This window comes from Vallitalea pronyensis (assembly GCF_018141445.1).
Lineage (GTDB): Bacteria > Bacillota > Clostridia > Lachnospirales > Vallitaleaceae > Vallitalea > Vallitalea pronyensis.
This window is the reverse complement of the sequence record NZ_CP058649.1, coordinates 1,992,817-2,050,487: the sequence shown is the minus strand read 5'-3', so window position 1 is coordinate 2,050,487 and position 57,671 is coordinate 1,992,817. Positions and strand designations below refer to the sequence as shown.

The following is a 57,671-nucleotide window of genomic DNA, read 5'->3' as shown; positions in this document are numbered from 1 at the left end:
TTAAAATTGATCATCCAGAGATTAAGCCTATTTGGGATGGTATTGATGAGTATCATGCACTACTTCATCAGACAGGTGACCATGTTATTGATGCCATTAAAAAAGCCAGTTACTCCGAAGCAGAAAACTATTTTGAACAGTGTGTAGGGTATGGCAAAAAAGTAATTGATACATTATTAGTAGTGGAAAAAAGTATCCTTGCTGCCAACGAAAAGAACATCCAAGTCTATTAATCACCTGTTACCATTGGTTGGCTGCATCATCTAATCATAAAGAAAAAAGCTGTCTCATCATGACATCAATCTGGAAGCAATTGCTCTTCCTTGATGCATGGTGAGACAGCTTTTTTATTTGATTTTATTATGTGTTAAATTCATGTCTCTTATCGATGCTGATCAATAAGAATGGGGTTACCATCGGGGTCATGTATGACAAAACTACCAGGACCTTCTGTTGATTCGTCTACTTCGTTCTCAATGGTGATGCCTTTTTGTCTATATTGTTTTTGAAGTTCTCTTACATCAGTAAAAGTATCACATGCTTTCGCATCATTATCCCATCCTGGATTAAAGGTCAGTATGTTCTTATCAAACATACCTTGGAAAAGACCAATGGTACAATCATCATTTTTCATAATTAGCCAATGTTGCTCCATATCACCATGAAACACTTGGAAACCTATTTTTTCATAAAATGCTTTTGATGCCGCAATATCTTTTACATTTAAACTTACTGAAAATGCACCGATGCCCATATCAAAATCCTCCTGTATTCATCTTATTTAAAAAACGCCTTGTCCTTATTATACAATTATTTTACGTTTTTTAACAGATTAATATAAAAGTCTTTCTCCAATATCCATTACTTATTATAACGTCAAGCTATCACATAAAATTAATGTAGCCAGATAGAATTTATTGTTGTTCCTTTTGCGCAATACCTGCTAAAAAATGGTCATAGACACTTTTTTCTTTTGAGCTCTCAATGAGAACGGCGTGGACACATTTTTCATAAAACTTTGCTGGACCAATGCCACCAATAATGGCATAAATATACCCTTCATCTTTCATGGCATTGAGGGCACGTAATAATAATGCCTTTCCAATGCCTTTACCTTGATAGGATTCTGACACTTTTGTGGGACCAAAAAAATCAGGAGCTGTAGCATCGTAACAAGCATACCCAACGATTTCGCTACCTTTAGCTGCCACAAAACACGATACAGGAGGATTGGAGAAACAGACATCACATTCACCTGCTGCGTTTATACTGGAATGCTTCTTTACCCATTCGGTGATACGATATTTATCCGGCGCTAGAGCTCTAAATACCTCAATACCTTCTTCCTTTAGTCCTTCTAATACATCATGGTAATCATCAATCTGCAATAAATTCACCAACATATCTGGCATGTTAATAACCCCTTTCACATTTTTTTGCATCGTCAAGAGCCATCAATGCTGCACCTGTTACACTATCCGATACAGCCTTCTGCAATTTTAGTTCAGGCATGCTATGTTTTATATTGGTTATGACCTGATGGCGAATGAGCTCATAATGTTGCAAGATACCACCCATTAAGACCAAATCACTTTGATCCATGTGAAGCTCTTTTACTACCCCAGCTACCAGGTCTGTCAAAGCATGTGCCGCTTTTTCACTTATTGCCATGGCTTGAGGGTCTTTCTTAGCCAAAGCCGGTAACAAAAGTGGTGCAAGTGCCGCAATATTTTTTTTGCTTTGTGCTGTTTTGTAAGTAAATTGTATGATATCTTGAATGGTTCTACCCTCAATGGCTTTCAGTACAGCATCATATAATGCCCTTCCTTCATGTCGTTTGTCATACCCTTTAACTGCTGCGGATAATATATCACGCCCAATTGCATAGCCACTGCCTTCATCATCGATGAGATGTCCCCATCCACCTGTTCGCCAAGTTTTACCTGTTGCATTCTTCCCGAAACAGATAGAACCTGTACCACTAATTAAGACAATACCTTCTTGCTTTCCTAAGGCACCATACAGTGCGGATTCGTGGTCACCAACAATGTTTATATGGCACTTCACACCGGTATCCATCAGCGCTTGCTTCAAAAACGCTACGGATTGCGCATTACAGATACCTGCAGTGGATATACATATGGCTTTATATGCTTCTAGTGAACCAGCCACCTGCTTCATCTTATGGAGCAGATACGTGATGGTATGGTGCATATCCTCTTCACGCTGACTATTATAGTTAAGTGGACCTGCTTCTTCCTGATGGATGATATTGCCAAGTAAATCTCTTATTTGAACAGCCGTTTTTGTGCCACCGCCATCCCATCCTGCAACATATTGTTTCATTTGTTTTTCACCTTATTCATTATTTTTAATTCGTATATATAATCATCCATTAATCATATAGATGATAGGTTTCTTTTCTTTGTTGGAATGCATGTAGTTCCTCTTCGTTACTTTCTAATAGTGCGTTGGCATTCCATGTTGGGTTTTCGAACATACTATTACCTGACAAAAGACTAATAAACGGTCGTTTACCTGCTTTTGGCGGTGACAGTATCTGAAAATCATTAGGATACATGTCTCTTATACTCTCCATAAGCACCAATCCTGTTTTATAACTATCAAAGCGTTCATAGTCCGTTATATGTAAGTGTACCCCGTTACAAAAAACACCTGTGTGCTTGGAACTTGTGGGTGTAAAGTATGCTGGTGTAAAGGCTACGCCTAAGAGCTCTTTTTCCCTTAGATACTGGACCAGTTTGTCCCCTTCAATGTACGGTGCACCTATTATTTCAAAAGGACAAGACGTGCCTCGTCCTTCCGATACATTGGTGCCTTCAAAAAGGCAAGTCCCTATATATAAAAGTGATGTTTCAAAGCGTGGTATACCAAGACTTGGCATGACCCATATTTGCTTGGTGTTATGAAACAGCATCTGTCTTTTCCAACCTTCACACGGAATAATCGTTAAGTCACAGGGTATACCCTGTTCGTCTTTTACCATGCATGCCAGCTCACCTATGGTCAGACCATATCTTGTGGCTAGTGGGTAAGCACCAACAAAACTTGTATAAGCAGGATCCAGAACATTCCCTTCTATCTTCATACCCCCTAAAGGGTTCGGTCTATCCAAAACGATTAGTTCTTTTCCATATGTCGCACAATCCTCAATGGCATAGATCAACGTAGAGATGAATGTATAGTACCTTGCACCAATATCTTGTATATCATACACAACCGCATCTATATCTGCAAGCATCTCCTTGGTCAATCGTTTTGAATCTTTTCGGTATAAACTGTAGACAGTCAGACCTGTACGCTCATCCATGTAGGTGTCCACAAGTTGTCCTGCATCCCTATCGCCCCTTACACCATGCTCAGGAGCAAAAAGTGCTTGTAATGTGTATGCTTCATGAAGAAGTTCAATGGTAGAACTCAGCCCATTGTTTACACCTGAAATAGAGGTGATGAGTCCCAACCGCTTATTTCTAAATGTATGGTCATATGCTTTTAATCGATCAATTCCCTTATGTACCATGTTTATTGACCTCCCCTCTTATTCAATATGCGCCGCTTTACTGGCTTCAATGACACGTGAAATATGGCCATCTGCCTCCATGAGGGCTTTTTCAGCATCATCAACAACCATGTGGCACATGATCATGACGATGGCTGTTTTAGCCGAATAACCGCACTTTTCTAAGGTATTTCTTGCAAGTGCATCCTCTACCCCTGTGACACTCCTTACAATGGAGACGGTACGTTCAACTAACTTTTCATTACTTGCTTTTACATCTACCATTAAGTTACCATATACTTTTCCCAATTTAATCATCACAGCTGTGCTTAGCATGTTTAATACCATTTTTTGCGCTGTACCACTTTTTAAACGTGTTGAACCTGTGATAACCTCTGCCCCTGGTAACGGCACGATGGCAACATCTGCAAGGGTATTGAGTTGTGTTCTCGGGGAACATGTCAAACTGATGGTCTTAGCACCAATGCTGTTTGCATAAGTCATAGCACCCAATACGTAGGGGGTTCTTCCACTTGCAGCAATACCTACTAATACATCGTTATGGCTTAATTGTATGGCACGTAAATCTTCGGCGCCTAGATCGAAATTATCTTCCGCACCTTCTACTGCTTTAATAATAGCATCTTTGCCACCGGCTATCAATCCTTGTATTAATTGGGGGTCTGTGCCAAAAGTAGGGGGGCATTCCACAGCATCTAATATGCCCAACCGCCCCGACGTACCACAGCCACAGTAGATTAATCGCCCTCCACTCACAATTTTCTCATGGATCATTTCCACCGCTTCAGCGATATGGGGTAACTCTTTTTCTACTGCACCGGCAACTTTCTTATCTTCATCGTTCATTAACTGCAAGACTTCTTTTGTTGTTAATAAATCAATGTTTTTTGTTCTTTCATTTTTTTGTTCTGTCTCTATATGACTTAGTTTTACCATTGTCTTTCACCTCATCTATCAGCCTTTTACTGAGCCTACTGTTAGACCCTTAACAAAATATTTCTGTAAAAATGGATATAAAATAATAATGGGTAGTGTGGATGTGATAATGACTGCTGACTTTATTGAAATGGCGATGGTTGCTTTATCAGCAGAGCCTGCCGCATCCCCAAGCATGGACGTCCCATTAACAATATTTCTTAAAAACAGCATCACAGGGAACTGGTCTGTATTTAAATAGATCAGCCCATTAAACCAATCATTCCAGAAAAATACGGCTGTATACAAACCAATGGTTGCCAAAGCTGCTTTTGAAAGAGGTACAATGATGCGCACTAGAATGCCAAAATAACCAAGGCCATCAATGAGGGCTGCTTCTTCAATCTCATTGGGTATAGACTTAAAAAAATTAATGAGTATGATGAGATTAAATTGATTAATAGCAAATGGCAGTAACATTGCAAATCGTGTGCCTGTAAGCCCTAGATTGGATATCAGCAAATAATTAGGAATTAAGCCACCTGAGAAAAACATGGAAAACACCACCATCTTCATGGCAAACTTCTGTCCTTTTAAAAACGTTTTAGATAATGGATAGGCAAATAATGCTGTCATCATCACAGAAATAGATGTTCCCCCAAGGGTATAAAAAATTGTATTGCCATAGGCTCTAAAAAAGTTAGGATAAGCAAAAATCTGCTTATAGGCCTCAACATTCACACCTATTGGTATAAAGGATACTTCATTGTTAATAATTGCTTTTGGATCCGACAGGGATACCGCAAGCATATATAGAAACGGTACTAGACATATGAGCAATACAAAAATCATTACAAAATAGATGATTGCATCGAATATGATGTTCCCTTTACTACGATACATTTTCATAATAACCTCCTAATAAATGCCATCTCCCGTAAATTTCTTGCTCACCTTATTGGATGATGAAACTAAAATCACCCCAATAATACCACTGAATAAACCAATGGCTGTTGCATAGGAATAGTTTTGATTCGCTAAACCCGTTCGGTAAACTAACGTATCGATAATATCACTCACCGCAGAATTAGTCGGTGTATACATCAACAATACCTTTTCAAATCCTAGATTCAACATCCGTCCAACATTTAAAATAAGTAAAACCATGATGGTCGGCATGATGGATGGAATGGTGACATGTATAATCTGCTGTAAGCGGTTAGCACCATCAATCTGTGCTGCTTCAAACATATCCGCATTAATACCCGTAATGGCTGCTAAATAGATAATAGCTGTCCAACCTGTAAACTGCCATGTATCCGTTAAGATATAAATCCATCTAAAATATTTGGGTTCGTTCATGAAGTAGATGGGTTCGATACCAAATACACTTTGCAGAAAATGATTAAAAAGTCCAGAACTTGGCGATAACATTTCACCTAAAATGGCAATAACAACCACCGTGGAGATAAACCTTGGCATATAAGATACGGTTTGAACCACTTTTTTAAAACGGACACGCCTTACTTCATTCAAAAGTATGGCAAAAATAATAGGTATTGGAAAATTAATGATTAGATTTCCAAAAGATATGGTTAATGTATTACGAAAAGCTCTCCAAAAGGCTGGGTCCTGCATAAATGTTTTAAAGTATTTTAAACCTACCCATTGGGTTCCGTAGGGTCCCATACCCGGACGATAACGACGAAAGGCTAGAATATTACCAAACATGGGGACATATTTAAACACGATAAAATAAATAATAGGTAATGCCATCATGGCATATAACTGCCAATAACGCTTAAAATGTCTTTTAAAATCACTTTTCTGCGTGTGGACAATTGCGTTCTTATGCTGTTTATTCAATACAGCCATTGTTTAACCTCCTTGCTGATAGAAAGGCTACCCTCTAACACCATATAAGGTAGCCTTAAACATGTATCTAACGTCTCTTTACTTTCCTAAATTATCATTATAAAGCTTATTGAATTCATCAATTCTTAATGTCTTCATTTCTTTCACATAGGCATCCCAATCTGCTTCCACATCTTTTCTGCCTGTAATAAATGCATCAGCCCACACTTCAAACGTGTCAAACAAAGGTGTTTGTAACACACCGGCATCCTCTGCTGTCATGTCATCGAATAATGGTGTTGGCGGAATCTCTTGGATAACATTCCCCATGGCTGCAACTTCTGCATTAATCCTTGAATAATTCTCATCGTATTTTGTCATTTCCCGTTCATTAATCCATACTAACTGGGTCACATCCGATCCACATCCATGGTTCACTTGAAGACTTTTATAAACCCCTTCTTTTGCATTAACAAGTTCATCTGAATAGGTAATCTTCCCATTCTCTTCTGTATAAGTTACACCCTCAACACCTAAACACCATAATCTGGCACCTTCTTCAGAGAAGAATACGTTATCAATGGTACGAACAACTCTTTCAAAGTCATCACGTTTTGCTGTTGCTGCTGGGAACATAATGCCGCTGCCTGTTCTGCTCTTTGGCTGGTGATGAGCACCTGCTGGACCTTCTAATGAAGGATACATCTGTAACTTAAACCCTTCTATATCCGATGCACCTGTTAACCCGCCAATTTGATCATAGTAAGCATAAGTAGCCATTGCTTTTCCTGTAGCCATCTTTTGTGACCAAGCATCACCATTGATTGGATCTGCCATCTCTGGGTCAAGTAAACCTTCAGCATAAAGTTTTGCCAGATAGCTGATGTACCCTTTATAACCCTCGCTAATAGCTCCAGCAAAATACTCTTTTTTATCATAATCCCAGCTGAGTGTATTGGTACCTGATGCACCATTCTTACCTACACTTACCCCATAGGAAGGCATTGTCATACGATAGAGTACACGCGGCCCAGCTAAAATGGTCAGTGGGTAACTATCTGGATTCTTTTCTTTATAAGCTTTCAGGATCTTGTACAAATCATCAAAAGTCTTTGGTGCTTCTAAACCTTCAGCATCTAAAAAATCTTCTCTAAGAATTAAACCCCCATCATAAAACGGAATATCAAAAAGACTTGGTAGATAATAGCGTTTGTCATCTGCTAACTTTAACTTATCAACCGTTTCTGTTAAACCAAATGCCTCAACACGTGCGTTAAAGTGAGGTGTAAAATCCGCATAATCACTAATAGGTACTAAAGCACCATTGAGGGCAAGTGAAGCATTTTCTCCTTTTGTTGTTTGATACAAGATAACATCGGGTGTATTATTACCTGTATTTAATGCCAATGATACCTTTGTGGCATAATCTGCAATAGGAATAACTTCAAATTCAAAATCCACATTAAACATTTTTTCAGCTTCTGTTACCGTTAACCAATCGTCTTTGAATGGTAGTGTTGCATTATCGGAATAATAGATTCTAATTTTAACAGGGTCTTCCTTTTCCCCATCTGTTCCATTGTCCACATTCGTAACATTCTCTCCATCCTTATTATCTACTTTAACGGGCTCTTTTTTGGCACAAGCAGACAGTAAAACCACGACCATTGATATCACTAATAAGAGTGATACACATTTTTTCATAATAACATCCTCCTCAATTCTACAACTTAATATGTAACGCGATCAAGATGGTTTTGAAAAATTATTTCATAATTCATCAAAAATCTTGTATCTTTATTTCATATCTGTATACTAGCACTATATTTGTATTTCGTCAATACGTTTTTGCATTTTTTTATTAATATTAATGGTTTTTGCCCTCATTCTTTGTTGAGAATGCACATATTTCCTATATATTCCTATGTTCCTTACTGGTACCTTTAGCAATAAACCCATTTATGTATGCATATACTACATCACATCTGATAGAAAAAAAAGCTACAGATAGCTGCCTATCTTAGCTTTAAATTGTTGTTACCTATGTTATGATACGTCTATTAGTTATTAATGCTCCATCATGGTTGATTTGTGTGGTTATATGGTTTTTATCTGTAAAACTCTGGCAGAATGCGGCGGAAGCTTTACGGCCAACTCCCTTTGTTTGGTACACATAACCTCTTCACGCCAAAAATCAAGTACACATGAAGCTTTCGGACAAGTGATGGACTTTTCTATCATGTCATTTGTGGCATTGAATAAAAACACAAGTGTATCATGATTTCTTTTTATTTTTCCTATGGTAAACCCAATGTCATCAAATCTGGCTGCTTGACCCATTGGCGGCAGTAACTTTTTTAACCACCTTATACTGTCAGCATGCATATCACCTATTCTATCGGAGTTCAGTACCATACCGCCACTGGCCAAAATATAGGCTCTGTGATAACTCAATTCATCCTTAGATAATTCTGTTAGCGTTTTATGGACCTTACCTGCTGCATCCACAACATGCACCTGCCTGTTTTCTAACACAAGACAATCAGGGTCATTCACCCATAATGTCTTATGTTGCCAATTGCGATGAAAACATTCTCGTGACAGCCGGCTTATGGTGTCCCAATCTCGAGTAATATCGCTCGTTACCCGCATACCATGCACAACGCCTAAAGACGGCCACATGGGTGCATTACATCCTAGAATAAAACTCTTTTCTCCTGCCCCTTCAATGCAGGCTTGCATACCTAACCGATAGGCTTCTGTTCGCGTTGCCTTAGCATCATAATAATAACCGCCAGGCATGGCCCCCCACATGTTGGCATCCAGCTTAAAATAATAACATCCCCAGTCTTCCCGCATGGTTCTAAACACATGGCGCAAATAGTCTCTAGCCTCTGGATGTGTACCATCAAGCATATACCAAGGACCTCTTCGCCATCCCCCAAAGGAAATCTTATCGGAACGCAAGGGTTGCTGATGTTTATCTTTAATAAACCAATCTGGATGTTCTGTAAAAACTTTCGACGTTTCTTCTGCTATAAATGGAGCTACCCATATCCCTGGTTCAAACCCTTTTTCTCTAATCCTTCTGCAAAGTGCCTTGATGTCCATGCCAAAGGCTGGGTTAGGCTCCAGCCAGTCTCCCATTTTAGGCTGATAGCCATCATCCACTTGAATATATGCTAAGTGTAATTGATGCTCTAGAATGCCATCCAAGTTATCCTGTATAATACTTTCATTAATCTGCGGTCCATAACAATACCAAGAACACCAGCCTGTAGGTAGTTTCGTAGGTTGGTTAATGCCCAGAGGCGAATGATTGCGGTTAATACATTCACCGAATTGTTGTAGAAGCAATTCCCGGTCATGGCCTTCTAAACAGACAAATTCTTCTAAAACAAAACGCCTTTGTTTCTCAAGGGTAAGACCTTCTAGATCCAATGTAATCTTATACTGTTTTTTATTAAAATGAAGAGCACCATTAAAACGGTGACAGCTGCTAAACCCAAGGACGCTGTATTTGTCCTCACTAAATAGCCATGTCATGTTGTACATGGTTTGATAACCTTCTAAAGCTGGTAACTTATAGTGGTCTTTATCGGAATAAGAAATGTCATCCATACACCCCATTGCACCTTCGTATTGAGACAGCATTTGATAACCTTCCCCATATTGCCATGTGTCTTCCCTTAATCCATGATTACCTTCAAACAGTACCACTTCTTTCAGCTGTACATCATGCTGTGATTCATTGATAAGCGTAAACGTACATGTGGAACCTGTCCAATGTCGGGTTAATACCAATTGCTCCTGGACACTTCCATCCATAGCCACGATGCTACTGGAAGACTGTATTAAATTGTTCATAAAATCCACGACTGTACCCCCTTCTATGGGCTGTTTATTGTCTTATAACACTGGTCCATGGTGTTATGTTTATTTTTTTGCTACGGAATCCCGAAAGATGATCTTACCGTTTACCATGGATACGGCTTTGGTATATGAAGGCAATTGCTTTACTTTTCGTTTAATCAGTTTAACGGTTGTTCGTGCAATGCCTTCAATATCAACAGCTACTGTCGTTAGCTTTGGTTCACTGATTTCTGCGTATATGTCGTTATCAAAACTGACGATGGACACATCATCAGGTACTTGATAACCTTTTTGATTCAATGTTTTGATGAAGCGATAAGCTGTTTCATCACAATTACAAACGAAAGCTGTGGGCATAGCCTCTGGTAAATGAAAGTCAATGGCTTCATTATGAAAATCCCGATCTTCTATAATCCAATCTTGTCTAATCCCTATTTTTCTTTCCATTAATGCTCTTGAATAACCTAAATAACGATCCGATATACTCTGGGTGACAGTAATCGAACCAACAAATCCAATAGCGTGATGACCATAATTCAGTAAGTGCTTGGTGATTTCATAGGTACTATATATATTTTCTGATAACACACAATCCGTATTGCACCATTCATCATAATAATCCACAAATACTCTGGGTAGATTCACCTGGCGTACTTTCATTAAAAACTCTTCTTCTAAATTACCTAAAATAATGATGCCATCGGTATTTTGACTTTCTAATGTTTTTTCTAACTCCTTACCATGATCCATGGGGTTAACCGTGGACAATGTACCGATAAAACCCATTTCACTCAAGTACTTTGCAATCATATGATACATTTTTACATAAAAATAGGCTTTTGTATCTTCACTGAAATACTTATGGTCTAAAAAAATCACAATATTTTTAGGTTCTTTGACATCCTCTATATTTTTTTTTGTTAATTGATAGCCAAAGGCTTCTGCTGTTTGTAAGATATCTTCTTTCAATTCGGGACCTACACCATCTTTATCATTTAATGCTTTTGAAACTGTTACCTTACTTACACCTAATGCATCTGCAATATCCTGCATCGTTACCCGTTTCTTTTTTTTCATGTAAATTTCTCCTTCGAAGGCTTATCATTTTTTACATTATAACATTTTGAAAATTCCTTCGCAAGAAATTAGGTAATTGTTAGCTAACAAATTTAATCGTTAATACTCTTGATGAGTAATTGACCCATCCCAACTTGATACCCACAGAAACTATAAATACCTTCTTGGTTTTCTATGACCAATGCCAAAGGTAATCGATGTTCTTCTTCCTGAAACCCTTGATACAGTTTCTCAAGGTCAAAAGACTCTTCCACACATACTTGAATGGATGGCATGTGTTGACAGGTTTTTATTAATGTAGGGTCCTTGTAGCCTTCTTTATCACGAATCAATAAGAGCACATGCCATGGTAGTTGATTGTAAGCGTCTTGAAGTTCGATCATTTCATTAAGCAAATGCTCTGTTGGCTCAGCCCCTGGCTCTATCCAACATACAATGGCTCGGGATGTTAATGCATCAAACAAGGATGTTTTCGTGTTATCACGTGTCACTAATGAATAATTGGGCATGGCTACTTTTGCTTTTTCATTATCACTTGCACTTAGTATAAGTGGTATGGTGGTTGTGGTATCTGGGTCAATGTGGCAATAATTTACCCGCACCTTATTGGATTCATTATGCTGCCTATTGGTGGTAATGACACGATAATGGCCTGCTTCTACAGGGTATACGACCTGATTATCAGTCCAAGACACATCTTCCAGCTCCAATGTCTTGTAGTGTCCCTTCTCTAAACGGGATACAGTGTAGTTTTTATAGTACTCCAGATGGCTGTCTTTTTCTCTTGTGAGTGTCAGTACCCCATATGCTTCTGGCTTAATCTCTTGATCATCATGGATGTATACCCACTTATGGTCATGATAGAAAGCCAATTTGCCATCGAACTTTTCAATACGAGCTGGTATACCTAAACTTCTTAAAATGGCTACAAACAATATTTTATGAGAAATGGGGTTACCACCTTTTGTCTTAAGTACACCAAGAGGCGAGGTATTTAAATTTGAATATTCCCTGTCATGGTATACACGTATCGTTGATGTGATCCATTTTTTCACACGCAACGGGTTTTCTATGAAGCTCTCTTTTTGGGCTAGTGTGAAATAACCACAAATTCCCTGACGGTAGGAGGTGATATTTTCTATCCAAATTCTTGGATGCATCACTTCCTGCACAAATAACGCTTCTTCATGTTTACGTCTATAGGCATACGCTACGGTGAAATGATCCTCTAATACTGCTAGCTTGATATCGGATAAATCTTTTTGTGGCAGTGATAGCAGCAGCTGAACCTTCCAGTATAGGGTATCTTGTGTACTCTCTTTTAAAAACGCTAGTAATACCTTATAGTTCCCTCTTGCTTTCACAAGACATGCGGCAATCTCATCTTCCATTATAGGGAATGTCTTGGCTCTTTCTTTTGCTTTCTCCTCATTATAAAAAGTTGCTTCAAAGGCTCTTCTCCTGCTTATAGCCTCCTTAGACCTTGCATCCTGTTCCTCTTCTTGTTGTGGACTGAGTGGTGTTTCTTCAAGAACACCGCCTTTTGGAGGTACAAAGGTCCATTCTTTCATTTGGGTTTCAAGGGTTTTCGTTTCACCTAAAGTCAACGTCATGTGTTCTTCTTCCCTTACATCCATTTTTTGATACGCATAACGATGGCCTTGATAAGCAAAAATCATCAAATCCCCTAAACCTGTTACAAGAGAAACTTCCCCTTGGTCATTGGTTTCCAGTTGTGCTATGGGATAGAACTCACTATAATTCACCACTTCGAATCGCACCATGGCTTGACTGACGGGCTGGTGCTTTTCATCCATAATCCGTATGCTGATTTTCTTCGTCTCAGCATAGTGAGGGAGTACATTGATTTCTGACATACGGGGGGTTTGTTTTGTTATCCATTGATCTTCACACCGATTAGAGAACGCACGGTTATGGATGAGCATGGCTTTTGATGCAGGTAATCGAAACCATCCACGATTCAGCTTCACTTCTGGTTCGCAAGCCCCTAAGAACTGCCAGCCATTTTCTGTATAGACTTCTACCCAGGCATGATTATCATCGCAGTGGCTCCATCTTGGTGCGTAACATTGTCGTGCAGGTATGCCCACACTCCGAAGAGCTGCCACAACCAATGTAGACTCTTCTCCACAACGTCCATAGGCATTGTTAATGACTGTAAAAGGAGAGGCTGTTCTCTGGTTGGTGGTTTGATACGTGGCTTTTTCAAAACACCAATAATTTACTTCAATGGCTGCTTCTTCCATGGACTTCCCTTGAATTCTAGGGTACAAGGCTTCAAAAAAAGTTTCCCTATAGTACACAATATCTTCGTTATTCACCCGATACTGGAGCACATAATTCAAAAAATCGTTCTTTTTGATGTGCTGTCCCCAAGGCATGAATGCTTTTACCCGTAAGCTGTGTCGTACAAACTTCAAAAATAACTGAGGGTCATAATCTGCACTATCCGATAAAGGCATATAAGCATACAAAAATGCCATGCATTCTTTTTCGTTTTCATCCATATCTTCCATGAGTGATGGTGGTATGCTGCGCATTCTTTTTTCATAGTCTGAGAATTCATAAACAGCTATTCTGCCATCTTCAAATAAAACAAGCTGATCCCCTTGACAGGTAAAACAAGATAGCTGAAAAGCATGGTCTGTGGCCTCAATACGTGGTATAATCTCACTCTCCACATGCTTATTTAAGGGTGCTATATCTTCCGTATAATAACCATAATCCTCAAAAAATTGATGTTCAGCATAATAGAATTTCCTCAGTTCCCATTTTAAGTACTCTATCTCTGGAATATCATATGTTTCGCCGTTTTCAGTAAAAAATACATAGCCCCATAGTTCTGGGTAATGGATATTAATAAGACCTGTTGGCGCCCATACCCAATTTTCTTCGGGTTGCTCTTTCTTCACATAGCGACCTTGGGATGTGTCCATGTGCCATTGCACTCTAGAAAAATTCATCCGATAAAAGTCACCTATTGAAGGTTTCCCCGTTTCTTTTGCCATTTCCTGCAAGGCTTCAAAAGGTATGACCACTTCTACCATCCAATACTTGTTATCACCATGGACTTCATTTAACTTGCCTTCAATATGTACAGCAGATTGCAAGCCTTTAATGTCCCAGCCATTCAATGGCCTGCCGCCAACATCCCGATAAGGCTTTGTGAGGAATAAATCCCATACGGTATTGAATGCATTCATTTCCAATTCAAAATACCCATGGGTATCCGAATCCGGATCGATAAAAATTTCAAAATCATTATCCTGGAAGATGACCGAATCACGTTCTTTTAACGTGGCCCATATTTCATCCCCATGAAGAATGGCTCCAATATACAAATTCGTATCATCCCATAACATTTTTGCCTGAGTGTCCCACTTGGGGGTTTTCTTGTTATGTCCTTCAATATCCACAAATAAGGATGTAAAAGGTGCATCTTCCCAAAAATCCTTATGTATATTGCCATCCAGCACAAAAGGTTTTGTTGCTTTCTTACAATAATAAACTGGGGGATGAAAATCAATTGTTGGAGTAGGTATGCGATATCCGTTCATGTTTTCCCTCCTCTTGTAGGCGATAGGTTTTGCTTAATTATGCGTGACAACAGCACCGCTGCCACCATACATATCTACTTTTCCTTCACATTCTACCTTCACAACAGTTACATGTTCGTGGCAGGCTTTTCCAGTCAAATGAATCCATAGAGTTCCTGGAATATTGAACCATGGCACACCACCATGACTATCATAGGTTAATATTTCGCCTGAGTGCAATACAGAGATTTTTTTGACCTGATTACAGAGTCCTTTTAAACAAATGGCTTCTTTTGGGTCATCATAAACAAATAAGTAAATGGTCTCTTCATCCTTTGATAAGGTGGAGCCGCCTAAATAATACCTTAACATAAGACCTTCTTTGGTTGCATAAATGGCTTCTTCATGTTGTTTTATCCACTTTCCCAAGTCTAACAACAGTTCTTCTTCTTCAGGTACGATGGTACCATCTTCTTTTGGTCCAATATCCAGTAACATATTGCCACCCATACTGATACAGTCGCAGAACATGCGAATAATCTGTTTCAAGGATTTATAGTGCTGATCCTCTGGTATATAACCCCAAGAATCGTTCACTGTGGTACAGAACTCCCATGGCCCTTCTGGTCGTGTGATGGGTAATCCCTGTTCCGGTGTTTTATAATCCCCGTGACCTTGTAATCTGGAATTAATGATCAGGTTAGGGTTAAAGGATTGTAAGTAGTCTTTGAAAGCTGGGAGCCCCCATTGCTTGGCACTTCTCTCCCAATCACCGTCAAACCACAATACATCAACTGTACCATAATTGGAGAGCACTTCTTTTAATTGGTTACGATTAAAAGTCAAAAAACGCTCCCATGCTTCTTCATCCTGTTTGCCATCTGCTGGATAGGAATAACCATTAACCTCCGATAGGTCTTCTGGTACGACACCACCTTCAAACACGCTGGCATAATCGGGATGGGACCAATCAATTAAAGAATAATACATGCCGCAGCGAATCCCCTTATTCTTGATTGCTTCTGCATATTCCTTTATAATATCCCTTTTAGCAGGGGTTCTTTTAACCACATTTAAGTCACTGTATTGTGTATCAAAAAGTGCTACACCATCGTGATGTTTCGTGGTGAGTACCGCGTATTTGGCTCCTGATTTCTCAATCACATCGGCCCAATGATCTGCATCAAACTGAGCAGCTGTAAAACCATCCAGTTGTTTCATGTATTGGTCATAAGGCACACGATGATGATAAAATGACCATGATTCAGATACCCCTTCTACTGCATAAATGCCATAATGAATAAAGATACCCAACTTTGCTTCTTCAAACCATTTTTCCATTTTCTTATCCCTTCCTTTCTGGTATAGACTTTCATAGCAACTTATACGCACGCTTCACTTTTTAACGGCTGCCATACACATACCTTCAAGTTTTTTCAATCGCTTACCGTGGATAAAATCTAATAAAGTACCACTTTTGTCTGTACCATATTCCCAGTACATTAAGCCGTATAACCCATGTTCTTGCATGTAGTTCAATTTATACGTTAAAGATTCTTGGTCTTCATAGCTAATAAAGCAATCCCCATTAAATAAATAGGGTGCTTTTGCTTCATCATCCCAAAAACGAGTGAATCCATTTTTATCAATATAATCCCCTAAGAGTTCGCTGTAACTGGGTCCATATCCCCCTGTGGTTTCTGCCATCTGCATTAGACCGTTATTCACATTGGGGACTCCTTTCCACATCCTTGAGTAAAAGGCTGCGCCAATGACTAATTTTTCTTTTGGTACACCTGCTTCTACAAAATAGGTTACGGCTTGATGAACACTGGCACTGGAAAAGTCTATAGCATTGGCATATAGGTTTGTATGATGACCTGTTTGTACCGTAAAACCTCCTCGTAGATCATAGGTCATTAATTGCACATAGTCCACGTATTGTTGTACTTGGTCCATCTGGGTACATCGTGTATAGTACCCATCTCCTGCCGCAGCAATGGTTAATAGCTTATCTTCAAACCCTTGTTCATTCATGGCATATCGAAACCCTTGGAGGAGATAGGTGAAATTTTCTTTATCGTCTTTTGCTGCATCAATACCAGCTATTGACATGCAAGGGTATTCCCAGTCAAGATCTATCCCATCCAGTTTAGCCCATTTCATGTGTTCAATTGCCGAATCAATGAGTTGTTCTCTTCCCAATTTAGTGGATGATGCCTTTGAAAATCCTCCCGCACCCCAACCCCCAATGGATAGGACAAACCGTATCTGGGGATTGATTTTTTTCGCACTTTCAATATAAGAAAGGTAATCATGCAGTTCTGATATCACTTTTCCATCTTCAATGCGTGCAAAGGCTAAATTGATGATGTCTGATTTTTTGATGTCTTCTTCTTTAAACATTGGTAAGTCTTTTATAGAAACATAACCAATTAAATGAGAGTGGGTCATACAGCTCCTCCTAGGTTTCAATCAAATTAAATGGTCTAACTGTTACAAGTATGACCATGCTGCTTAAGTTGACTTAGGTCATCCACAAGCAGCATGCTTATGATGTTAAGCAAAACACGCGTGCCACGGGCGCTTCTCCATCATGTTCTGGACATTGTACTTGGTATCCGTTTTCTTTCTTTTCAAATATAACCCGTTCATTGCTTTCCAATAGGGTGATGTTGGATACCTCCCCATCATATGGAATCCATACCTGTGATGGTACCTGATGGGATACCTTTTCAAAGGATTCAATGGCGTAGACGGTATCCTGTTTTTTGGTGAATGCAATACCATCCTTTTTATAAGGCTTACATACGCGGGTACCATAGATGGCTTCACCATTGACCTTCAGCCATGCACCTAATCCCTTTAGGGATGTGATGGCTTCCATAGGTAACCTGCCATCCGGTTGTGGTGCTACATTGATGGCAAGATTGCCACCCTTGGATACAATATCAATAAGCAATAAGACCACTTCTCTAGCACTTTTATAGGTGTCACTATAAGCATAAGCAAAAGAGTTCCCAAGGGTGATACAACTTTCCCAAGGTATACCAAGGGGTTCCTCGGGTACACATTGCTCTGGTGTCACATAATTCTCATAAGCTCCTCCTACTGTTCTATCGGCACACAGCATACCCGGTTGAAATGTCCTGACTTTGTCAATGATTTCGCCAAGACGAATGTCTTGGTTATTGGCTTTACACACCCAGCCAGCATCAAACCACATGATGTCTATTTTTCCATATTTCGTGCCCAGTTCTAAGATTTGATTGTGTGTGAACCGAACGAAGCGTTCCCATTCTTCTGTATTTTCTAGGGGGTTATAGGAAGGCCCTCTATTTTGGTAACAGCCTCTTTCGTATCGATTACTCCAATAACTGTCAATATGCCAATCCGCTTTGGAAAAATAAGCGGCTATCCCGATGCCTTTTTTACGGAAGGCTTCAAATAAGTGCGCGCATATATCTGCATAGCGATGCTTATGGAATGGGCAGTCTTCTCCTGATATCTTATAGTCTGAATACTGAGTATCCCACATGCAAAAGCCATCATGATGTTTTGTGGTAAAGATAAAATACCGTATACCGGCTTCCGCTGCAATAGCTGCCCATTTTTCAGGTTGAAAACGTATGGGATTAAAGGTTTTGTTTAAATCAAAGTATTCTTTCTTAAATGCTTCACCTGTTACTTCCCAATCAACACCGTGTCTTGACCATTCAGCATCTGCATCACTAAGAGCCCATGACTCCACAATACCTAACTGAGAATAAGGACCCCAATGCATCATGAGGGCTAACTTTTGGTCTTGAAACCAATTCAGCTTATCCAACACCTTTTGATCCGTAGGAGACACATAGCTCCTCTTCGTACTATAATTGTGTACCCCTTCTTCTATCATTTCTTCTTTGATCAGATTTGGTGCTTTTGATTCTGACATGCTCTTCCTCCATCTTTGTCAGCTTCATCTTATACAACGGTCATATTGCCTGTTTTACCATCTCATGGTATACGAAAGATGGTTGTAAGGAATACTCACATCCATCTTTCATATATTATTGCTTACAACTTTAATTCTTTGACGCTTTAATCGCGTTTTGGCGTATCTGGATATAGTCATCTAACTTCAATTTATTAAGTTGTTTTAAGTAACTGTCCCACTCAGCTTCCACATCTGCCTGACCAGCAATCCATTCCGCAGTCTTTTCTGTAATATAGTCGGTGATGGATGTCTGAAGCTCCGATAAACTTGAGCTTTCTTCTAAGGTTGCCCAATAAGGTGGAATAATCTTCTCAAGTAAATAAGGCGCATAGGCTTCATCAACCTTATCCTTTTCTGGATAAGAAGGAGGATTTTCTAAAAACTTGAAATCCGTTGGTATGTACCTTGGTAAGGATTGTGGAAACAGATTAATCCAGCTGTAGGTATCTTTTTCTTCTTGCGTCATGTTGGTCTGATTGATTTCATAACCGTTATCTTTTTTATGTAAAGCAATACCGAGAGGACCTCCATTGGTCTGTATGGAATTTTCTAATTCAAACAAGTTATCCCACCATCTGACAATGGCTTCAGGGTTCTTGGCATTATCTGTTACAACCACTTGATTTTTAAGAACGGTTGTACCATAGGTATCTCTGAACCAAACAGGTTCATCGCATTTTTCACTGCTTAACACAGGAAGGGGTATCCAATCTGGTGTTTCTCCTGCTTCATAAGGCATGATATCGCCACTGCCATACATCATGCATACGCCATAGAGATCTTGACCACCTTTAGCTTTCCACTGGGCAGCATCTTGTGTAAACATTTCTTGATCCAATAAACCGTTTTTATAGAGATCGCTCATGTACATGATAATGTCTTTATAAGGTTCTTGATTGGCACCAAATACTAATTCATCACCCACCATTGTAAAACCGTATTCATTCAAGGACATACCGAAATATCCTGCCATGTAACCGATGTTTTTGTTATCTGGGCTGAATGAAAATGGAATTTCATCATCGGTGTCCCCATTGCCATTAGCGTCTTTTTCTTTAAAGGCTGTTAGCACCTTCTTTAGGTCTTCTGTGGTCTGAGGCACTTCAAGACCAAGGTTCTCTAACCAGCGTGTATTGATGTAAGGATTAAAATCCACCTCTGGGGCTGCTAGGACATAAGGTATGGAATAAATGTGTCCGTCTGGAGCAGTCATTTTTTCACGCACACCCTCTAATTCAAGAACAGCTGAAATATTAGGAGCGAAGGCTTCAAAATAATCTTCTAGGGGAATAAATGTACCCATATCCACACCAAACTTAAGAATGTCTGTGGAAGACAATACCCAGCCTCCAATACAATCGGCATAATCACCTGAATTCAAAGCAAGGCTGTATCTTTCTTTGGCAACCTCATAAGAAAATAGCTGAACATCCACGTCGATACCTGTTTGTTCCTTTAAAACAGGCATCAGATAGAAATCATCTGTTGTTTTATCCCCATCTGTAAAGATGGAAAAGGAATAATCACCCGGGTCAACAATGGGTAATCCTTCTTTATACATGAGACCATTTACTTTTCCAGAATCATCCACCTGTGTATTGACTTCTTTTGCCGTTTTTTTCTTATCATTGTCTTTGTTACTGCTGCATCCTGATAAAATTGTCATCATACTCACGGCTAGGATGAGTAACACAGTAACCCATTGTTTTTTCTTCATTAAAACGCCTCCTTTTATTTATAACTACGTCTTAATTATGCATCACGACTTAGCCTGTTAAACTGCCTTGGCATTTGCTTCCATCGTGTGTAAGACGTTAAGTTCATCATACTTTATCCCTTAATAGAACCAATCATCACACCTTTAACAAAATGCTTTTGCACAAAAGGATACATGACTAATACAGGGATACTGGAAATTATAATCAGCGAATATTTCATGAGTTCCATTAACTGGCGTTTCTCTTCCATTGCTTTGATCTGAGCTGCTGTTGTCATGGCTTGTTTTAAATGGCTTTCATTCTGGACCAGTATGGAACGTAACACTAACTGTAATGGAAACTTGGCTTCTGATTTTATGTAGAGTAAGGCTGAAAAATATGAATTCCAATGCCCAACACCATAATACAATACCATGATGGCAATAATGGCTTTTGAAAGGGGCAATGCAATACGAAAGAAAAACTTCCCGTCACCGCAGCCATCAATAGCTGCTGCATCATATAACTCTTCGGATATATTCATCTTAAAAAATGTTCGGGCTACGATCATATTGTAAACACCCAATGCACCTGGCAAGATCAGTGCAAACATGGAGTCTAGTAGATGGAGATTCTTAACAACGAGATACGTGGGTATCATACCTCCACTGACAAACATGGTAATCATATAGAAGATTGTCACCAGTTTCTTTCCATTAAACTTATCTCTAGATAGAGCAAAAGCTGTAGGTAATGTTACGGTTAAGTTGAGTAAAACGCCACAAAAAGTATAAAATAATGAGTTCAAAAAACCTGTCATCACTTCATTATTTTTGAACACTTCTCCATATCCTTTTAACGTTAAACCAATAGGATAGAGGAAAACTTGACCACTGGCTACAGCCTCTGGGTTACTGACAGAAGATATCACAATAAAATACAGTGGATAAGCCACAATTAAAAATATAATGCTTAAAATGATAAAAATGGTAATGTCATATATCTTATCTTGTCTTGCATGTACTGTTTTTTTCATCCTCTACCTCTCCTTACCATAAACTAATGCCTGACAGTTTCTTAGATATCCTATTGACGGCAATCAAAAGCAAAGCATTGACACCTGAATTAAACAAACCAATGGCAGAGGAATAGGAGATATTATTATCGATTAATCCCACTTTATACACATAGGTTGATATCACTTGTGATACACTTAAATTCAAATCATTTTGCAGTAAGAACACTTTTTCAAATCCAACAGACAATATACTTCCACAACTTAGAATAAGTAATATGGTGGCAGTAGGAATGATACTTGGGAAATCAATGTAACGGACCATTTGGAACTTACTTGCCCCATCCATGCGGGCTGCCTCGTGCAGTTCGGGACTTACTGAGGAAAGTGCTGCAAAATAAATAACCGAACTCCATCCCATTCCCTGCCATACCCCAGACCATACATAGATATGGCGCCACAAGCTTTTCTCACCCATGAAATTAATGGCTTCTCCTCCAAAGAAAGTAATCACACTATTGATCACCCCAACTCTGGGTGATAGAAATAGCAATAACATACCACACATAACCACTGTTGAAATGAAATTAGGAGCATATGTAACCGTCTGAATGACTTTTCGATATCGCTTATGTCGAAATGAATTTAACAATAAGGCTAACAGGATCGGTATGGGAAACCCTGCAACTAAGGAATAAAAACTCAGTACAAACGTATTCTTAATGGTCATAAAAAAATAAGGGGAATCAAAAAACCTTATAAAATGTTTCAGCCCAACCCATTGACTGCTAAAAAAACCTAACTTGGGATTAAAATTTCGAAAAGCAATTTGTACACCATATAAAGGTACATAGCTAAAAATAAATGTTAATACGATACCTGGCAGAACAAATAACCAAAGAGCATAATTTTTCTTAAAGCTTTTTAATAGCTTTTTTTGTGTTGTCTTATTCTTTTTTGGCTGTTTCAAAACACGTGTCGTCATAACCTTCCACCCTATCCTTTTTCTCATCTCAATGATTAACCAGCTATTATCCATGATGTTTCTGGTTGTTAGCTTACAAAAGCTAACTTATGTTTACACCTTATCACGATTAATTAACTTTGTCAACGATTTTTTTGTGATTACCACCATTTTTATTGTTATATTTGTACAATAATATGCTAATTACATCCTTTTTTCAGTCTATTATGCCTTTTTCTACGTATACCCTCCATAATGTTACTTAATAATTACCTAACATCAATACCTTTGAATTGTAGTGTAGCAAGAAAAAAGAGGCATTGAGAACTTTCGTATAAGACAAAAAAACAAGCCCTTCTTAGGACTTGCTCTTCATTAGACGTGATTATTCCAATCACTTCAATAGATTTTAATCCATACAGCTGTTCTTCATCAAAACCTATCTGGTTATATGCTTTTTGCATCATGGTTTTTGGTATTAAAAAACCCACTAGACTGTCTCTTTTTACGCATCTCTGAAGGCTTAATATGGTACTGCCTTTTAAAAGACGTGGTAAAATGCCTATAATTTTTATAACCAACAGATTTACTTATTTCTTCAATACTCCATGTTGAATCTTCAAGCATTTCCTTTGCTTTGCTAAGACGAAACTGGGTCAGATAGTCAATAAATTTCATACCGGTATATTCTTTAAATAACTTACTAAAATAGGAATAATTCAGTGAAACCACATTGGAGACATAGGTTAAACTAATATCTTTATGGTAGTTATGTTTAATGAATTCAAGAGCAAGCTCCACAGGGGATTGATAGTTCAGTTCTTCTTTTTCATTGATGTTCTTGAGTATCCAGCTTTTTAGATAGATTCGTAATTCCTTAATGGATAAGAATTGGCTAATGTCTTCTGTGATCATCTCAACTTCATTGCTTTGCACCAATTGGGACAGTACATGGCATGTTGTTTTATAGAGCCATTCAATCAGCGAAAAACAATAATGTTTCAACCTCTCGGTGGTAAATAGTTCGTCAATATAGCCCATCATGGCTTTTTTATCCGTGATTTCTACAGCACATTGAAAGTGTTTTATTTTATTTTGAAAATCTTCTTTTCCACTCTTTTTTAAGGGGGCATAATCCCCGTATTTAATCACTTGATCTTGTTGTATCAATGCATTGTACCGATTCGCTTCATAGGCCTCATTATGTAAGGTATAGATGTTTTGGAAGCCATGCATATAGGAGCTAATGGAATACACGATATCTTCCTTCTTATCTTTAGCAAAGGTTTTTAAATTCTCCATGTATTGGCAAACGTCTTTGTAGCACTCTGGTTCTAAGAAATTAAAGATAATCACCAGATCATTTTTATAATCAATCATATGGTAAACATTTTTTTTCGTGCCCTCAAAATAGATATTCGCCATCTCATCTTCTATTTCTTTGACGACTTTATGTTCGCTTTTTTTAATTTTAACCAGCCCTACAGCATAATAAGGGAAGGGAAAGATGCCTTCCATTTCTCTGGTAATACTCATATGGCTCTCATCATTTTGTCTTACTAATTGCAGAAATCGATTAATCTTATTTTCAATCAATGTATGGGTATACATGGTATCTCTTTTTTGATTCCATTGATGCTCTTCTTCTCTTCTTTTTAAGATACTGATCATTTTGTCAATAATTTCTTTTAGCTCTTCAAACATAATGGGCTTTAGCATATAGCCAACGATACCTTGTTTATAAGCTTTATCCACGTAAACAAAATCTTCATAACCACTTATGACACCAATGGGTACATCGGACTTTTTTCTAATGGCTTCAATGAATGTCAGTCCGGACATTTCAGGCATACAGATATCCGTGAGTATCAAATCAATGGTGTTCTGTTGAAATGCGTCAAGTCCATCTTTACCTGAAAATTTATAAATGATGTCACCAATATCTTTGCATTCCATACGCTTGACCATGGTTGCTAAACCTTGACTAATCCATTGTTCATCATCTACTATTAGCATGTTATACATCCAATTCCCCCTCTAATTGTATTGGTATAATCACCTTGGTACCTTTCCCTTTCTGGCTTTCCACCTTTATGTAATAGGCGTTTCCATAAAATATTTTGATACGTAGGTTCACATTGGTTAAGCCTATGCCCCGATCAATAATCTTATCCCGCATGCGATCATATTTGGATATTTTAAATTCATGATTAATATATTGCAGTTTATCTGGGTCAATGCCGTTACCATCGTCTTCAATGTAGATGTCATAACGGTCGTCATACCTTTTAATGTAAATGCTTATGGTCAAGCAAGTGCCATATCCCCGATAACCATGAATGATGCTGTTCTCAACAATGGGCTGAAGGATTAACTTCACGACTTTTTGATTAGCCAACTCACTTGGAATGTCACAATGCCATTTTATATTATCACCTAAACGAAATTTTTGAATGTCCATGTAGTTTTCTACTTGGTTGATTTCTTCAATAAGGGTGGTGTATTGATCTCTTCCCTTCAGGTTATATCGAAGAAGCTTACCGAAGGTTGCAATGGCATTACCCGTTTCAACTTCACCTGATATTTCTAATTTCATACGAAAGATATCAAGGGTATTATAGATGAAATGTGGATTGATTTGATACTGCAAAGCATTGAGCTGAGCATTTTTTTGAGCCATCTCTTTTTCCACTACTTTATCAATGAGGGTATTGATACGACTAATGAGCACATTATAGCTTTCTCCAATTTGTCCCACCTCATCCATTCTTGTGGTTTCTACACTAGCCGATAGATCACCACTTGCTGCTCTTATCATGGTTCTTGCAATGCTGTTCATATCACCAACAGTCTTTTTTACAATATAATAAATAACCAATATGAGCAGAATACTGCTGACAATGATAATACTCCGCATGATTTTCATGGTATGCTTGAAGGCTTCATTGGCTTGATCAATGGATGACTTATAAAACAAGATTAAATCGATGTTGGAGAGTTCTTTAAAAGTAATAATTGTATCATGATCATACCTATATTCTCTTCCAGATTCTAGTATACGAAAAAAAGTATCAATACCGAAATCTTCATCAAATGACTTTGCATTGACCAATTCTCTTTCCTTCTTATTAATGAGAAAGATATTCTCTTCATCCTTCACCCATAAGAGGATGTTATCCACAAAACTTTTTTCGGTGATTTGAATAATCAATAAACCGAGATAAGCCCCATCCGTATCAAATAGTTTTTTTATGTAGGCCATGTATTCCGTATGTCGCTCATGGACATTAATGCCTAGAGAACCCAGGTTATCACCAATCAGCCACTTCTCCTTTTCACTGCTTTCAATAAAGGCACCATACCAGGCAAAATCTGTAATGTTGGAAGCATGCAGAAAATAGTTCCAAGTCTCTGGTATGGTTTCATTGGTTGAATAGATACTGATACTATCGATGGCGTACTTATTTAAACCTCTTAAATTACTCATAAAAGGCAGAATCGCATTGGTATAATTGTTGAGTTCTTCTTGATTCATTTCAAAAGGTGTACTTAAAAAATGAAGCATTTGACTATTGTATGCCACTTGATTGCTAATGCCTTCAATATGGGCGATATGGTTATTCAATGTATTGGACAGATTATTGGTAAGGGCTAATTTTTCATTAATGCTATCTGCAATAATGATTTCTCGATTCAGTCGACTTGTATAATTTAGTATGAAAAGAATGGGAAAAAGAATAAGCACAACGTAGGATAATACCAGCTTATTCATAATACCCATATGTAGAATTCTATCTTTAATTTTACTTAAAAGAGAAAGAATGACCATAGCATTTCCAACCTTTTATTCATTGTCATGATGGTAACTGGGCCAAGCTCTTTCTATATTTGCCCGTTGTTTATTTTTCTGAAAGATGATATTTTGATAGTTAATCACGTCATCATAACCTGATTGCTTCAATCGTTCAAGAGCTTTATCGTATGCTTGTTCTACTTCCTCAGCACTTTTTGCTAATAAGATATTGGTTAAATCAAATAACGCACTTTTTTGCAGCCTGGTGCTGTATACGCTTGCTTCTTTTGGTATCATGGTAACAAAAGGCAGATCATTGTACACGAATTGACTAAAGTATCGATCAATGTCATGAAACATCCTATCCACATCTGTTACAGGTAATTCCTGCATCTTCTGAACAAAAAAAGGTTCTAACATGGGCCAAAATTCAGCACCATATGTACTGTCATATGTTCCATCTTCTTTGGCCTCAATGGCTACTTGGGTGTACTGTACCCTGCCGTCTACAATCTCATAGGTCACCCCTTCAACACCAAAAGAAGTGAGCATCTGCCCTTCTTCGCTGTATAAATACTGTATTAATTTCATAATTGCTTCTGGATGTTCTGTATTCTTGGATACGAATGTTCCTGTCCATCCAGCCATCCCCGATTGCACATATGGCCTTCTGCCGTCTGGATTGCGTACAGGCTCAACAGGAACATATTTGGCAGAAGGGTCTTCCTTATAAAGCGCTGCCATTGCAGCTCTTGGCAATGTGCCATTAAAGCAGAATACCCTGCCTTCCTTGACCATTTCCTGTATTTGCTCATCCGTTGCGGTAAATATGTCATAGGACATAAGCCCTTCTCTTAATAGTTTATTGAGAAATTTAAGTCGATCAAGGTACTCTGGACTTTTTTCAATCATGATCAGATTGCCCTCTTGGTCCTCCAAGGGTATGGAGGCATACTCAATGATTCCCCATCCATTAAAAAGAGAAATAAAAGGTATGAGTTCTTTTCCCTTATAGGTCATACCACTTTCCTTTACCTTAACTAAAGCCTCATACATACCTTCTTCAGTCCTAAAATCTTCGGGCTTAATAGCTAATTGCTGCATGATGTCCTGTCTAGCAACACATACATTATTCGTTTTCATATAATTATCCTTACCCATGAACTCAGGTGCATTGAAGAAACTGATGAAAGCATACCAGTCCCCATTGTCCATGGTGTAGGTATCAATCATGGACTGAGGAATTTCTTGACGAAACTCTGGAATATATGTATCAATCAAGGTATTATAGTCATGAAACTTACCGCTGTTTTGAACCACATGAAAGATATCATAATACCGATCTACGGTTATAATATCTGGTGTATCATCGGAGGCCAGCATTTTCATAATGTTTTCATCTGCATTGCTGCCATATGCTGTCATCATATTAATGTTAACACCGGTTTTTTCTGAAATGATTTTATCAATAAGGGATGTATCCGGGTTCCATGAACGTCGATAATTTGATAGATGAATATACCAGTCAACCGTTACTAACGTATCGTCTGCATCCATATCATGGGTGATTTGCTGTTCCTGTTGATGATGAACACCGTTGCAACATCCTGTCAGACAAAATGCCAGCAAGCATACAATCATCATGCGATAATTGAAACCCACAAAAACCCCTCCTATTTACTATTTTCTTCTCTTTAGGAATATAACACCACCTGTTATAATTGTCAATAAAATACCAAGAGACACCATAGTACCTGTAAAGCCAGTCTTTTTTTCATTGGAAGCATCCACAGAACTTTCTCTATCTTGAGACATGACATCCATTTTTTCATGGGTTGACGTCATGGTTGTTTCTCGACTATCTGCATCATTAAGGTCTTCATTTTCTTTCTGAATATCTTTGTCTACTCGGAACATATGCCCATCGTAAATACCCATATTATTGGCGCTATGTGCTGTTATTTCCACGAATCCTGGACTTAATCCCGTTACCTTACCCCCTGCATCAACAACGGCTATGGTTTCATTGGATGAGCGATAGATAATCAATGGCTTTTCCCCAACTGATGGTTTTGGTAACACTTCACTGGATACCAAAAATGTGTCACCTTCTTTTAGAATCACGGTTTCTTTTTTCTTATGGCCACTTACAATAAGTTTCACTTTTCCAACGGTTGATGCTGGCAGAGAAGGTCTATTTTCATTGACATATAAACCCATCTCGTGAAATGGAATATTAGGAAAATTATCCATGAGTGTATGGACCTTAGCATCTGGTTTTAGGGTAAAATCATCGTTGTCATAATCAACAAAACCTGGGTTTTCATCCATGACCACATTACCATCACTAACAACAGCACTAAAGGTCCCGTGGCCTGTATTTCGCCAAATACCCTCTTCATGTCGTGAGAGCATTGGGTTGTTATGGTTATAGATCACATTATCCTTGAATACATTGTCTGGTTGAGCGTTTTGCATGGTGCCCCCAAATTTGTTCCAAGGCCGATCATCTTCTGCACTATCCAGACTCATCATCTCTGAGACATAGGTATCATCAAAGTTATAGAAGGCCACCAAACGGTCGTATTTAGCATGGGGCATGGATGCAAAATCCATGGTTGCTTTTTGCTCAGCCCACTGTTTTACCGTGTTACGGATAATCCAATATCCCCATCCTGTCTGCATAAAGTTTACATCCCGATAAGGTCCTGAAACATCGATAAACAGGTTGTTTTTCATGGTATTAAAACCTCCACCATGGGTAAAAATGCCAACCACATCGCTTCGATAAAAAATGTTTTCATTAATCAAGACCCCTTGGGTGCCATTGTCCAGATACACACCATTATTATCATCATGTTCATCATTAATGGACCAATAATCATGGAAATAATTACGATAAATATGCGTGCCACGCTCATAGGGCCGTGCTCCAAGATTCATATAAATAATACCCATGTCTCTAAATATCTGTGAAATATTATAGCATTCATTATATGCGATGAAGTGATCATTACCCCTTACTGTAATGGCCATATGGGGCGTATCGTGGATCAGGTTATGGCTTACAACCACCCCAACACCATCCATACTTAAAGCCGGGTTATACCCCTTACGAATCTGTCCAACGTTATAGATATGGCAGTTTGTAATGGTATTATGACTTGATGTCAACGTCTTTTTATCGCCACCGTTAACCCTTACCCCGGCGGAACCAAGATTATAGATATCCGAATCCAATACTTTTATATCTGTGCCATGAAGCACAATACCTGTTTGACCGATATGCTTAACAGTTATTCCCTCAAATGTGATATGATGGTTATCGCCCTCATGACATACTATACCATCACTTCGTGTACCGTCAAATACAATACCCTTAAAGTTCATGTAAGCACAATTCTTAAGACTTAACAAGGGTTTATTGGCATGGCTAAGAAGAATCTCAGGGTCAGGGGATTCTTGAAAGGCTGTTGTGGGATAATAGTAAAGTTTTTTTGCATCTCTATCTATATAATACTCACCTGGCATATCGATTTCTTCTAATATGTTTTGAAAAAATACACCGCGTGTTTCTCCCCAATCAAAGACACCATCTTGTGTACCATAGGTTAATGTCACCTGTCGCTTTTCACTGTCCATATGTTGGATACGGTTATATCCCCAAACCCAGTCATAGGAAAGGATACCATCCATCCATATATCCTCCCTGTTCATCCACTTTTTGCTTCGCTCAAAGGTCTTGTCAAATGCAAGGGTAGGTCCCCCCAACACATCTTGTCCCTGACTAAGTATATGTCCTTGATCCACAATAGATGTCCATAGCATTTTCTCATAATTAGGCCATCTGCTTAGGGTCATACGCTGTTCTTCAACAAACAGCTCCATTTGGGTCACCTGCTGTGCATCATTGTGCACGTAACCTCTTCTGGATAGATGACCATAATCTTCAATACCCGCTGCATCTAAATCTACTTGTAACAGTTTGTCTTTTACTTTTTCATCCCATAGTCGGTTCAATATCCCTTCATCATTTACTCTGGTAAAATCACTTTTCTTTAAGCGTACACCTCCTGAAATACAAACATGTTCATCTTTATAATTCTGGTAGGTAATGGGGGCATCTTGTTCACCAGAATCCTTCCTAGTAAACGACAAGGTATCGTCAATAGAATAAACACCTTCTCGAATATAGACGGTAATACCACCCTTAGGAATTGCATTCATGTCTTGTATGACTTTTTGTGCCTTCATGATGGTTCTAAAAGGTCGATTCATTGAGCCATCATCTTTGTCACTACCTTGTAAGGATACATATAATTCCATGTTAACCTCCTCTGTTTTACTCTTTGCTCTTATTGCATGGGTATTAAGTATACTAAATAAAAGGACCATGACCGTGCATATTCTCATGCCTTTTTTCATCCATAAACCATTCATGACGAGACCTCCCTATAGCATTCACTCAGCCTTACAGCTTCAAACCACTTCGACTGACACTTTCAACAAATAATTTCTGTGTAAAGGTATAGAGTACAATTAAAGGTGCAATGACCATCACTGTTGCCGCTGAGCGAATCAGTGCTTGATAAGCCATATTGGACTCACTCCCAATACTACTGGTCACATCCCATAATGTGGTACGGGCCAAGCCTTGAATAGACGTTGAGAACACTTGAAGCTCTGTAAACAGGATGGTTGCATAATAGACATCATTATACTGCCACACAAAAGAAAATAGGAATACGGTTGCCATCATGGGAATAGCACCTGGTAACATAATGTATCGAAACACTTGGAAAAAGCTGGCACCATCAATATAGGCTGCTTCATCCAATGCCTTTGGCATACCTCTGAAATACTGAATCATTAAAAAGATATACAAACCATTTTTAATACCAGAAGCTGTAATACCCAGTATAAAAAATGGTGCAAAGGAGTTCAATAGATTAATACCTTGATTGCCTGTTATGAGTTTATAAATACCAAAGATATCAAAATACTTAAAGTTAATATAGTTAGACACCATGGTGACTTGTGGCGGAATGACAATGCTAATGACAACTAATGCAAGCAATACCTTCTTCCACTTGAATTGGAACCTTGCAAATCCATAAGCAACAAATGTACAGGATGCCATATGAAAAATACTGGTAACCAAAGAGAGAAATATGGTGTTCCTAAATGTTTCTGGAAACTTAATCCCTTGAAATGCCTCCACATAATTGTTCCATGTAAAATGCCTGGGTATATACTTAACCGATGCATCATAAAAATCAATTTCTTCCATAAAGGATACGCTGATTTTGGATAATAAGGGATAAATGATCACAAAACAAATACCGATAATGAGAACACTACGAATTAAGCTCCATAACCCCTTCATTAGTTTTCGTGAAAGGACATATCCCCGATGCCTCATGTTTTCCTTTAATGTTTCATATTCACTTGTTTTCAATTTTGTCACCTCATCAATCATAATAGAATACCCGTTTGGAAATTACCCGTGTAACAATAGCTAGAATGATAAAAACAACGATAAAATATACCCATGCCATGGCAGAACCAAATCCAAATTTAAAGTTGGTGTACATGACCGTATTGATGCGCTCAATAAGTTCATTCTGCTCACTGACAAAAGAATCAATAATGGTATAGATGGTATTCACTAAAATCATGGGACTAACCATAGGGAAGGTTATTTTCCAAAAGTTCTCCCATTTGGTAGCACCTTCAATCATGGATGCTTCATAGTAATCCGGTGAAATGGATTGTAAGCCTGCTAGAAACACAAGGATTTGAACACCTGAAAATAAAACAATGTCGTATATTCTATCAATAGCTGAAACGATATATTGTGTGTAAGCTTCACTGACACCTGAATTATACAAAAACATGTAAATGGCATTGGACGTAAACATGCTATCACTGGCTTCTGCTGCGGATTGACCACTACCTGTAATCTGCTGCATAATAATGCTTGACGTATCCGAGGTCAGTATGGCTCCTGAAGCCAGAATAACCGGTAAGAAAAAGAACGCTCTTGCTAAGGTTCTGCCTTTAAACTTTTGATTAAGCAGTGATGCTGCGAAGAAACTGAAGATTAATATTAAGGGTAGGTTGAATAACATCTCCTTAACGCTGTTAAACAATTGTACCCTAAAATAAGCATCTACAGTGAGTACGTCCACATAGTTTTTAAAGCCCACATAGTGAAGGTCATAGCCTGTTGCCGTAATGGATAATTTGCTTAAGCTGAATATAAACGACCGAATAAGTGGTATACACGTAAAGGACACGCCTCCAATGATAAAAGGAAGAACAAAGAGATAACCGGCTTTTGCTCGCTTCTGTGCTAATGTTCGGTTTTTCTTAGTCAATATGCCTTTCCTTAGCCCTTTCCCTACTTGTTTAATGGTTTGAGGGTTACCTTTTGCACCCATTTATGACCCTCCTTTCACGTATACATAGTTCATGGCTCCCACTTGCTGACCCTGATAATCATAGGGTTTCTTAGCATAATTAATTACATAGTAATCGCCATTTTCATAGGTGACACGCACAACATCATCTGCTAATGGCTCATGCCTGATGATGGATTGACCTAAGGTATGTTTTAAAGCATCATTGACAAATACGTGCATGTCTAGGATGTCTTCCATCCATAATTCATAGTTAAATGTATAGTAATGATCGTAGTCCATCACATTGTTGATGCGGCTATTCTCCGCATAACCAAGCTGATAATAGATGGATGAACCGGTTTCAATCAAGCGTAATTTCATCCAATCAAAAGAGGCGTCAATGTAATTAATGGGCGTCGTATAGTAAGTCTTGTAGCCGCTTAGCACCATTTGAATAAAAGGAATACTTTCATCCGCTATATGATAATTGCTGGATCCAGTAGGTAGATTCAACAGGTGATGCATACTTTTAAGGGTATAGCCATTAGCGCCTGATGCCATTAAAGAATAGCCCATTTCCTGCAATGCATTTAACCTTTTCTTGATGAGCGCTTTTGCCCTTTCCCGATCCCAAATATCCTTCACATCGTAGTCACTGATAAGCTGTTCACCCATGTTAGCAAGGGACAGGTTATGGACCTTTGTTTTTTTATAGTCCTTCATATAGGCCTGCATGTATGCCTCATATTTTTTAGGTGAAACAATACGGAATGAAGCTTCTGGTAAAAATATATTGGGCACATACTGGTAACCTTTTGATACTTCTCTTGAAATATTCTTAGAACCATCCCTATAGGCATTAAAACCATCAAACTTTCTATCCTGTTTAACCGTTTGAAAATCAACATCTGGGTAAAAACCGTAGCCTTTTTCTTCTAGATAATCACGCAGGTTATAAAAACCTTTCTTGCCCCCCAACTTACTTTCAATGGACATTTTATTAGCTACAGGATGATATAAGCCGTAGTCCATCCAACCGGTGTATTTCACTTGTATGTTGCCTAATTCCCATTCACTGATTGTATCCATGATGTCTTGAGCTTGCCGAAATGTGGTCAGTGGCACAACAACGTGACGGCTTACACCTAAAATAGGCTTTTTATCCATGATAGCACCTAGAAAATCAATAAGAAGAGATACTTCTGATGGGTCTTGTTTTTGAAGGTCTCCTTGGTGGACATAATAATCTCTTACCACATTTGCCATGCCTGAGTAGGTGGCATGATCATGATCTAGGATGTGATACGAAATACATATATCACTGGGTGTATGATACTCTTGAAACATGCTAATGCTGGTTTCTTCTTTTCCAGATAAAGAAACTTCTGTCAGCTCTAAGATATTATAGGAACTATAGACATAGTTATAGGCATTCTTTCTTTGGCTAATATCTGCGTGGATATAACCAAAGCCGTCACCCTGTTCAACAATTGCTACAAAACCACTATCCTGATTTTTTATACCAAAGACTGGTAAATAAATCTGCTGGGTCTTGTTAAAGGCCTCTTCTTGTGTAATGGCCAAATCATCCCCATATATTTTACCGTTGTAAGGACTTAAGTGCTGTTTATTATTATTGAGATGAATTAAAGCCCCTGATCCATCTGGTACAAACATATACCCTGATGCATCCATATCTTGAGCACCAAAATAAGGCAGTACTTCAATTTTCATAAAACGGTAGCCTTCTGGATAGATCATATCTTTTTTGGGTACAAGCACACGTAAACCATCACTTGAAAGGCTATAGTCAATAGCTACTTGGAAAACAGGGTTGCCTTCTTCCTCTACTGACAAGTTATTGTGCGCATTGTCTTTCGCTTTATCGTCAAATGTATACCCTATCTGGACAAAAATGGCTTCCACCTTTTCTTTGATCCTGTCATTAACATCCCGTAATAGATATACATTGTGTTTTTCAAGAATAGGATACGCTTCAAGCATTTCTTTTTTAATATCCCCATCAAGTTTGGCTAACTCAATTAAAGTATACCGTGATTTCACATACTTTTGGTCTTTTGCTTCCTCAATAGATGGTAGTATATCGTTCTCAAAACGCTCCTGACTGACCACCTTTGGCATGAGCCATTTTCTAGGCTGAATACCAATGGAATACGTCACTTTTACACCTGAATCCGTATATTCAAAAGCGTATTGAGAAGCTTCCACCGCATCTGTATAGGTATTCATGATGGCTAATTTGTTCATAGGCGTAAAATATTTAATAATCATTTGAGCTGCCAATTCACCTTTATTCACCTTATTTGCAATGGTATCATCCTCAATGTTTTGTGGGTTAGAATACCAAATGTACCCCTCTTTTATATGTTCAATGGCAATCTCTGCTGAACTTTCTTTGAACAAGAGACGATAGCGTTCATTCTCCATGACCGTTTTAAAGGATTTACTTGTGTGCTCGCCTACTTGAAGCAGTTCTGCTTCGTTAACACGCCAGGTTGTAACCGTTTCACCATGACGCTTACTGGCACATCCTGTTACCATCAACATCAACCCTAGGAAAATGACAAACATGGCTATCATGATAGGTTTTCGTGGCTTACAATTGTATTGTGTATGCTTCATAGGCCTTCCTTTCCCTACATCCGAAGTAGAATTTCTTTGTAAACCGAAACAATAAACTCAAATATTTTCTGACCAAGACTAAAAAATAATAAACCGACAAATATAATGAGCCCCATACCAACAACAATAAAAACAGAGGTGATAAGCGTACGTAACATGGTGTAATTGTGGACCATCATGGTGGCAACGAGGATGAGCCCAACTGTCCAGACATTAGCTACACCTGTAAGAACAACCAGTACAGATGCCTCTTCACGGACAAGTACATTACTCAGCAGCAATATGGGTATATTCATAAACAGCAGTGGTGAAAGAGCATAGGTGGTGTACATGACAATATCTTTAAAACTGCCCTCACCTTCCATCACCGATGACAGGCACCAATTAGAGATACACCACAACAACAAGGGTGCAATAATGGAAGTCATGGAGACTAACATAGAGACGTGTTTGACGTTCCTATTATTAAAAATAAAGCCCGTGTATTGATTATTCAAGCCTTGCTGGATAGCCACAATAAGTAGTATGACAAGACCTGCTGATAAACTCCCCCGCTTCTCATGTTTTAGATCCCAGAAAGCATCAAAGGGGTGAAAAATTAAATAGGTGGTGTAAGATAATTTTTCTCTTAAAGCTTTCATGACTTCACTCCTTTGCGCTTTTTATACCGTATCCTGACATAGATGCCAATACTGAGCAATAGTACAACAACCATGATCCCATTAAAATTTTCACTAAGAACCTCTCTTCGATAATACTTAAATGCCTTAGAGTAGTATATTTTGTTATGACCTAATTTGAAGTATCTAAGGGCTTCTCCATAGTCACCTTTTCTTAGAAAAGCTTTGCCAATACCCGTATAGGCAAGTTCAGAGTTGGCATTCTTCTTTAAGACCTGATACCATTTATGTGTTGCTTCTTCATAAAGTCCTTCGTGATGATGGGCAATAGCCTCTTTCACCATGCTGCCATAGTCTGTTACCTGAAATTCTGTGATATTGTTTGAGCCCATATCCACCACAAACATGCGGTTATCTAAGACCTCAATTGCAATGGGTAAGCGAAAGGTGCCTTTGGTTTCACCAGGAGCACCAAAAGCATACATAAGATTGCCATCGCCATCATATGTAAACACATGCCCTCGATTGCTGTCCAGTACGGTATAACCGCCAAATGCTTCCACACATACATCCACTAATCTTGATGGCCCTGTGTATTTAAAGTTAGGAATTATACTGGGTGGATAAGCAATATCCCCAGCAGGTAAAAAAGATCCTTTTCTTCGCATCACGTCGCTGCCTTGGAGGTTGAGTTTCTTAATGGGTGCGCCTGTGTCGTTTGAACTTCGACTTGCAATGGCAGCCCCTAGGACTTTCTCATCCAGTGTACTTGTCACGGTATACAAGAAGCCTTTTGTATCAATGGCTATGTTGTTGTACTCTGTTGGTACAAATGCAATCATTCTTTTTCTTTGCTCTTGGGTTGAAATTCTTTTCCAGATAATATCACTGACACTGGGGGTTACCTTGCTTGCCCCTATAAAACCGCTAAATTCACCATCCGAATTCAGCTCAATGATACCTTGATTCACACTTAAACCGATCACATATATCCTTCCTGCACTGTCTAACACCAAAGAAGTGGGCATATATAGAAAATTCTCATCCAAAATTTCAGACTCTGGTCGTCCAATAATGCGCACAAGATTTCCTTCTTCATCCAGTTCAACAATTCTTTGATTCGTTGTATCTGCAACATATATATGGTTATTTTTTGTGACAAAAATACCACCTGGATTGTTGAATGTATCCCATTCACCATTGTGATAAAAGCCGTCAATCACCCGAAGCAGGTTCCAGTGACGGTCTGTTATAATAATGCGGTTGTTCCCTGTATCCACAATGTAGATGTCAGACTGCCTGGACACGAAGATGTCTTTCGGTCCACTCAGTTTTCCAATCCCTAGACCTTCACCATTGATTATTCGGCTAGGTGTATAAGGGTCTGGAGACGGTACAACCCGACCATAGTAATCATAGGTATAGCTGTCATAGGGTGCCTCAGCAAAGGTAGCTGGGCTGTTAACAAACAATAAGAATACAGACAGGGCAAATGATGATATCCGCTTCATTGTCATCCCTCCTTTATTCTTTTAGTCCAGAGCTGGCCATGGTTTCAATAATATTACTTTGTGTAATGATAAACATGGTGACTGGAACAATCAACATAAGAAGTTGAACGGCTGCTCCTGTTCCCTGCCTTGCTATTCCGCCAAGGCGTATTTGGTTCAAGGCGTAGGGTAATGTTTTTAGTTCTTCACTGTAGATATAAGTACCGCCAGTTGCGTTCCATAAGCCTTGGAAAGAGAAGATGACCAATGTTAACCAGGCTGGTTTTACCATTGGCATGACCACCTTCCATAGAATCTTCCATTCGCTGGCCCCATCTAATCTAGCCGATTCAATTAATGAATTTGGCACATTGACCATGAATTGCTTCATAAGAAAAAGCCCTAATGGAAAGCCAAATGCAGGTATAATGATGGATAAATAACTGTCTAGAAAGCCAATTTTTGACATGGTCAAGTAATTGGGAATAGCTGTCACCACCGGTGAAAACATCAAAGTGGTAATGATAATCTTGAAAAATGTTTTACTTCCTGGAAAACCATGTTTCTCCAAGGCATAGGCTGCCATGGAAGCTACAATCACATGACCTGCTGTTCCAACGGCTGTCATAAAGATGGTGTTGAAAAAATATCGGGTAAAGGGTACCCATGAATTACTCATTAAAACCAGTAAATCCCGAAAATTATTCATGGTGGGATTTCTGACAAAAAATCGAGGTGGAAATAAAAAGATCTCATCCAAGGGCTTAAAGGCATTACTGATAACAAGCACCAGTGGCAGCGCTAAAAATGCACCAATGGCAAGAAGCATAATCAGTATAAACACATCCCCTAACAAGGAGCGATTGGGTGCTCTTTTTTTTAGTACCTTACGGATACTATGCTTTAGCTTATGTTTTTTTCTCCCCATGTTACCGCCCCACTTTCTTCAATAGATTCTGTATGCCTTTGTTGGATAAAATCATGATGATAAAGAGTATGGTTGCTATGGCTGATGCATAGCCCATTTCAAATCGCTGCTGGCCATAATCTTGTAAATGGTTAACCACCGTATGCACGGCATAATCTGTACTTGGCAGACCACACAATTGAGCTGTCTGGTCTGCAATAGCAAAGGATGTTGTCACAGACATAATGGCTCCAAACATCAGTTGTGGACGCATAGCTGGAAGTGTAATGTACCATAATTCTTGCCAACGATTACGGATACCATCCACATAACCTGCTTCATACATGGTTTTATCCACACCTTGCAAGCCCGCTATAAAAGCTAAGAAGCCAGCCCCTAGACTCATCCAAAGCACAACAACAATAATGGAGGACATCATATAAGCCGGGTCTGATAACCATTTGCTGGGTTCATTGATCAGTCCAAAATCCAGTAGGAACCCATTCAAATAGCCATATGCATCGCCACTGAACACAACGCCCCATATAAGGTACACAGAACCGGATATGGATGGTGCATAGAATACCAGAACCATAAATGCCCTTATTTTAGGCGGTAATTCATTAATAAACCAAGCACATAATAAGGCTGCCATATAGCCAATGGGTCCTGTGACGATAGCAAGCACAAAGGTATTTCTAACAGATGTGAGAAAGATATCATCCACTAGGAATAGGTTGCGATAATTCTCAAATCCGATAAACTTAGGTGCTTCTAGCATATTGAAATAGGTAAAGCTCAATCCAATGGACATGAGAACTGGGATAATCGTAAAGGTAATGAATACTGCTGCAAAAGGTGCTACTAGAAAGTAGGCAACTCGGTGTTTATAGATTTCTGTCAATAATGCTTTCAATCGATTCTTTCTCTTATTCAATGCTGTTCCATTATTTTTTACACTTGTTTCAGCCCACTTCATTCTGTCACCTCTTTATTTTCATAACGATCTGGATCAAGTTCTAAGCCAAATTCTTTTCGTTTTGTATCAATTTCCTGATTGATTATCAACACATAATCCAATAACGTTTCCCTTGGGTCTTCACCTTCGTATAAGACGGATCGAAAAGCATTATCCATATGTCGCGGTGTAAAATATCCGCCTGGGACTTCTGGTACACCTTTTACCCATTCCCACTGTTGACTAAGGCTTACGTAATCTTTATATGGCCAAGGTAATTGCTTTAGGGCTTCCACATTAGCTGTCGGGTATCTTGCGGCCGCACCCATGATGGATTCCATCTCTCTTGCATAACGAATCTGTGCATCGGCACTGGTCCACCATTTCATGAATGCCCATGCCTCTTCTTTGTATTGAGAGCTTTTTAACATGATGCATGTTTGCCCATTACTACCAGTGGAACGGTCAATGGTGCCATCCTCTTTCCGAGTTCCTGGTATGGGAATAAATTCCCACAAACCTCTGATTTCTGGTGCTGCCACTGCAAGCTGATTGTATACTGTAAAATCAGAAATACCAATGGGCACTTCTCCAATCCTAAACCGATTAAAAAAATTATACTCAATGGGTAACTTGTAATTGGTAAATAACGCAGTCCATTTTTTAAAAGACGCAATAGCTGCTTCTTGATTAAGAGCTGACGACATGCCTTTTTCTTTATATAGGGTGCCGCCATTTTGATACAAGTACATTTGATAACTCTGAAGGCCTAAGCCTGGCCTTCCACCATTTTGGGGCAAACCTGGTGTTGACACAGGTATAACAAAATCCATGTATTTTTTCTGGATAACAGGTAAGATATCATAGACATCCTGCCATGTCTGGGGTGGTTCTAAGTTCAATTCTTTAAAAATATCGGTACGATAGAATAACATGGGATAAACCTGTGTTTCTGGCAGGCCATAGTACCCTCCTTCAAACTCGAAAGGCACCATGGCACTTTTATAAAATCGATCCTTCACACTGTCAAAATCGCTAAAAGCTGTTAAATCTTGGACGGCGTTTCTAATAGCATAGTTAACGGCTATTTGGTTAAATGCCTGAACCGCTACATCTGGTCCACGACCTGCAACCGTTGCAGGAAGCAGTACATTAGGAGCAACCAGCCTTAAGTTAACCTTCACCCCAGACCGAGGTGTAAATGTATCGTCAATCATGTTTTTCAAGACTTGTGCTTGATCCCGTCCTGTATCAATCCATACGGTCAGTACTTCTTCTCCATCCTCCACATCACCAATGGAATTGTAATCTTCAAAGAAGGAGTATATAAAAAGCTCTGCTTCATGAGCCATCTTTTTTAAGAAGCCATGATCCGCTTTAGGTAATGGTGTACCTGGCGAAGTGATTAAGATATAATCAAGTTCAAGTTTCTGTTCTCTGCTTTCCAAGAGCCATGTACCCAGGCTTGAAATATTGTCCTTAAAGGTTTTAAAGCTTTTCGGAATTTTATAAGGCTTTTGGGCAAAATCCTTTAATTGATAAGACAATTTATCAAGTATAGCTGAATTAGCCCCTTTTTTTCCAACTTGTTCAATGAGCATGTTTGAAACCTCAGCTAACACGTTGCTTTGGTACGTCAGAACTTCCATTTCTTTTGGCAGCTTTTTATCCAGGGCATAATCCCGATATTTATCCGGTGATGAACCCGTAATCATGAGAATTTTCCTATAGATGCTGTTGAGTTGATAAACAGAATCTTCCACAACCCGAATGATATGGGATAAGTCACCTAATGTCACTTCTAGTGTTAACTCATGAGTACCTTTCTCAAGATAGAATGAATAGGGTTCTGTTTCATCCTTAAGCGGAGTCACCCGCCACGCATTCTCATAGTTAAAATTCAGATTTTCCATTTCCTTGAACGGTGCTTCACCATCTATCATCAATTTACGGCTGACATACAAACCACTTTGAAAGTTTTGCCTTTCTTTTAGTGCAATGTTGTATAACCCACTCTCTGGAACGTCGAAGACCCATGTAATGGTTTGGCCAGGCGTTTTCCATTTTTCACCACCTATAGCATTCAGAGCAATTTTAGACCCATGATTAGGTTCTGTTGCTGGTGATGAACGATCCGTAATGGCATAAAGAGTTGGGTCTGATTTATAAGCAGCTTGTTCAGCTTGAATTTTTATAACCTGTTGTTCAACAGGTTGATATCCCTTTGCGTCATAGATTGTCTTTATTTCCTCATAAGTTGGTACCGTTTTGGCTTGTTTTAATGCTAGTTGATTGATAACCATGGGTTCACGAACGGATTCAAGGCGAATGGTATTCCTGCCTTTTTTGAAATAGAATGCATAGGGCTCTGTGTAGTATCCCATGGCATCTGAAATGTACTGCGTTTGCCATCTTGGCACTTCTACTTGCATGGGTCTTACATCATTACCCCGGGCATCTTTCTTAATGGGTTCAATATCCACCCATACCCGATTAAAAACAATGTTTGAAGCACCATCAAAGGGGATCTGGTCATTAATAGAAATACTTCTTTCAATAGTAGAACTTCTTCCTTCCATGGGATAATACGCTATGAATAAGTTATATAAGCCTTCCTGTTCAACCTCTACTGCCCATTCTACAAAACCTGATTCATCCATGACCACAGATTCTCCTGTGGAGCTCTCATAATGACTGACAATTTTAATGCCTTCTGAATCCACAATGTCTTTACCCATTTGAATGAATACATTGGTATCAGGATGCTCGTATTTACCATAATTTTGAAGGTATTGGTCATAGCTGTTTTCCCTAGAAACGACGAGGATATCCCTATTGCTTTCCTTTGTCATCTGGGCTCTATTGGTTGTGGATATTAAAACAATACTTATTACGAGTACCATTACACGTATTTTCTTCATACATATACCTCCAAAAGGACAATGACTTGAAACAATTTATTCACCAAACATATCTTTTAGATACTGTTGTATAGCTGCTTTCTTTTCTTCAATGACTGCGGATGGTGCTTCACCTTCAACAATACGATTAAAAAGTGTAGGTGACACGCGAATATCTTCAGGTGCTGACCAATCAAGGGCATAATTGGATATAGGTGAGAAAACCAATTCTCCACCATTTTCTTCCTTTTGATAATCAATTAACGTTTGTAAGGACTCTTCATCATGCACTCTTTCTTCTATACCTTCGATATAGCCTTCTAATGGGTCGTCATAATAGGGTTCAGTAAGTGCTGCGTAGACCGTTAATAATTTTTCTTTATCTTTCGTGGTTGAAACGGGTAGCACATAAAAGCTAAGTTTAGGAATCAGAGATTTATAGGTACCATCTGATGATGGTCCTTGTGGGAAAAATACAATTCCAAATTCATCTTCTAGATTATTATTGAAACGTGTCAACATCCAATCGGATCCAGCCATCATGGCTACTTTGCCAGATTCAAATAATTTTACCTGAGAATCCCATTCACCTTCTTGTAACGGCACAACAAATTTCTCAACATTATACCATTGGTGAAAGATGTTTAGAGCTTCCATGGTTTTTGGTTCATCTGCAACAAATAAGGGCTTACCCTTTTCATGATCGATCATACGACCACCATTAGCAATAATCATGGATTGACCTAAAGATGCTGGACTATAAGCTGTTAAACCATATTGGTCCACGGTACCATCACCATCTGTATCGATGGTTAACTTCTTAGCCACTTCTGCTATTTTGTTGAAATCCCACTGACCATTTTTGATATAAGCATATGGATAGTCTAATCCGGCTTCATCAAATAATCGTTTATTAAAGGTGATAAACGTATATAATGGGATTGGATTTGTGGCTAATCCATAGGTTTCATTCCCTTCTGTCGTGTTATCCAGAATGAGTTTTGACCATTTTTTCGTATTGTCAAGATTAAGAATATGAGCATAAGGATTCAAATCTTGCAAGACACCAGCATCTTTCCATGCAACATAATCACCTGTTCGGCAATAAATAAGATCACCCAAAGTTTCTCCACTTAACATGCCTTGAACGGCTAACTGAAAATAGTTCCCCCCAATTTGATCATCGCTGCAATCCTTATATATAATTTTCACGTTGTATTTCTCTTCTACTTCTGCAATTCTTTCAATTAACATATCGTTACCACGGGAACTACCTGGTGTTAAATCCGTTGCCCAAGGTGAAGCAACAACAACTTCCATACCGCCAAAGTCAAAGGTTTCTTCAACCACTTCCTCTTCAGCAGGTGGTTGTTCTTCTGCCTCTTCTTCACCACCTTCATTTTCTGCTGTTGTCACCATTGAACTTTCACTATCTGGCGTACTTTTTTCTTTCTTCGTACTGCATCCTGCCAACAATGATACAAGCATTACAAGTACCATGAATATGGATAACTTTTTCATGTTTTCCCCTACTTTCATTTAGTTTTAGTTGTTATCATCCGTGAAGCTAAATGACTTGATAACTAATATTATTTTATCTTTGTTGCACAGGATTGTGTGTTTCATAATTTATGAATCTGTCACAATTTTTGTCATGGTATGAAAAAAGAAATGTATTTCACTCTTATCTTGAAATAATCCCATTGCTATTATGTCTCATGCAAGCTATACTAATTTCATTACGGACGAATTGGAGATCATTATGTTAAAAAGAACGCAGAATCAAAAAATACGTTTACACGCACTAAACATCACACTAGTCATTATTTTTTTATTATCGTCAACAACGGTTATGGGAAAAGACAGGATTGTCTCCATGGAAGATGTTCCAGGTGAGTCCATAGATTTTGTCTATTTCTATGTGAATTTATGTGAAAATTGTACAGAAGCTAAGGAGCAAATTAATAGGTTTATGAATCAGATAGAGGCCGCTGACCTACAGATAACCATTAACTTTATGCGCCATAATATCAGCTATTATGAAGGAAGTGCCTATGATACCTATTTAGCCTATCTTGAGCATTATGGTCTAAAACCAGAAGAAACATCTACCCCTATTTTATTTGTTGGGGATACATACTATAAAGGTGAAAAAGATATTCAATCAGGACTTGACGTGCTTTTGTCGGAAATAAGAAGTGGCTTACGACCAACAACCCCTATTCTGACGTCTATAAGGACAAAGAATGAGCAAATGAAAGATACCTTTGACGGCTTTAATCTCCTAAAGATGTTTGTTATCGGGATCGTTAATGGTCTTAATCCATGTTCATTGTCCATGCTGCTGTTACTCTTATCCCTACTTTTGGTTAAAAATATATCCTTAGTGAAATGTGGGTTGACTTTTATATCGGGTAAGTTCATAGCCTTTATTTTACTTGGTACCTTGCTTTTTCAGAATCTGAGTAAGCTCAATCAATCGTATCTTTTTTATACGAAGCTGGCTATCAGTTCATTTATTATTTTGCTTGCTGTCTTTAATATCTATGATTTTTATATGAGTAAATGGGAACGCTATGGCAAGATTAAGAATCAACTACCAAGTGGATTAAGACGTCTCAATCATATCATCATTGAGAAATTAAGTTCGCCAACACGTCAATGGCTATTGTATATCAGTTTATTTGCATTAGGTATCATCCTAGCCATTAGTGAATTTTTATGTACAGGGCAGATTTACTTGATTACCATCAACTACATGATAAAAACCACCAGTGAACTTTCCCTGCTAGCTGTTTCCTATCTTGTGATTTACGCCCTTGGTTTCATCATACCGCCAACCCTTGTTATCTTAATCATTGTGAAAACAAATGAACTCTTCAATATCACTGAGTTCATCCGTAAGAAGATGCCTTATATCAAATTAATAACGGCTATTACATTAATTATACTTGGGGTGCTTACATTGTTTTTGTAGTGGTATGACGGGTCTAACCCATGTGAATGGTATATAGATTTTCATAAAAGCCAAGAGTCGTGAGAACATCATGACTGACTTGGTGGATGGTAACGGATTGGTCAACATGCATTAATGCATCTTCTAACGCAATGAGCAGCCTTTTTCTCACTGCACTCTGATGGATAAAACATGGGTCCGGGTCTTGAAACCAAGCCATGCTTTTCTCCTTAATAAGTGATTTGGGTATGGATAGCTTGTTTATTTTTCCTTCAAATATAATGTGATTGTGCTGGTCTTTTAGTATAAGCTCTATCATTTTGCAACTCCTATCTCCATGCTCTATAAAAAACGTATGGCTATCATTATACAGACTCCATGTCTAATGGTAAAGTCAATCTATAAAATATCCAATAGCTTATTTTACTTCCTAGAACATTAATAAAGCCCATCAACCTTTCAAGTTAAATGGGCTTTTTTCTATATACCAGTAATTTTTATCTATTTGCTTATCATGTTATATCAATAGACACTTCTTGTGCTGCCTGTACAACAATGTGCATATCATTTAATCCAATATGCCCTTTATAGAGATGTCGTTCTGCGTTAAGGGTCATGATGGTATCATATAATACCTGATAATCTGCATGGGCTACTTTCTCAATGGTATCATAACCCGCTTCATATAGAACACGGGCGAACGTTGTATTGACCCATTGTATCCTTGTTAAATCAGTTAATTGTGTCAGTTCCATAATGTCCTGTTCACTTATGCCTGTTTCCCCAGCAAGTTCTGCCCGTTTCTCAGGGGTTAAAACCCGATCAAAGAGGTGCCGGGTATTCTTAATACCACATGCCTCAAGCTTGGAAATGGTATCTGTGGCAAACCCATTGAAATCTTTTAACTTTCTAGGCTTGGTCTGAATACTTTTTAACTCTGAAGAAAGTACCTTTAGATAGGCCTCTGATAGGCATGGTGCTTCTGCTAATGCCGATAACTTATCTTTTTTCTTTAACATTTTTTCAAGCTCAAGCACATTCTTAATGCCAATGCTTTTGAAATATGCAAACCGTTGGTCAATATCTTCTCTTAGTATCATTCGGCTAGGTATTAAGATTTTCTTTTTTAGTTTTTCAAGATATTGGTCCATGGTGATGGTGCCAAAATCAATGTAAAATCCCATGTTCATCATCCTTATAATTTTTTTGAAGCTTATCTGGTAGGATAGGCATGTATTATCTACAACTTTTTTCCCTTCTACTAGGTCATGTACATTGTCCATCTATGCTTCTATTCTAGGTTGATTATAGCACGATAAAAACTTACACACTTTTCCATTCTTGCTATCTTGTTGTCCATTCTTAGTAGATCATGTTTCCTATGGGTATTTTCTTCAGATTCATGGCATCACATCCTTTTTAGTCTAGTGACCCGACTAGCCAATTGTCTTAATCATATATTGACTGGTTTTCACGCTGGTGAAAAATCTGGTTATGGGATGGTCATAAACCTTGTTCACTTTGAAGCCCATTCTTTCATATAATTTTCTGGCTCTTTTATTACGGCCTATGACCATTAAGGTATATTTTGTGATGTCCTGCTGCTTTTGAGCCTGCTCTTCTCCAAATGCTAATAAAGCTGCTCCAATACCTTGCCCACGATAATCAGGATGTACAGCTATATGATTCACCATCATTTCGTCTTTCTTGACTTTCGCATCTTGCAAGAGTAATGCCATCCCAGTAATCGTGATGCGCCAAAAGCCAAACTTACGGAATAACTTCACCAAGTCCATTTTGGGATTTTTTCGATTTTTTTGTTGTTCAAACCAATTTAAGTGAAGTACCCCTACAACTTTTTGTTGATATGTGGCCACATAATGCCCCTCTAAATTGGATGGATCAAAAAAAGGTACCGCCAACGTCAGGTCTATGATTTTTTCATCTGTCCAAGATTGAAGCAACACGTACTTTGCTCTAAAGGCATATGTCATGATCACTGCACTTGATTTAAAATCAGCTTTCGTCATTGGTCTAATTTTTATTTCACTATGGGTCATACATAAACTCCTTTCACCACTGCCATTTTTTTATCATACCATGTGTTTTTTTAAGGCTTACCAAATGGTATAAGATATAAGAATTTAAAATTATAATGATTATACACCATTCTTAAAATCTATACAATGAAAAATCATAATCTTTTTACAATTTCTCCTAACAAGGTTACTTCAACAAGGAGCTAATAGGCTACAAAAGAACGAATCCCTAGAACTGACCTTTTCATTTTATGCAAACACTGACCTTTTACACAAGACAGTCTTTCCTTTATAATGTCAAATAAATAGAACAGCTGTCTATAAATCATGTAACAAGGAGGTATTTTTATGAACGATAGATATGTATTAAATAAGCATTTAGCCCAAATGTTAAAGGGTGGTGTCATCATGGATGTGACGAACACAGACGAAGCAAAGATTGCTCAAGAAGCAGGTGCTTGTGCTGTTATGGCATTAGAGCGTGTGCCTGCGGATATCCGTGCCCATGGTGGTGTGGCAAGAGCTTCAGACCCTCAAATGATAAAAGACATACAGCATGCTGTCTCAATCCCCGTCATGGCAAAAGTAAGGATTGGTCACTTCGTGGAAGCTCAGATTCTTGAAGCATTAAGCATCGATTATATAGATGAAAGTGAAGTACTGACCCCTGCTGACCCAGAACTCCATATTGATAAGACTCTATTTCAAGTGCCTTTTGTCTGTGGAGCCAAAAATCTAGGTGAAGCATTGCGACGCATATCAGAAGGTGCATCCATGATACGAACGAAAGGTGAACCAGGGACAGGTGATGTCATTGAAGCCGTTCGCCATATGCGCTTGATGAATGCTGAAATACGCCGAATCAAAAGTCTAAATAAAGATGAACTCTATCATGCTGCCAAAGAGCTTATGGTTCCCCTAGACCTACTTACAACCATCCATGAACATGGTCGTCTACCTGTGGTGAATTTTGCAGCAGGCGGCATTGCCACACCAGCAGATGCAGCTATGATGATGCAGTTAGGCTGTGATGGCGTTTTTGTTGGCTCGGGTATATTCAAATCAGGCGATCCAAGAAAAAGAGCTTCAGCAATTGTCAAAGCAGTCACTTATTATCAAGATCCTAAGATTCTTGCAGAAGTCTCTGAAAATCTGGGTGAAGCCATGGTTGGTATTCACGTCTATGACATCAACCAGAAGGACCGCATGTCAGAAAGAGGGTATTAAGAATGATTATTGGTATTCTGGCTCTACAAGGAGCATTTTATGAACATAAATGCATGATAAAACAACTGGGGCATCAGGTGATAGAAGTACGAAAACCCTCTGATTTAGATACCATTCATGGCTTGATTCTACCAGGGGGTGAAAGCACAACCATGTCAAAACTTCTGGTAGATGTTGGCTTACTGGCACCTATACAAAAGAAAATTCAGCAGCATCTACCCATATTAGGTACGTGTGCCGGTCTCATTCTTCTTGCCAAAGAGGTAGAAAACTGCACGATACCTACACTTGGGGTGCTTGATATCACCGTGAGAAGAAATGCCTTTGGTCGTCAATTGGATAGTTTTATGGTCCGTGACATCATACCCAAACTCTCTAAGAAACCCATTCCTATGACGTTTATACGAGCGCCCTTCATTACGAGGGCTGCTCATCCTATTGACGTATTACACCGAATAGATGGTCATATTGTTGCCGTTCAACATCAGTATATAATGGGTCTAGCTTTCCATCCGGAATTATCCAATGATACCACCATTCATGAACATTTTCTCAGGTGTATAGCCATACCCATACATACACCAGTCCATTAACAACACCCATAAAACTGGACTATGGGAGCATACATTTTATGATAGCAAATGGTCTAGGAAGATGACGTTATGATGCTTTCAACCTAAACGTTATGGTTATAGGGTTGGGCTTGGCCTTCTATGGCCCCACTTTTCGCATAATAGCGTATACTTTCCTACGTCATACCATAATTGATTAAATCCATATACACATTGATTTCTCTTACATTAACAAGTCACTGGACTCTTTCACATAATATATGTTTAACGCATGTAATGCTCTGGTCATGCAGACATACAACAACATCCCATCCAACTTATTCATTTTATAATGGTCTTGACTGCCATCTGGAATAATAACGCAATCAAATTCTAAGCCTTTAGCAAGATAGGAAGGTAACAGGACAATCTGCTGGCTGTACTCCGCTTCTTTATCCTTTAACCATTGAACATGTATCCCTTTATTGATCATATGATGATACATCTTTTCACACTGTCCATTGTTTTTGCATATAATCGCAATAGAATGGTAGTCACGTTTATATTTATTCAGCTCCATGGCAATGGCATCAACGATGTCCATGTCATTCTCTTTTTTAATTTTTTGTACTTGTAACCCATGTCTTAGTACGGGATGTGCTGTTATGATATTGTCGTCATCTACTTTTTCAATGACTTTATTGGCTGCATCCATAATCTCCACTGTGGTACGGTAACTCTTTTGCAGATACTTCACTTGACATTCCTCTTTAAACACTTGTTGCTGAATAACTTTCCAATCCTGAGTTCCTCTATGATAATGAATACCTTGTGCAATATCGCCAAGTATGGTGAACGTCGCTTCTTTCATGATGGCCTTTAACACATAAAATTGAAAGGTTCCAAAATCTTGTCCTTCATCGATGACGATATGTTTGACCTGTATTTTTTCGGTGCTTTTTAATTGATACTGCAAATACATAAGGGCTGGTAAGTCCTCGATTTCAACCATTTTTTTTGTACGAATATGTTTGGACATCTCCTTAAAGGCACCCATTAAATATGCCTCGTCACCTACGAGCCTTTTGATTAAATCCGTATTCATTAAAAATTGCTTATAATACTGTAGTATGGATTTTTTAGGTTCTTTTAAATAGGCATGCATCTGCTTCATAAAATTCTTTTTCATATGTTTAAACCGTTTTTGCTGCTCCAGATGCATCTTTTTCATGGTCTCATTATCTTGTACCATGTCTATCCCAGTATCATTCAGGTTTATTTGCGCATCTTTTATGGATTGGTAAATGTTATCCTCTATATCATTTTTATGATTTTCAAATTGCGTTTTTAAGACATTCTTAATCATTTGTATACTTTTTAATACGGAATACCTTTTATAATACTCGTAAAACATAGCCGATAGTTTATCTGCACGGATAAAAAGAACCCCTTCAAAGATGAAATCATCCCTGGGAAGTATGTCATGAATCATCTCATAAATAAAGACGTCCAGTATTTCTTTATAGGCCATGCCTGTTTTTATCTTAGATAGGGCTCTTAATGCTTTTATTTCTTCATGGTTTTTGTTCTCAATCATTCGCTTTAACTTATCATCATTCTCTCCAATGGAAAAGGATTCGGAGACAATATCTCTTGTTAGGATTTCCATGGTTGTTTGTTCCACATCTTCAACCCCTAATTCTGGCAACATATCCTCTATATATTGCAAAAATAGCTTATTTGGTGCAATGATCATGAATTCATCTGGTTTATATCGATGCTGATAGGTGTAGATCAAATAGGCAATGCGATGTAGTGCAATGGTTGTTTTACCACTTCCAGCAACACCTTGTATAATGAGAGATTTTGCTAAATCTGCACGAATGATTGCATTTTGCTCAGATTGAATGGTGGATACAATATCTTTTAATTTTGTGTCTTTCTTGTCTTCTAAGGCTTCTAAAAGCATTTCATCCAGTGCTGTTACATCAATATCTGTTATTTTTTCCAGATAGCCATCTTCAATCTTATAGTTTCTTTTTAACAATAAGTCACCATCAATTCTACCTGCTGGACAATGATAATCCACTGGACCAATGTTACGATCATAATACAGTGTGGAAATGGGTGCTCGCCAATCGGTTATCAGCATAACCCCATCGTGATCGCTTTCATGGTCCATTAATGATGCTTTGCCTATATAAATATCCGCTATCTTACTCTGATTGCTTTCTTTAAAATGAATTCTTCCAAAATAGGGATTAAGAAAGGCTCCATTTAGTTTTTTCATTCTTTGATTGTCCATATATACCATATGGGGTATCACATCCTCATTCACATGGGTATAGGTTTTATGCCTTAATAAGTCTATTTCTTCTTCAATTATCTTTTTGATATAGGTTAGCCTTTCTTTTTCCTGCCTATAATCTTCATGTCTTTTCGCTTCCATCACTATTTACCTCCATCTCTTTTTGTTCATGTGTATCTTATATTGTATATAAAACAAAAAAAATTACTAGACTTATAGTTTTGGTTGTGTTAAACTATTGAATGTGAGAATACCTATTTTTACGATTATAGGTTTTAGTACAATTGCATGGTGTATTCTGTGTTAGATTACGTGCCTTACACATACATAACAGATATTGTTAGGATGAAATGAATTTGATTATTTTATGATAAAAAAAGGACTACTTTTGGCATATACTCCAAAAAGTAGTCTTTTTCGTTTTCCTCTATATAGCTTCAGACCGTAAACGTCAGTGATTTTGTCCAATAACATGTGATGTTACTTGAACGGGTATTCGCATCACCAACTATGTTTTGCCTTTGACTAGTTTGACATGTTCTCTACAATTTCAGTAAAAATGATACCAATAGCTGTTGCTCCAGCATCTGGGTGACTTAAACTGCGTTCACCTACATAGCTTGCTCTACCTTTACGTGCTACCATGTCTTTTGTTTTTTCCGCACCGTCAACAGCAGACTGGGCTGCTTTTTTCATGGCATCTTTCATGCTTATATTTGAAGCAGCACTTTCTTTTAGAGATTCGGTAGCTGGTATAATTGCATCTAATAAAGTTTTATCACCAAGCTTAGCCCCACCTCTTTTTTGAATGGCATCAATGCCGCTTTGGAACAGTTCTGCTACTTCACTTACATTCAAATCTTCTTTTCCTTTTGCGTATTTAGCCGCACCTCGAAAAGCGGATCCCCATATAGGGCCTGAAGCTCCACCGCAATGCTCCGTAATGATCATACCGCTGTCTTTTAAAAATTGAGCAATACTTTCTTTTGAAAGCTCCTCCCAATTTTCTTTAAGTACTTTAAACCCTTTTGCAACAGACATACCAAAATCACCGTCTCCTGCCACAGAATCCAATTCACAGAAAGGTACCTCATTTTTTATAATGATATCAGCCATTTGGTCAACGACTGTCATGACACTCTTTAATGTAGCTTTTTCCATTGTAGACCCTCCCTTTTTCTTTGTTTTGCAGGTTATTGTTTCAATGCAATGGTATCCACTGGCGCATCCAATAATTCTTTTAATGCATCGTCTAATTTTAAAAGTGTTAAAGAAGCACCAGCCATATCGATTGCGGTCATATAATTACCAACGAATGTCTTATACACTTTAATATTTGCTTTTTCCAGTAACTTATACACTGCGTTATTCAGCACATACAACTCTTGTAATGGCGTACCACCTAGCCCATTGACCATAAGAGCTACTTCGTCACCCCCATGAAATGGAAGGTCTTTTAGCAATTTATCTACCATCTCTTGAGCAAGTGTATCTGCTGACTTAATGGATTCCCTAGCAATACCTGGTTCCCCATGAATACCTACACCAAATTCAATTTCATCATCCCCTAGTTCAAAGGTTGGGGTTCCTTTTGCTGGTACGGTACAGGATGTGAGAGCAAAACCGATTGATCTTACGTTTGCAATGACCTTCTCCGCTACAGCTTTTACGTCTTGAAGGCTATCGCCTCTTTCAGCAGCAGCCCCTGCGATCTTATGGACAAGCACTGTCCCTGCTACACCTCTTCTACCAACTGTATAGAGGCTGTCCTTTACAGCTATATCATCATTGACATATACCTTTTCAACCATGATGTCATCATCTTCTTCTGCCATTTCCGATGCTGCATCAAAATTCATGCAGTCGCCTGAATAATTCTTGACGATTAGGAGGGTTCCTTTATCGGATTCACTATCTAGAATAGCATTATAGACTTGAATGGTAGAAGGCGAAGCAAATACATCACCGCAAACGGCAACATCCAACATGCCTTCACCCACTAACCCGCCATGAGCAGGTTCGTGTCCGCTTCCCCCACCACTGATCAGGGTTACTTTATTTTTATTCAATGTTTTTCGTGTGATTAATTTATATTTTGATTTAAATGCAATCTTATCAGGATGTGCAGCAGCCATCCCTTGACACATCTCTATCACTAAATCTTCTGGTTTATTGATTATTTTTTTCATATGGAACCTCCAAGTTCATCTGCTGTTATAATGGCTGCATAGACATCTTCTACCGTCACATCAAATGGCATATTATAAATGGTTTCGCCCTCAGCACATGCTGCTTTAGCGATTTCCATCACTTTTTCAGTTGTAACGTCTGTGACGCCTAAGTCTTTTAAACAAACAGGTAATCCCAAGGATTGACAGTAATGAAGCACCTTATTTAATTCCTCTGATGGTGCGTTTTCTAAAACAAGGTGTACGATGACACCAAAGGACACTTTTTCACCGTGGAAATAGTGATGTGTTTCTTCAAGAACTGTTAAACCATTGTGTATAGCATGTGCAGCTGCCAATCCACTACTTTCAAAACCTAAGCCACTTAATAAAATATTTGCCTCAATGATATTTTCTAGAGCAGCTGTTACCACATTATTATCACAGGCCGCTTTTGCCTTTAATGAATCCGCTAATAATGTCTCATAACATAATTTTGCAATGGCAAGGGCAGCTAAAGTACTCTTACCACCTGGAATATTATTGGCATAAGCTTTTGCACAAGACCGTGCTTCAAAATAAGTAGAAAGAGCATCCCCCATGCCTGCTACTAGGAAACGACTTGGTGCTTTCGCAATAATCCCTGTATCCACTAAAACTAAATCTGGATTTCTTTTGAAAAAAATGTATTCTTCAAACTCACCATGTTCCGTGTATATGACAGCAAGCCCACTACATGGTGCATCTGTTGATGCAATGGTTGGTACGACAATAACTGGTTTATTCTCAAAGTGTCCTACTGCTTTTGCCGTATCTAAAGCTTTGCCCCCACCTAAACCAATGATCACGTCACAATTATCTTTTGCGCACATTCTTCGCAATCTTTCAATCTCTTTTTTGGTACATTCCGTATTAAATCCACCATAAATGAGATTAAAGTTTTCTTTTTCATTTGCTTCATCCAGATGATGTTGCACTCTTTCTTGATCATCTGTGGATGCAACAAGAAGTGCATTGTACCCAAATCCCCTTACATATGACCCTAAATTAGATAATTCATTGTTACCTTGCAAATATTTTGCTGGTGATATCAATACCTTTTTCATCATACATCCTCCTTTTTTTTGAGTAGATCATGAGATAAACCCTATACTTCTTATACCTTAATTCTATAGTAATCTATTTTATGTGCATTTACATTAAAATAATATGGCTTCTTACAGGAATTATTAGTAGTATTTTCATACACAAATCCTATTATTTTGTTCAAAAATAGTAAAATCCAGCAAAAAACGCAAAAAATAATAGGCATAGTTGTATATCTATACCTACCCTTATTATTATAACGTAAAACATGACATATATACCGATGCTTTAAAGGTAATTCTTTCCTTTAACCTTTTTTCTATAGACTGCTGGAGTTAAATCAACCATTTTTTTGAATACCTTAATGAAGTAGCCGCAATCTTCAAAACCCAAGTCATAAGCAATATTTAAAACCGGTTGCTTCGTTGTTTGTAATAACACTTTGGCTTTTTCAATTTTTACTTTATTCACGTAAGTTGAAAAACTATCCCCTGTTTCACGTTTAAATAGTTTACTACAATAGCTTGGACTTATGTTACATAAAGATGCAATGTCTTCAAGATATAGTTTCTTGGCATAATGCTCATGAATATAGTGTAAGGCTGGTTTAATAAGAAGGTTAATATCCTCCCTTTCGTGGTGCTCTACATCATCATGGTTAGGGTTAGGCATGAAATCATGAGGTAATACATCTTGTGGCCTAAATTGCTCTTTACCCATATATCGCATTTTTTCATTGAGTTCATTTAAGGATATTTTTAACACAGCTTCATTAACAAGATAGTTACTCATATGAAACAGCATGTTGGAAATAGCTTGTACCTTTTGTAACGTCATAATGGGTATTTTTTTACGGAGTTTGTGAAAATCATGTTCCCATTCACAATGAACTTTATCGTATTGCGCATTAACAATGTTCTCAAGATTCTTTTTGTTTTCATCATGCTTAATAAACACTTGGCCTGCCATGATGGCTCCCAGGTACTGATCATGTACCATAATGGGTACTGCAAAATCAATCAAGCCAAAATGGCATATATAAATATAGGGTTTTTGGGTTCGAACAGCTTCTAAGCCACCTCGTGCATCACATTTTTGGCATAGTTTTGCATATTGAGGATGACTTCGAATCAATGTACAAAAATCGCTGCACCTGCTATGCTTTGTTATAGGAGCACCTTTATAGTCAACGGTTAATACAGCCATTTCAGTTGCTTCAGCAATATCATCTTGGATTTTTTGAAACTTATCCATGTTTATAATGTACTCCAACCGTGATAAATTGTTTTTCACAACTATCCCTCCTATGTTGTTTCAATCCTCCTACTTCTGCATCTATAATGACCAAACATGACTACTGTTTCTTAAATGATTTCAATAAGAATGGTCATCATGACACCTGCCAAAATCAAAGATATACTACTGATGGCTCCAACTTCTTGACCAATCTCTACTGCTTTTGATGTACCGATTGCGTGGGAGCTTGTCCCTAATGCAACCCCTTGTGCTATTGGATGTTTTACCTTCAATAGCTTAAAAAGTACCGGTCCAAAAATGGTACCAACAATGCCCGTCATGATGACGGCTATTACCGTAAGACTAAGAATGCCTCCCACACTTTCTGACAAAGGCAGTGCAATAGCTGTTGTCACTGTTTTGGGTATGAGGGATTGTTTGATTGCAGCACCCACATGAAACAAGTAAGATAAACCCATAACCGATAGTGTTGATGCCAAGATGCCGGATATAACCGATATGGATATGATATGGAAGTATTTTTTAACCAAATCAAAGTTTTTATAGAGGGGTAGTGCTAGAGCAACTGTAGCTGGATTAATAAATCCACTGATGATACTTCCGCCTTGATTATATGCGTCGAAGGGAATATCAAAAGCAAGTAAAACACCTATGATGCCAATCATTGCGATTAATAAGCTGTTTGCTATTACACCCAATTTTTTATTGACCATAACGCCAATCTTATACATGATAATCGTGATGGCTAACCCAAACAGAACATCATGCGTTAGTATTTCTTTCATGTAAAGACCTTCTTTCCTTCGCCTGCTGATGCAGTGCCATCATAAGCTTTGCCACCAATGATGTGGTTATAAATGTTATGATTGTTGATAGAATGACGATGGCTAGGATGGCTGTAATATTACTTGACAAAAGCTCCATCTGCGTCATGATTCTAACCCCTAAAGGAACAAAAAATAATGCCATATTATCCAATAAGATATCACTGATTTCCTTCATTTGACTCATGCGTACTTTTTTAAATTGTAATAACAAAAAAAGGATGACTAATGCTAATATAGCTTCTGGAATATTGATTAATGGGTTGATGTAGTATTGAATAACTTGGCCTATTTTTAACAGGATAATAATAAAGGAAAACTGTATCAGCACATTCATGATGGTATATCCTTTCGTCCATTGGTTTCTATGACACTTTTTGCTAACTCTTGTATATCCTTACGCTTTTTAGTATGTAAACCATTATGTGAAGTCTATCATATACGTAAGATAAATTCAATAGTAGCCATTTCCAAATACCTCTCAAGGACAAAATTGGTTTTTGAAACAGACCTTATAAATGGCTCCATATTCTATCTTTATAACATGCTCATGTTAATTTCGAAAGTCTTTTCTCCACAAGTTTCAATAGCTTTTTATAGGTTAGTGGCGGTCCATGGTTGACTTGTTTATCTTCAATAAATAAGCCGTCTAGTATGCCCCACTCACGAAAAACGTCTTGGTGTATCGTATTGATTTCATTTAACACCACTCGATGTTCATAAAGGGCTTTAACCCGCTTGGCTCGTTCCAGCAATAGATTTTGAACTGGACAGTGTCCACTGTAAAAAACAGTTAAGGTGACTTTTCCTGGGTTAGTGTTAGCCTCAGGTGTTTTAACTTGCTTCATCCATTTTGGGATAACAGCATCTTCAACAAAGGGCTTCCACATGAGTAAAGCCATACCGTTTTTATCCACCTTTTTATAGCCTTGTTTTTTGTACCATGATGCCTTCATCCAAAATGGCATGGAAACACCCCAAGCAACCATACCTTTTGCTCCACGGGATTGAGCATCTTCTTCTGCCGCTTTTAATAAAGCCTTACCCATACCTTGCTTGCTAAAATCG

Annotated in this window: 46 protein-coding genes (2 of these 46 only partly in view); 4 read left to right on the top strand and 42 right to left on the bottom strand. The window is 38.3% G+C overall.

Annotated elements, in window-relative coordinates; translation table 11 throughout:
* On the top strand, positions 1 to 233 hold the end of the coding sequence (locus tag HZI73_RS08420) for a methyl-accepting chemotaxis protein (RefSeq protein ID WP_212697805.1). The gene continues 1,231 nt to the left of window position 1, outside the view; the window shows 233 of its 1,464 coding nt (coding positions 1,232-1,464); its start codon lies beyond the left edge, outside the window; it ends in the stop codon at positions 231 to 233.
* 149 nt (positions 234 to 382) lie between these two features.
* Here the strand turns inward: HZI73_RS08420 and HZI73_RS08415 are convergent, their stop codons facing one another.
* From HZI73_RS08415 to HZI73_RS08265, 31 genes are all read right to left on the bottom strand, one after another.
* Positions 383 to 754, bottom strand: a complete 372-nt coding sequence (locus tag HZI73_RS08415; protein ID WP_212697804.1) for a VOC family protein — start codon at positions 752 to 754, stop codon at positions 383 to 385.
* A gap of 160 nt (positions 755 to 914) precedes the next feature.
* Positions 915 to 1,412, bottom strand: a complete 498-nt coding sequence (locus tag HZI73_RS08410) for a GNAT family N-acetyltransferase (RefSeq protein ID WP_212697803.1) — start codon at positions 1,410 to 1,412, stop codon at positions 915 to 917.
* 1 nt (position 1,413) lies between these two features.
* Positions 1,414 to 2,346 (bottom strand): N-acetylglucosamine kinase, encoded by a 933-nt coding sequence (locus tag HZI73_RS08405; RefSeq protein WP_212697802.1) that lies wholly within the window; start codon positions 2,344 to 2,346, stop codon positions 1,414 to 1,416.
* A 49-nt stretch (positions 2,347 to 2,395) separates the two neighbouring features.
* Entirely contained in the window at positions 2,396 to 3,541 is a 1,146-nt protein-coding gene (locus HZI73_RS08400; RefSeq protein ID WP_212697801.1) for an exo-beta-N-acetylmuramidase NamZ family protein, read from the bottom strand.
* An 18-nt stretch (positions 3,542 to 3,559) separates the two neighbouring features.
* Positions 3,560 to 4,477, bottom strand: a complete 918-nt coding sequence (gene murQ, locus HZI73_RS08395) for an N-acetylmuramic acid 6-phosphate etherase (RefSeq protein ID WP_212697800.1) — start codon at positions 4,475 to 4,477, stop codon at positions 3,560 to 3,562.
* Between the two features lie 18 nt (positions 4,478 to 4,495).
* Complete coding sequence (locus tag HZI73_RS08390; protein WP_212697799.1) at positions 4,496 to 5,365, bottom strand: carbohydrate ABC transporter permease; 870 nt, start codon at positions 5,363 to 5,365, stop codon at positions 4,496 to 4,498.
* Between the two features lie 9 nt (positions 5,366 to 5,374).
* A complete protein-coding gene (locus tag HZI73_RS08385) occupies positions 5,375 to 6,331 on the bottom strand; it encodes an ABC transporter permease (protein WP_212697798.1) in 957 nt (318 codons plus the stop codon).
* 78 nt (positions 6,332 to 6,409) lie between these two features.
* Positions 6,410 to 8,014, bottom strand: coding sequence for an extracellular solute-binding protein (locus HZI73_RS08380; RefSeq protein WP_212697797.1), 1,605 nt, complete (start codon positions 8,012 to 8,014; stop codon positions 6,410 to 6,412).
* 393 nt (positions 8,015 to 8,407) lie between these two features.
* Positions 8,408 to 10,177 (bottom strand): glycoside hydrolase family 36 protein, encoded by a 1,770-nt coding sequence (locus HZI73_RS08375; protein WP_246552528.1) that lies wholly within the window; start codon positions 10,175 to 10,177, stop codon positions 8,408 to 8,410.
* A gap of 69 nt (positions 10,178 to 10,246) precedes the next feature.
* A complete protein-coding gene (locus HZI73_RS08370) occupies positions 10,247 to 11,260 on the bottom strand; it encodes a LacI family DNA-binding transcriptional regulator (RefSeq protein WP_212697795.1) in 1,014 nt (337 codons plus the stop codon).
* Positions 11,261 to 11,352: 92 nt separating this feature from the next.
* Positions 11,353 to 14,838, bottom strand: a complete 3,486-nt coding sequence (locus tag HZI73_RS08365; protein ID WP_212697794.1) for a transglutaminase domain-containing protein — start codon at positions 14,836 to 14,838, stop codon at positions 11,353 to 11,355.
* A 33-nt stretch (positions 14,839 to 14,871) separates the two neighbouring features.
* Entirely contained in the window at positions 14,872 to 16,209 is a 1,338-nt protein-coding gene (locus HZI73_RS08360; RefSeq protein ID WP_281418870.1) for an alpha-L-fucosidase, read from the bottom strand.
* 3 nt (positions 16,210 to 16,212) lie between these two features.
* The gene (locus HZI73_RS08355; protein WP_212697792.1) at positions 16,213 to 17,271 is read right to left on the bottom strand and encodes a glycoside hydrolase family 18 protein; all 1,059 of its coding nucleotides are present in this window, start codon (positions 17,269 to 17,271) and stop codon (positions 16,213 to 16,215) included.
* A 97-nt stretch (positions 17,272 to 17,368) separates the two neighbouring features.
* Positions 17,369 to 18,754: an alpha-L-fucosidase gene (locus tag HZI73_RS08350; protein ID WP_212697791.1), complete on the bottom strand. Its 1,386-nt coding sequence runs from the start codon at positions 18,752 to 18,754 to the stop codon at positions 17,369 to 17,371.
* Positions 18,755 to 18,884: 130 nt separating this feature from the next.
* Positions 18,885 to 20,513, bottom strand: a complete 1,629-nt coding sequence (locus HZI73_RS08345) for a type 2 periplasmic-binding domain-containing protein (protein ID WP_212697790.1) — start codon at positions 20,511 to 20,513, stop codon at positions 18,885 to 18,887.
* Positions 20,514 to 20,626: 113 nt separating this feature from the next.
* A complete protein-coding gene (locus HZI73_RS08340) occupies positions 20,627 to 21,529 on the bottom strand; it encodes a carbohydrate ABC transporter permease (protein ID WP_212697789.1) in 903 nt (300 codons plus the stop codon).
* Positions 21,530 to 21,542: 13 nt separating this feature from the next.
* On the bottom strand, positions 21,543 to 22,493 hold the full coding sequence (locus HZI73_RS08335) for an ABC transporter permease (protein WP_212697788.1): 951 nt from the start codon (positions 22,491 to 22,493) through the stop codon (positions 21,543 to 21,545).
* A 248-nt stretch (positions 22,494 to 22,741) separates the two neighbouring features.
* Positions 22,742 to 22,939 carry a hypothetical protein gene (locus HZI73_RS08330; RefSeq protein WP_212697787.1) on the bottom strand — a complete coding sequence of 66 codons (198 nt, stop codon included), beginning with the start codon at positions 22,937 to 22,939 and terminating at the stop codon, positions 22,742 to 22,744.
* On the bottom strand, positions 22,920 to 24,497 hold the full coding sequence (locus HZI73_RS08325) for a response regulator transcription factor (RefSeq protein ID WP_212697786.1): 1,578 nt from the start codon (positions 24,495 to 24,497) through the stop codon (positions 22,920 to 22,922). Before HZI73_RS08325 ends, HZI73_RS08330 begins: the two co-directional genes overlap by 20 nt.
* On the bottom strand, positions 24,490 to 26,244 hold the full coding sequence (locus HZI73_RS08320; RefSeq protein WP_212697785.1) for a sensor histidine kinase: 1,755 nt from the start codon (positions 26,242 to 26,244) through the stop codon (positions 24,490 to 24,492). Before HZI73_RS08320 ends, HZI73_RS08325 begins: the two co-directional genes overlap by 8 nt.
* Before the next feature lie 72 nt (positions 26,245 to 26,316).
* Positions 26,317 to 27,927 carry an extracellular solute-binding protein gene (locus tag HZI73_RS08315; RefSeq protein WP_212697784.1) on the bottom strand — a complete coding sequence of 537 codons (1,611 nt, stop codon included), beginning with the start codon at positions 27,925 to 27,927 and terminating at the stop codon, positions 26,317 to 26,319.
* 18 nt (positions 27,928 to 27,945) lie between these two features.
* A complete protein-coding gene (locus tag HZI73_RS08310) occupies positions 27,946 to 30,705 on the bottom strand; it encodes a right-handed parallel beta-helix repeat-containing protein (protein ID WP_212697783.1) in 2,760 nt (919 codons plus the stop codon).
* A 31-nt stretch (positions 30,706 to 30,736) separates the two neighbouring features.
* The gene (locus HZI73_RS08305) at positions 30,737 to 31,723 is read right to left on the bottom strand and encodes a carbohydrate ABC transporter permease (RefSeq protein ID WP_212697782.1); all 987 of its coding nucleotides are present in this window, start codon (positions 31,721 to 31,723) and stop codon (positions 30,737 to 30,739) included.
* Positions 31,724 to 31,736: 13 nt separating this feature from the next.
* Complete coding sequence (locus tag HZI73_RS08300) at positions 31,737 to 32,708, bottom strand: carbohydrate ABC transporter permease (protein WP_212697781.1); 972 nt, start codon at positions 32,706 to 32,708, stop codon at positions 31,737 to 31,739.
* Positions 32,709 to 35,312 carry a DUF5696 domain-containing protein gene (locus tag HZI73_RS08295; RefSeq protein WP_212697780.1) on the bottom strand — a complete coding sequence of 868 codons (2,604 nt, stop codon included), beginning with the start codon at positions 35,310 to 35,312 and terminating at the stop codon, positions 32,709 to 32,711.
* A 14-nt stretch (positions 35,313 to 35,326) separates the two neighbouring features.
* A complete protein-coding gene (locus HZI73_RS08290) occupies positions 35,327 to 35,953 on the bottom strand; it encodes a Yip1 family protein (RefSeq protein WP_212697779.1) in 627 nt (208 codons plus the stop codon).
* The gene (locus tag HZI73_RS08285) at positions 35,950 to 37,443 is read right to left on the bottom strand and encodes an NHL repeat-containing protein (protein ID WP_212697778.1); all 1,494 of its coding nucleotides are present in this window, start codon (positions 37,441 to 37,443) and stop codon (positions 35,950 to 35,952) included. Before HZI73_RS08285 ends, HZI73_RS08290 begins: the two co-directional genes overlap by 4 nt.
* 13 nt (positions 37,444 to 37,456) lie before the next feature.
* Positions 37,457 to 38,350: a carbohydrate ABC transporter permease gene (locus HZI73_RS08280; RefSeq protein ID WP_212697777.1), complete on the bottom strand. Its 894-nt coding sequence runs from the start codon at positions 38,348 to 38,350 to the stop codon at positions 37,457 to 37,459.
* A 1-nt stretch (position 38,351) separates the two neighbouring features.
* On the bottom strand, positions 38,352 to 39,308 hold the full coding sequence (locus HZI73_RS08275; protein WP_212697776.1) for a carbohydrate ABC transporter permease: 957 nt from the start codon (positions 39,306 to 39,308) through the stop codon (positions 38,352 to 38,354).
* A complete protein-coding gene (locus HZI73_RS08270) occupies positions 39,305 to 42,208 on the bottom strand; it encodes an extracellular solute-binding protein (RefSeq protein ID WP_212697775.1) in 2,904 nt (967 codons plus the stop codon). Before HZI73_RS08270 ends, HZI73_RS08275 begins: the two co-directional genes overlap by 4 nt.
* Positions 42,209 to 42,244: 36 nt before the next feature.
* Positions 42,245 to 43,708, bottom strand: coding sequence for an ABC transporter substrate-binding protein (locus HZI73_RS08265; protein WP_212697774.1), 1,464 nt, complete (start codon positions 43,706 to 43,708; stop codon positions 42,245 to 42,247).
* Positions 43,709 to 43,949: 241 nt separating this feature from the next.
* Here HZI73_RS08265 and HZI73_RS08260 point away from each other — a divergent pair, with 241 nt between their 5' ends.
* On the top strand, positions 43,950 to 45,164 hold the full coding sequence (locus HZI73_RS08260; protein WP_212697773.1) for a cytochrome c biogenesis CcdA family protein: 1,215 nt from the start codon (positions 43,950 to 43,952) through the stop codon (positions 45,162 to 45,164).
* 13 nt (positions 45,165 to 45,177) lie between these two features.
* On the opposite strand, the gene HZI73_RS08255 is transcribed toward HZI73_RS08260, so the two are convergent.
* The 3 genes from HZI73_RS08255 to HZI73_RS08245 all read right to left on the bottom strand — a co-directional run bounded on the left by HZI73_RS08255 (position 45,178) and on the right by HZI73_RS08245 (position 47,203).
* Positions 45,178 to 45,462: a hypothetical protein gene (locus tag HZI73_RS08255; protein WP_212697772.1), complete on the bottom strand. Its 285-nt coding sequence runs from the start codon at positions 45,460 to 45,462 to the stop codon at positions 45,178 to 45,180.
* 193 nt (positions 45,463 to 45,655) lie between these two features.
* Positions 45,656 to 46,327 (bottom strand): DUF4332 domain-containing protein, encoded by a 672-nt coding sequence (locus HZI73_RS08250; RefSeq protein WP_212697771.1) that lies wholly within the window; start codon positions 46,325 to 46,327, stop codon positions 45,656 to 45,658.
* Between the two features lie 252 nt (positions 46,328 to 46,579).
* Positions 46,580 to 47,203: a GNAT family N-acetyltransferase gene (locus tag HZI73_RS08245; protein ID WP_212697770.1), complete on the bottom strand. Its 624-nt coding sequence runs from the start codon at positions 47,201 to 47,203 to the stop codon at positions 46,580 to 46,582.
* Between the two features lie 327 nt (positions 47,204 to 47,530).
* On the opposite strand from HZI73_RS08245, the gene pdxS reads away from it, so the two are divergent.
* Both pdxS and pdxT read left to right on the top strand, forming a co-directional pair.
* Complete coding sequence (gene pdxS, locus HZI73_RS08240; protein WP_212697769.1) at positions 47,531 to 48,409, top strand: pyridoxal 5'-phosphate synthase lyase subunit PdxS; 879 nt, start codon at positions 47,531 to 47,533, stop codon at positions 48,407 to 48,409.
* 2 nt (positions 48,410 to 48,411) lie between these two features.
* A complete protein-coding gene (pdxT, locus tag HZI73_RS08235; RefSeq protein ID WP_212697768.1) occupies positions 48,412 to 49,002 on the top strand; it encodes a pyridoxal 5'-phosphate synthase glutaminase subunit PdxT in 591 nt (196 codons plus the stop codon).
* A 202-nt stretch (positions 49,003 to 49,204) separates the two neighbouring features.
* On the opposite strand, the gene helD is transcribed toward pdxT, so the two are convergent.
* The 8 genes from helD to HZI73_RS08195 all read right to left on the bottom strand — a co-directional run.
* Positions 49,205 to 51,409, bottom strand: a complete 2,205-nt coding sequence (gene helD, locus HZI73_RS08230; RefSeq protein ID WP_212697767.1) for an RNA polymerase recycling motor HelD — start codon at positions 51,407 to 51,409, stop codon at positions 49,205 to 49,207.
* 384 nt (positions 51,410 to 51,793) lie between these two features.
* A complete protein-coding gene (gene dhaL, locus HZI73_RS26750) occupies positions 51,794 to 52,429 on the bottom strand; it encodes a dihydroxyacetone kinase subunit DhaL (RefSeq protein ID WP_212697766.1) in 636 nt (211 codons plus the stop codon).
* A gap of 32 nt (positions 52,430 to 52,461) precedes the next feature.
* Entirely contained in the window at positions 52,462 to 53,457 is a 996-nt protein-coding gene (gene dhaK, locus HZI73_RS26745) for a dihydroxyacetone kinase subunit DhaK (protein WP_212697765.1), read from the bottom strand.
* Positions 53,454 to 54,545, bottom strand: coding sequence for a glycerol dehydrogenase (locus HZI73_RS08215; RefSeq protein ID WP_330619707.1), 1,092 nt, complete (start codon positions 54,543 to 54,545; stop codon positions 53,454 to 53,456). The genes dhaK and HZI73_RS08215 overlap by 4 nt, the downstream gene beginning before the upstream one ends.
* 265 nt (positions 54,546 to 54,810) lie before the next feature.
* Positions 54,811 to 55,815 carry a PocR ligand-binding domain-containing protein gene (locus HZI73_RS08210; protein ID WP_212697764.1) on the bottom strand — a complete coding sequence of 335 codons (1,005 nt, stop codon included), beginning with the start codon at positions 55,813 to 55,815 and terminating at the stop codon, positions 54,811 to 54,813.
* 71 nt (positions 55,816 to 55,886) lie between these two features.
* Positions 55,887 to 56,564, bottom strand: coding sequence for an LrgB family protein (locus HZI73_RS08205; RefSeq protein ID WP_212697763.1), 678 nt, complete (start codon positions 56,562 to 56,564; stop codon positions 55,887 to 55,889).
* Entirely contained in the window at positions 56,542 to 56,940 is a 399-nt protein-coding gene (locus tag HZI73_RS08200; protein ID WP_212697762.1) for a CidA/LrgA family protein, read from the bottom strand. The genes HZI73_RS08205 and HZI73_RS08200 overlap by 23 nt, the downstream gene beginning before the upstream one ends.
* Before the next feature lie 211 nt (positions 56,941 to 57,151).
* Positions 57,152 to 57,671: the 3' portion of a GNAT family N-acetyltransferase gene (locus tag HZI73_RS08195; protein WP_246552526.1), read on the bottom strand. It continues 263 nt past the right edge of the window; 520 of the gene's 783 nt are visible here — the last part of the coding sequence; its start codon lies beyond the right edge, outside the window; it ends in the stop codon at positions 57,152 to 57,154.

Bases quoted from the DNA above. Each gene is read 5' to 3' on its own strand.
- HZI73_RS08370 (WP_212697795.1), bottom strand. From the start codon at position 11,260: ATGAAAAAAAAGAAACGGGTAACGATGCAGGATATTGCAGATGCATTA.
- murQ (WP_212697800.1), bottom strand. From the start codon at position 4,477: ATGGTAAAACTAAGTCATATAGAGACAGAACAAAAAAATGAAAGAACA.
- HZI73_RS08270 (WP_212697775.1), bottom strand. From the start codon at position 42,208: ATGAAGAAAATACGTGTAATGGTACTCGTAATAAGTATTGTTTTAATA.
- HZI73_RS08265 (WP_212697774.1), bottom strand. From the start codon at position 43,708: ATGAAAAAGTTATCCATATTCATGGTACTTGTAATGCTTGTATCATTG.
- HZI73_RS08330 (WP_212697787.1), bottom strand. From the start codon at position 22,939: ATGATGCAAAAAGCATATAACCAGATAGGTTTTGATGAAGAACAGCTG.
- HZI73_RS08200 (WP_212697762.1), bottom strand. From the start codon at position 56,940: ATGAATGTGCTGATACAGTTTTCCTTTATTATTATCCTGTTAAAAATA.
- helD (WP_212697767.1), bottom strand. From the start codon at position 51,409: ATGGAAGCGAAAAGACATGAAGATTATAGGCAGGAAAAAGAAAGGCTA.
- HZI73_RS08245 (WP_212697770.1), bottom strand. From the start codon at position 47,203: ATGACCCATAGTGAAATAAAAATTAGACCAATGACGAAAGCTGATTTT.
- HZI73_RS08355 (WP_212697792.1), bottom strand. From the start codon at position 17,271: ATGACCCACTCTCATTTAATTGGTTATGTTTCTATAAAAGACTTACCA.
- HZI73_RS08275 (WP_212697776.1), bottom strand. From the start codon at position 39,308: ATGAAGTGGGCTGAAACAAGTGTAAAAAATAATGGAACAGCATTGAAT.
- HZI73_RS08415 (WP_212697804.1), bottom strand. From the start codon at position 754: ATGGGCATCGGTGCATTTTCAGTAAGTTTAAATGTAAAAGATATTGCG.
- HZI73_RS08250 (WP_212697771.1), bottom strand. From the start codon at position 46,327: ATGGGATTTTACATTGATTTTGGCACCATCACCATGGACCAATATCTT.
- HZI73_RS08325 (WP_212697786.1), bottom strand. From the start codon at position 24,497: ATGTATAACATGCTAATAGTAGATGATGAACAATGGATTAGTCAAGGT.
- HZI73_RS08205 (WP_212697763.1), bottom strand. From the start codon at position 56,564: ATGAAAGAAATACTAACGCATGATGTTCTGTTTGGGTTAGCCATCACG.
- HZI73_RS08290 (WP_212697779.1), bottom strand. From the start codon at position 35,953: ATGAAAGCTTTAAGAGAAAAATTATCTTACACCACCTATTTAATTTTT.
- HZI73_RS08350 (WP_212697791.1), bottom strand. From the start codon at position 18,754: ATGTCAGAATCAAAAGCACCAAATCTGATCAAAGAAGAAATGATAGAA.
- HZI73_RS08340 (WP_212697789.1), bottom strand. From the start codon at position 21,529: ATGAAAAAAACAGTACATGCAAGACAAGATAAGATATATGACATTACC.
- HZI73_RS08310 (WP_212697783.1), bottom strand. From the start codon at position 30,705: ATGAATGGTTTATGGATGAAAAAAGGCATGAGAATATGCACGGTCATG.
- HZI73_RS08320 (WP_212697785.1), bottom strand. From the start codon at position 26,244: ATGAATAAGCTGGTATTATCCTACGTTGTGCTTATTCTTTTTCCCATT.
- HZI73_RS08385 (WP_212697798.1), bottom strand. From the start codon at position 6,331: ATGGCTGTATTGAATAAACAGCATAAGAACGCAATTGTCCACACGCAG.
- HZI73_RS08400 (WP_212697801.1), bottom strand. From the start codon at position 3,541: ATGGTACATAAGGGAATTGATCGATTAAAAGCATATGACCATACATTT.
- HZI73_RS08380 (WP_212697797.1), bottom strand. From the start codon at position 8,014: ATGAAAAAATGTGTATCACTCTTATTAGTGATATCAATGGTCGTGGTT.
- HZI73_RS08390 (WP_212697799.1), bottom strand. From the start codon at position 5,365: ATGAAAATGTATCGTAGTAAAGGGAACATCATATTCGATGCAATCATC.
- HZI73_RS08295 (WP_212697780.1), bottom strand. From the start codon at position 35,312: ATGAAGCATACACAATACAATTGTAAGCCACGAAAACCTATCATGATA.
- HZI73_RS08365 (WP_212697794.1), bottom strand. From the start codon at position 14,838: ATGAACGGATATCGCATACCTACTCCAACAATTGATTTTCATCCCCCA.
- dhaK (WP_212697765.1), bottom strand. From the start codon at position 53,457: ATGAAAAAAATAATCAATAAACCAGAAGATTTAGTGATAGAGATGTGT.
- HZI73_RS08260 (WP_212697773.1), top strand. From the start codon at position 43,950: ATGTTAAAAAGAACGCAGAATCAAAAAATACGTTTACACGCACTAAAC.
- pdxT (WP_212697768.1), top strand. From the start codon at position 48,412: ATGATTATTGGTATTCTGGCTCTACAAGGAGCATTTTATGAACATAAA.
- HZI73_RS08255 (WP_212697772.1), bottom strand. From the start codon at position 45,462: ATGATAGAGCTTATACTAAAAGACCAGCACAATCACATTATATTTGAA.
- HZI73_RS08215 (WP_330619707.1), bottom strand. From the start codon at position 54,545: ATGATGAAAAAGGTATTGATATCACCAGCAAAATATTTGCAAGGTAAC.
- HZI73_RS08410 (WP_212697803.1), bottom strand. From the start codon at position 1,412: ATGCCAGATATGTTGGTGAATTTATTGCAGATTGATGATTACCATGAT.
- pdxS (WP_212697769.1), top strand. From the start codon at position 47,531: ATGAACGATAGATATGTATTAAATAAGCATTTAGCCCAAATGTTAAAG.
- dhaL (WP_212697766.1), bottom strand. From the start codon at position 52,429: ATGGAAAAAGCTACATTAAAGAGTGTCATGACAGTCGTTGACCAAATG.
- HZI73_RS08335 (WP_212697788.1), bottom strand. From the start codon at position 22,493: ATGACGACACGTGTTTTGAAACAGCCAAAAAAGAATAAGACAACACAA.
- HZI73_RS08280 (WP_212697777.1), bottom strand. From the start codon at position 38,350: ATGGGGAGAAAAAAACATAAGCTAAAGCATAGTATCCGTAAGGTACTA.
- HZI73_RS08345 (WP_212697790.1), bottom strand. From the start codon at position 20,513: ATGAAGAAAAAACAATGGGTTACTGTGTTACTCATCCTAGCCGTGAGT.
- HZI73_RS08405 (WP_212697802.1), bottom strand. From the start codon at position 2,346: ATGAAACAATATGTTGCAGGATGGGATGGCGGTGGCACAAAAACGGCT.
- HZI73_RS08285 (WP_212697778.1), bottom strand. From the start codon at position 37,443: ATGAAGCGGATATCATCATTTGCCCTGTCTGTATTCTTATTGTTTGTT.
- HZI73_RS08375 (WP_246552528.1), bottom strand. From the start codon at position 10,177: ATGAACAATTTAATACAGTCTTCCAGTAGCATCGTGGCTATGGATGGA.
- HZI73_RS08300 (WP_212697781.1), bottom strand. From the start codon at position 32,708: ATGGGTGCAAAAGGTAACCCTCAAACCATTAAACAAGTAGGGAAAGGG.